The organism is Curtobacterium sp. MCJR17_043 (assembly GCF_003224315.2).
In the GTDB taxonomy this organism is placed as follows: domain Bacteria; phylum Actinomycetota; class Actinomycetes; order Actinomycetales; family Microbacteriaceae; genus Curtobacterium.
Window position 1 is genome coordinate 2,692,406 of sequence record NZ_CP126259.1, and the last position, 55,501, is coordinate 2,747,906.

General features: G+C 72.0%; 45 protein-coding genes, 4 tRNA genes and 19 pseudogenes (1 of these 68 only partly in view). 24 read left to right on the forward strand and 44 right to left on the reverse strand.

The window, feature by feature from the left end:
- On the reverse strand, nt 1-204 hold the beginning of the coding sequence (locus tag DEJ15_RS13845) for a sugar phosphate isomerase/epimerase family protein (RefSeq protein ID WP_110824623.1). 543 nt of this gene lie to the left of the window's left edge; only the first 204 of its 747 coding nucleotides appear in the window; the start codon lies at nt 202-204; its stop codon lies off the left edge, out of view.
- A 150-nt stretch (nt 205-354) separates the two neighbouring features.
- On the opposite strand from DEJ15_RS13845, the gene DEJ15_RS13850 reads away from it, so the two are divergent.
- Nucleotides 355-1,677: an ROK family transcriptional regulator gene (locus DEJ15_RS13850; RefSeq protein WP_284176215.1), complete on the forward strand. Its 1,323-nt coding sequence runs from the start codon at nt 355-357 to the stop codon at nt 1,675-1,677.
- The gene (locus DEJ15_RS13855) at nt 1,637-2,329 is read left to right on the forward strand and encodes a YqaJ viral recombinase family protein (protein WP_181419559.1); all 693 of its coding nucleotides are present in this window, start codon (nt 1,637-1,639) and stop codon (nt 2,327-2,329) included. The genes DEJ15_RS13850 and DEJ15_RS13855 overlap by 41 nt, the downstream gene beginning before the upstream one ends.
- Here the strand turns inward: DEJ15_RS13855 and DEJ15_RS13860 are convergent.
- Nucleotides 2,280-2,609 carry a Pr6Pr family membrane protein gene (locus tag DEJ15_RS13860; protein ID WP_502866109.1) on the reverse strand — a complete coding sequence of 110 codons (330 nt, stop codon included), beginning with the start codon at nt 2,607-2,609 and terminating at the stop codon, nt 2,280-2,282. The two genes, DEJ15_RS13855 and DEJ15_RS13860, sit on opposite strands and share 50 nt — an antisense overlap.
- An 80-nt stretch (nt 2,610-2,689) precedes the next feature.
- Here DEJ15_RS13860 and DEJ15_RS13865 point away from each other — a divergent pair, with 80 nt between their 5' ends.
- Nucleotides 2,690-2,944: a hypothetical protein gene (locus tag DEJ15_RS13865; RefSeq protein WP_284176322.1), complete on the forward strand. Its 255-nt coding sequence runs from the start codon at nt 2,690-2,692 to the stop codon at nt 2,942-2,944.
- Between the two features lie 75 nt (nt 2,945-3,019).
- On the opposite strand, the pseudogene rplA reads toward DEJ15_RS13865, so the two are convergent.
- The 5 genes and pseudogenes from rplA to DEJ15_RS13890 form a co-directional block, all read right to left on the reverse strand.
- Nucleotides 3,020-3,713: pseudogene (gene rplA / locus DEJ15_RS13870) on the reverse strand (50S ribosomal protein L1).
- Nucleotides 3,714-3,793: 80 nt separating this feature from the next.
- A complete protein-coding gene (gene rplK, locus DEJ15_RS13875; protein WP_110824626.1) occupies nt 3,794-4,225 on the reverse strand; it encodes a 50S ribosomal protein L11 in 432 nt (143 codons plus the stop codon).
- A gap of 142 nt (nt 4,226-4,367) precedes the next feature.
- A complete protein-coding gene (gene nusG / locus DEJ15_RS13880) occupies nt 4,368-5,426 on the reverse strand; it encodes a transcription termination/antitermination protein NusG (protein ID WP_110824627.1) in 1,059 nt (352 codons plus the stop codon).
- 170 nt (nt 5,427-5,596) lie between these two features.
- Nucleotides 5,597-5,872: a preprotein translocase subunit SecE gene (secE, locus tag DEJ15_RS13885; protein WP_110824628.1), complete on the reverse strand. Its 276-nt coding sequence runs from the start codon at nt 5,870-5,872 to the stop codon at nt 5,597-5,599.
- A 19-nt stretch (nt 5,873-5,891) separates the two neighbouring features.
- Nucleotides 5,892-5,964: transfer RNA gene (locus DEJ15_RS13890), tRNA-Trp, on the reverse strand.
- Between the two features lie 270 nt (nt 5,965-6,234).
- Between DEJ15_RS13890 and DEJ15_RS13895 the strand changes: the two are divergent.
- Nucleotides 6,235-7,417: pseudogene (locus DEJ15_RS13895) on the forward strand (pyridoxal phosphate-dependent aminotransferase).
- 19 nt (nt 7,418-7,436) lie between these two features.
- On the opposite strand, the pseudogene DEJ15_RS13900 reads toward DEJ15_RS13895, so the two are convergent.
- The 3 genes and pseudogenes from DEJ15_RS13900 to DEJ15_RS13910 form a co-directional block, all read right to left on the reverse strand.
- Nucleotides 7,437-8,468, reverse strand: a pseudogene (locus DEJ15_RS13900) (UDP-N-acetylmuramate dehydrogenase).
- A gap of 2 nt (nt 8,469-8,470) precedes the next feature.
- Nucleotides 8,471-8,896, reverse strand: a pseudogene (locus DEJ15_RS13905) (MaoC/PaaZ C-terminal domain-containing protein).
- On the reverse strand, nt 8,893-9,342 hold the full coding sequence (locus tag DEJ15_RS13910) for an FAS1-like dehydratase domain-containing protein (protein WP_110824838.1): 450 nt from the start codon (nt 9,340-9,342) through the stop codon (nt 8,893-8,895). Before DEJ15_RS13910 ends, DEJ15_RS13905 begins: the two are co-directional and overlap by 4 nt.
- A 108-nt stretch (nt 9,343-9,450) precedes the next feature.
- On the opposite strand from DEJ15_RS13910, the gene DEJ15_RS13915 reads away from it, so the two are divergent.
- Nucleotides 9,451-9,864: a hypothetical protein gene (locus DEJ15_RS13915; protein ID WP_110824631.1), complete on the forward strand. Its 414-nt coding sequence runs from the start codon at nt 9,451-9,453 to the stop codon at nt 9,862-9,864.
- 121 nt (nt 9,865-9,985) lie between these two features.
- On the opposite strand, the gene DEJ15_RS13920 is transcribed toward DEJ15_RS13915, so the two are convergent.
- The 6 genes and pseudogenes from DEJ15_RS13920 to DEJ15_RS13945 form a co-directional block, all read right to left on the reverse strand.
- Nucleotides 9,986-10,062: transfer RNA gene (locus DEJ15_RS13920), tRNA-Met, on the reverse strand.
- A 49-nt stretch (nt 10,063-10,111) separates the two neighbouring features.
- Nucleotides 10,112-10,183, reverse strand: a tRNA-Thr gene (locus tag DEJ15_RS13925).
- Between the two features lie 135 nt (nt 10,184-10,318).
- On the reverse strand, nt 10,319-10,783 hold the full coding sequence (locus DEJ15_RS13930; protein ID WP_284175149.1) for a M23 family metallopeptidase: 465 nt from the start codon (nt 10,781-10,783) through the stop codon (nt 10,319-10,321).
- Nucleotides 10,784-11,778: 995 nt separating this feature from the next.
- Nucleotides 11,779-11,934 carry a hypothetical protein gene (locus DEJ15_RS13935; RefSeq protein WP_349814899.1) on the reverse strand — a complete coding sequence of 52 codons (156 nt, stop codon included), beginning with the start codon at nt 11,932-11,934 and terminating at the stop codon, nt 11,779-11,781.
- A 121-nt stretch (nt 11,935-12,055) separates the two neighbouring features.
- Nucleotides 12,056-12,613, reverse strand: a pseudogene (locus tag DEJ15_RS13940) (inositol monophosphatase family protein); the annotation flags it as partial.
- Nucleotides 12,614-12,816: 203 nt separating this feature from the next.
- Nucleotides 12,817-12,900 (reverse strand) — tRNA-Tyr (locus tag DEJ15_RS13945).
- 211 nt (nt 12,901-13,111) lie between these two features.
- Between DEJ15_RS13945 and DEJ15_RS13950 the strand changes: the two genes are divergently transcribed.
- The gene (locus DEJ15_RS13950) at nt 13,112-13,600 is read left to right on the forward strand and encodes a YajQ family cyclic di-GMP-binding protein (protein ID WP_110824634.1); all 489 of its coding nucleotides are present in this window, start codon (nt 13,112-13,114) and stop codon (nt 13,598-13,600) included.
- A 28-nt stretch (nt 13,601-13,628) separates the two neighbouring features.
- Complete coding sequence (gene cls, locus DEJ15_RS13955; RefSeq protein ID WP_110824635.1) at nt 13,629-15,089, forward strand: cardiolipin synthase; 1,461 nt, start codon at nt 13,629-13,631, stop codon at nt 15,087-15,089.
- On the opposite strand, the gene DEJ15_RS13960 is transcribed toward cls, so the two are convergent.
- From DEJ15_RS13960 to DEJ15_RS13975, 4 genes and pseudogenes are all read right to left on the reverse strand, one after another.
- Nucleotides 14,984-16,216 carry a heparan-alpha-glucosaminide N-acetyltransferase domain-containing protein gene (locus DEJ15_RS13960; protein WP_284175150.1) on the reverse strand — a complete coding sequence of 411 codons (1,233 nt, stop codon included), beginning with the start codon at nt 16,214-16,216 and terminating at the stop codon, nt 14,984-14,986. The genes cls and DEJ15_RS13960 overlap by 106 nt on opposite strands.
- Nucleotides 16,217-16,218: 2 nt before the next feature.
- A pseudogene (locus tag DEJ15_RS13965) lies at nt 16,219-17,596 on the reverse strand (FAD-dependent oxidoreductase).
- A 57-nt stretch (nt 17,597-17,653) separates the two neighbouring features.
- Nucleotides 17,654-18,732: pseudogene (locus DEJ15_RS13970) on the reverse strand (polyprenyl synthetase family protein).
- 47 nt (nt 18,733-18,779) lie between these two features.
- A complete protein-coding gene (locus tag DEJ15_RS13975; protein WP_110824639.1) occupies nt 18,780-19,574 on the reverse strand; it encodes a demethylmenaquinone methyltransferase in 795 nt (264 codons plus the stop codon).
- 148 nt (nt 19,575-19,722) lie between these two features.
- Between DEJ15_RS13975 and DEJ15_RS19665 the strand changes: the two are divergent.
- Nucleotides 19,723-20,984, forward strand: a pseudogene (locus DEJ15_RS19665) (isochorismate synthase).
- Nucleotides 20,985-21,105: 121 nt separating this feature from the next.
- On the opposite strand, the gene menD reads toward DEJ15_RS19665, so the two are convergent.
- Entirely contained in the window at nt 21,106-22,722 is a 1,617-nt protein-coding gene (gene menD / locus DEJ15_RS13990; RefSeq protein ID WP_349814719.1) for a 2-succinyl-5-enolpyruvyl-6-hydroxy-3-cyclohexene-1-carboxylic-acid synthase, read from the reverse strand.
- A gap of 185 nt (nt 22,723-22,907) precedes the next feature.
- Entirely contained in the window at nt 22,908-23,198 is a 291-nt protein-coding gene (locus tag DEJ15_RS13995) for a PLDc N-terminal domain-containing protein (protein WP_284175152.1), read from the reverse strand.
- A gap of 81 nt (nt 23,199-23,279) precedes the next feature.
- On the opposite strand from DEJ15_RS13995, the gene DEJ15_RS14000 reads away from it, so the two are divergent.
- Nucleotides 23,280-23,591, forward strand: a complete 312-nt coding sequence (locus tag DEJ15_RS14000; RefSeq protein WP_110824643.1) for a DUF4229 domain-containing protein — start codon at nt 23,280-23,282, stop codon at nt 23,589-23,591.
- Between the two features lie 22 nt (nt 23,592-23,613).
- Here the strand turns inward: DEJ15_RS14000 and DEJ15_RS14005 are convergent, their stop codons facing one another.
- The 4 genes and pseudogenes from DEJ15_RS14005 to DEJ15_RS14020 all read right to left on the reverse strand — a co-directional run bounded on the left by DEJ15_RS14005 (nt 23,614) and on the right by DEJ15_RS14020 (nt 27,195).
- Nucleotides 23,614-24,609: a 1,4-dihydroxy-2-naphthoate polyprenyltransferase gene (locus DEJ15_RS14005; RefSeq protein ID WP_258365933.1), complete on the reverse strand. Its 996-nt coding sequence runs from the start codon at nt 24,607-24,609 to the stop codon at nt 23,614-23,616.
- An 85-nt stretch (nt 24,610-24,694) separates the two neighbouring features.
- Nucleotides 24,695-25,834, reverse strand: a pseudogene (locus tag DEJ15_RS19670) (AMP-binding protein).
- Nucleotides 25,834-26,764, reverse strand: a pseudogene (locus tag DEJ15_RS14015) (1,4-dihydroxy-2-naphthoyl-CoA synthase). Before DEJ15_RS14015 ends, DEJ15_RS19670 begins: the two co-directional pseudogenes overlap by 1 nt.
- A 59-nt stretch (nt 26,765-26,823) precedes the next feature.
- Nucleotides 26,824-27,195, reverse strand: coding sequence for a hypothetical protein (locus tag DEJ15_RS14020; protein WP_110824646.1), 372 nt, complete (start codon nt 27,193-27,195; stop codon nt 26,824-26,826).
- A 251-nt stretch (nt 27,196-27,446) separates the two neighbouring features.
- On the opposite strand from DEJ15_RS14020, the gene DEJ15_RS14025 reads away from it, so the two are divergent.
- Nucleotides 27,447-28,406, forward strand: a complete 960-nt coding sequence (locus tag DEJ15_RS14025; RefSeq protein ID WP_284176216.1) for an o-succinylbenzoate synthase — start codon at nt 27,447-27,449, stop codon at nt 28,404-28,406.
- Between the two features lie 90 nt (nt 28,407-28,496).
- Here DEJ15_RS14025 and ccsB read toward each other — a convergent pair.
- The 7 genes and pseudogenes from ccsB to DEJ15_RS14055 all read right to left on the reverse strand — a co-directional run bounded on the left by ccsB (nt 28,497) and on the right by DEJ15_RS14055 (nt 34,834).
- Nucleotides 28,497-29,439, reverse strand: a pseudogene (gene ccsB / locus DEJ15_RS14030) (c-type cytochrome biogenesis protein CcsB).
- A 126-nt stretch (nt 29,440-29,565) separates the two neighbouring features.
- Nucleotides 29,566-30,690 carry a cytochrome c biogenesis protein ResB gene (gene resB, locus DEJ15_RS19675; RefSeq protein ID WP_502866111.1) on the reverse strand — a complete coding sequence of 375 codons (1,125 nt, stop codon included), beginning with the start codon at nt 30,688-30,690 and terminating at the stop codon, nt 29,566-29,568.
- 106 nt (nt 30,691-30,796) lie between these two features.
- A pseudogene (locus DEJ15_RS19680) lies at nt 30,797-31,060 on the reverse strand (cytochrome c biogenesis ResB family protein); the annotation flags it as partial.
- A gap of 184 nt (nt 31,061-31,244) precedes the next feature.
- A complete protein-coding gene (locus DEJ15_RS14040; protein WP_110824648.1) occupies nt 31,245-31,991 on the reverse strand; it encodes a cytochrome c biogenesis CcdA family protein in 747 nt (248 codons plus the stop codon).
- A gap of 3 nt (nt 31,992-31,994) precedes the next feature.
- A complete protein-coding gene (locus DEJ15_RS14045) occupies nt 31,995-32,615 on the reverse strand; it encodes a TlpA family protein disulfide reductase (protein ID WP_110824649.1) in 621 nt (206 codons plus the stop codon).
- Entirely contained in the window at nt 32,615-33,274 is a 660-nt protein-coding gene (locus tag DEJ15_RS14050) for a histidine phosphatase family protein (protein ID WP_284175153.1), read from the reverse strand. The genes DEJ15_RS14045 and DEJ15_RS14050 overlap by 1 nt, the downstream gene beginning before the upstream one ends.
- A gap of 68 nt (nt 33,275-33,342) precedes the next feature.
- Nucleotides 33,343-34,834, reverse strand: a pseudogene (locus DEJ15_RS14055) (SulP family inorganic anion transporter).
- A gap of 156 nt (nt 34,835-34,990) precedes the next feature.
- Between DEJ15_RS14055 and DEJ15_RS14060 the strand changes: the two are divergent.
- Together DEJ15_RS14060 and aspS are read left to right on the forward strand one after the other, a co-directional pair.
- Nucleotides 34,991-35,392: a helix-turn-helix domain-containing protein gene (locus tag DEJ15_RS14060; RefSeq protein ID WP_110824652.1), complete on the forward strand. Its 402-nt coding sequence runs from the start codon at nt 34,991-34,993 to the stop codon at nt 35,390-35,392.
- Between the two features lie 300 nt (nt 35,393-35,692).
- A pseudogene (gene aspS, locus DEJ15_RS14065) lies at nt 35,693-37,034 on the forward strand (aspartate--tRNA(Asn) ligase).
- 227 nt (nt 37,035-37,261) lie between these two features.
- Here aspS and DEJ15_RS14070 read toward each other — a convergent pair.
- From DEJ15_RS14070 to DEJ15_RS14090, 5 genes and pseudogenes are all read right to left on the reverse strand, one after another.
- Nucleotides 37,262-37,555: a Dabb family protein gene (locus DEJ15_RS14070; RefSeq protein WP_110824654.1), complete on the reverse strand. Its 294-nt coding sequence runs from the start codon at nt 37,553-37,555 to the stop codon at nt 37,262-37,264.
- A complete protein-coding gene (locus DEJ15_RS14075; RefSeq protein WP_110824655.1) occupies nt 37,552-37,806 on the reverse strand; it encodes a glutaredoxin family protein in 255 nt (84 codons plus the stop codon). The genes DEJ15_RS14070 and DEJ15_RS14075 overlap by 4 nt, the downstream gene beginning before the upstream one ends.
- A 154-nt stretch (nt 37,807-37,960) precedes the next feature.
- Nucleotides 37,961-38,059 carry a 30S ribosomal protein bS22 gene (locus tag DEJ15_RS14080; RefSeq protein WP_003792170.1) on the reverse strand — a complete coding sequence of 33 codons (99 nt, stop codon included), beginning with the start codon at nt 38,057-38,059 and terminating at the stop codon, nt 37,961-37,963.
- Between the two features lie 157 nt (nt 38,060-38,216).
- Nucleotides 38,217-38,412 (reverse strand): annotated as a pseudogene (locus DEJ15_RS14085) (helix-turn-helix domain-containing protein).
- Between the two features lie 86 nt (nt 38,413-38,498).
- Nucleotides 38,499-39,014 carry an ArsR/SmtB family transcription factor gene (locus tag DEJ15_RS14090; protein WP_110824657.1) on the reverse strand — a complete coding sequence of 172 codons (516 nt, stop codon included), beginning with the start codon at nt 39,012-39,014 and terminating at the stop codon, nt 38,499-38,501.
- Nucleotides 39,015-39,086: 72 nt separating this feature from the next.
- Between DEJ15_RS14090 and DEJ15_RS14095 the strand changes: the two are divergent.
- A pseudogene (locus tag DEJ15_RS14095) lies at nt 39,087-40,524 on the forward strand (TrkH family potassium uptake protein).
- Nucleotides 40,517-41,212, forward strand: a complete 696-nt coding sequence (locus DEJ15_RS14100) for a potassium channel family protein (protein ID WP_110824659.1) — start codon at nt 40,517-40,519, stop codon at nt 41,210-41,212. Before DEJ15_RS14095 ends, DEJ15_RS14100 begins: the two are co-directional and overlap by 8 nt.
- Nucleotides 41,213-41,230: 18 nt before the next feature.
- Here DEJ15_RS14100 and proC read toward each other — a convergent pair whose 3' ends face one another.
- Nucleotides 41,231-42,061: a pyrroline-5-carboxylate reductase gene (gene proC / locus DEJ15_RS14105; RefSeq protein ID WP_110824660.1), complete on the reverse strand. Its 831-nt coding sequence runs from the start codon at nt 42,059-42,061 to the stop codon at nt 41,231-41,233.
- Between the two features lie 91 nt (nt 42,062-42,152).
- Here proC and DEJ15_RS14110 point away from each other — a divergent pair, with 91 nt between their 5' ends.
- Nucleotides 42,153-43,109: a cation diffusion facilitator family transporter gene (locus DEJ15_RS14110; RefSeq protein WP_110824661.1), complete on the forward strand. Its 957-nt coding sequence runs from the start codon at nt 42,153-42,155 to the stop codon at nt 43,107-43,109.
- 49 nt (nt 43,110-43,158) lie between these two features.
- Here the strand turns inward: DEJ15_RS14110 and DEJ15_RS14115 are convergent.
- Nucleotides 43,159-43,592, reverse strand: a pseudogene (locus DEJ15_RS14115) (nucleoside deaminase).
- Between the two features lie 106 nt (nt 43,593-43,698).
- Here DEJ15_RS14115 and upp point away from each other — a divergent pair.
- From upp to DEJ15_RS14150, 7 genes and pseudogenes are all read left to right on the forward strand, one after another.
- Entirely contained in the window at nt 43,699-44,334 is a 636-nt protein-coding gene (gene upp / locus DEJ15_RS14120; RefSeq protein WP_110824662.1) for a uracil phosphoribosyltransferase, read from the forward strand.
- Nucleotides 44,335-44,823: 489 nt separating this feature from the next.
- Nucleotides 44,824-45,645, forward strand: a complete 822-nt coding sequence (locus tag DEJ15_RS14125) for a winged helix-turn-helix domain-containing protein (protein ID WP_258365928.1) — start codon at nt 44,824-44,826, stop codon at nt 45,643-45,645.
- A 248-nt stretch (nt 45,646-45,893) separates the two neighbouring features.
- Nucleotides 45,894-46,397, forward strand: a complete 504-nt coding sequence (locus tag DEJ15_RS14130) for a MarR family winged helix-turn-helix transcriptional regulator (protein WP_258365927.1) — start codon at nt 45,894-45,896, stop codon at nt 46,395-46,397.
- On the forward strand, nt 46,394-47,743 hold the full coding sequence (locus tag DEJ15_RS14135) for a cryptochrome/photolyase family protein (RefSeq protein WP_110824663.1): 1,350 nt from the start codon (nt 46,394-46,396) through the stop codon (nt 47,741-47,743). Before DEJ15_RS14130 ends, DEJ15_RS14135 begins: the two co-directional genes overlap by 4 nt.
- A 38-nt stretch (nt 47,744-47,781) precedes the next feature.
- Nucleotides 47,782-47,970: pseudogene (locus DEJ15_RS18760) on the forward strand (serine hydrolase); the annotation flags it as partial.
- Between the two features lie 115 nt (nt 47,971-48,085).
- On the forward strand, nt 48,086-49,360 hold the full coding sequence (locus DEJ15_RS14145) for a serine hydrolase domain-containing protein (RefSeq protein WP_284175155.1): 1,275 nt from the start codon (nt 48,086-48,088) through the stop codon (nt 49,358-49,360).
- A 129-nt stretch (nt 49,361-49,489) separates the two neighbouring features.
- Nucleotides 49,490-50,134, forward strand: coding sequence for a TetR/AcrR family transcriptional regulator (locus DEJ15_RS14150; protein WP_110824665.1), 645 nt, complete (start codon nt 49,490-49,492; stop codon nt 50,132-50,134).
- A 147-nt stretch (nt 50,135-50,281) separates the two neighbouring features.
- On the opposite strand, the gene DEJ15_RS14155 is transcribed toward DEJ15_RS14150, so the two are convergent.
- The 4 genes and pseudogenes from DEJ15_RS14155 to DEJ15_RS14170 form a co-directional block, all read right to left on the reverse strand.
- Nucleotides 50,282-50,896, reverse strand: coding sequence for a superoxide dismutase (locus DEJ15_RS14155; protein WP_110824666.1), 615 nt, complete (start codon nt 50,894-50,896; stop codon nt 50,282-50,284).
- A 45-nt stretch (nt 50,897-50,941) separates the two neighbouring features.
- Nucleotides 50,942-51,427, reverse strand: a complete 486-nt coding sequence (locus DEJ15_RS14160) for a flavin reductase family protein (RefSeq protein ID WP_110824845.1) — start codon at nt 51,425-51,427, stop codon at nt 50,942-50,944.
- A gap of 276 nt (nt 51,428-51,703) precedes the next feature.
- A pseudogene (locus tag DEJ15_RS14165) lies at nt 51,704-53,229 on the reverse strand (MFS transporter).
- A 213-nt stretch (nt 53,230-53,442) separates the two neighbouring features.
- Nucleotides 53,443-54,489, reverse strand: a complete 1,047-nt coding sequence (locus DEJ15_RS14170) for a Gfo/Idh/MocA family protein (RefSeq protein ID WP_349814901.1) — start codon at nt 54,487-54,489, stop codon at nt 53,443-53,445.
- Nucleotides 54,490-54,691: 202 nt separating this feature from the next.
- Here DEJ15_RS14170 and DEJ15_RS14175 point away from each other — a divergent pair, with 202 nt between their 5' ends.
- Entirely contained in the window at nt 54,692-55,240 is a 549-nt protein-coding gene (locus DEJ15_RS14175; RefSeq protein WP_110824668.1) for a TetR/AcrR family transcriptional regulator, read from the forward strand.
- Between the two features lie 66 nt (nt 55,241-55,306).
- Entirely contained in the window at nt 55,307-55,477 is a 171-nt protein-coding gene (locus DEJ15_RS14180) for a hypothetical protein (protein WP_181419557.1), read from the forward strand.
- Nucleotides 55,478-55,501: the final 24 nt, after the last annotated feature.

Below are 55,501 nucleotides of genomic sequence, written 5' to 3' on the forward strand. Positions count from 1 at the left end.
GGCGTCCAGGAGACGTGCGTGCCCGCTCGGCGCGACCAGGCCGGCCTGCTGCAGGGCGGCCGCGTACTCGTCCGCACGGTCGACGAAGCCGAAGAGTTCGACGTTCGTGAAACCGATGTCGGCGATCGTCGCCAGGGTTCCGGGGAGGTCCGCCGACAGCGCGTCACGCACTGTGTACAGCTGGACCGAGAGCGGTTGGGTCACCGTGTGTTCTCCTCATCGAGACGTGGTCGTCACTGACCGATCGTCACACTATGGGTGCTTCTGTCGGCGGTCAAGCAGAAGTTCGAACGAGTTCGACGACCTTCGTTGCGTGGCTCGGAGGATGTGTGGTTCACTCCGGACATGGTCGACATGACTCGGACGGCAACGTCGCCGCCGGTCGGGACGAGTGAGCTCTTCCAGATCCTGCGTGACGGTGTGCCGCGGACCCGTGGCGAGCTCGCCGCCCTGACGGGGATGGCCCGCTCGACCATCGGCGTGCGGCTCGACGCCCTCGCCGATGTCGGACTCGTCGGGGCGGTCGACACCGCGGCGTCCACGGGCGGTCGTCCACCCGCCCAGATCGCCCTCCGTCCCGCCGCGCGGCTCGTCGTCGCGGCCGACCTCGGCGCCTCGCACGGCCGGGTCGCGGTGACGGACCTCGTCGGCACCCCGCTCGCGACGCGTGACGCCAGCATCGACATCGCGGCGGGACCCGTTCCGACGCTCGAGTGGCTGATCGGCGTCGTCGACGAGCTCCTCGACTCGGTCGGCCGGGCACGCGACGACGTGATCGCGATCGGCATCGGCCTGCCGGGCCCCGTCGAGTTCTCCACCGGTCGCCCTGCGAACCCGCCGATCATGCCGGGCTGGGACGGCTTCGACGTGCCCGGTTGGCTCCGGCAGCACGTCCGCGCGCACGTGCTCGTCGACAACGACGTGAACATCGCCGCACTCGGCGAGCGGGCGCACGGCTGGCCGGACCTCGACCACCTGCTGTTCGTGAAGGTCGCCACCGGCATCGGCTCGGGCATCGTGTCCGAGGGACGGTTGCAACGCGGCGCCCAGGGCACCGCCGGGGACATCGGGCACGTCCGGGTCTCGCGCGCCGGGGACGTGCCCTGCCACTGCGGCAACACCGGGTGTCTGGAGGCCGTCGCCTCCGGTCCGGCGATCGCCAGGGCCCTCCGCGCCAAGGGACACGACGTACACACCAGCGCGGACGTCATCGACCTCGTGGGCCGTTCGGACATCGACGCGATCGGTGCCGTCCGGCAGGCCGGCCGCGACATCGGCGAGGTGCTCGCCACGTGCGTCTCGCTCATCAACCCGTCGGTCATCGCGCTCGGCGGCTCGATCACGCAGGCCGGAGAGCACCTGCTCGCGGGTGTCCGCGAGGTCGTGTACTCCCGGTCGATGCCGCTCGCCACCGAACACCTCGTCATCGCGCAGTCGCGCGCCGGCTCGATCGCCGCGCTGCAGGGCGCGGCAGCCCTGGCCATCGCGTACGCCCTCTCCCCCCGCCGGCGTGGACGAACTGGTCACCCTGTCCGAGGGGCGGCAGCTCGTCTCCTGAGCGCGGTGACCTGCCAGCGCGCCGGATCGGCCGCGCGCCGGTTTCGCCGGTGCCGGTGGTCGGGTGGACAATCATCCGGTGACGATCGTGCAGCCCACCCTGTGGGGCGACCTGGATGACGGGTGGGAGGCCCAGCCCGGCTCCGGCACGTCCCCGTCCGCGCCGGCACGGCCGAGCCGCAACGCGTTCACGTCCCTGCGCGGGCACACCGAGCGCATCGTCGCGCATTCGTCGGACCGGGTCGCCTGGCTCCGCGCGCGGGCGATGGGGATCACCGCCACCGACGTCGCACGCCTCGCCTCGCTCCGCGCCGTCGACGCCGTCGTCGCGGACAAGCGCTACGGCTCCCGGTTCGCCGGCAACGTCTACACCGAGCACGGCAAGGAGCGGGAGCCCGTCATCGCCTCGTGGGTGGCCGCCACGCACGGGATCCTGCCGTCGGCCCACCTGTTCCACGCCGCCACGAACCGAGCGCACCTGGCGACGCCCGACGGTGTCGGACAGGACCGTGACGGCCGGCTCCTCCTCGCCGAGATCAAGACGACCTCGTCCGGCTGGAAGCGCGTCCCACGGCACTACATGCGACAGGTCTGGTGGCAGCAGTACGTGCTCGGCGCGGACCGCACGCTGTTCGTCTGGGAGACGCACGACGACTTCGTGCCGGTCGCCGACGAGCCGGAGTGCCGTTGGATCGACCGCGACGACGACGCGATCCGCGGGCTCATCGTGCTCGCCGACCTCGTGCTCGACCGCCTGCGCGACGCTCGCTGACCCGCACCACCCGGAGCCGACTCAGCGCCACGACGACGAGTCCCATCAGCCCGATGAACACGGCCACACCGAGGCAGTACAGCGCCACGGCCCCGTAGCCGGATGCGGGGTCGAGGAACGGGTACGGCACCCAACCGTCGGTGGCGCCGCGGGTGACGACGACCACGAGCCAGACCGCCGGGTAGACGAGGAACCACCACACGTCCCGGGCCAGCAGCCGACTCCGGTCCGAGAACAGCACCCAGTCGAGCACCACGATCAGCGGCACCCAGCGGTGCACGACGTCGTTCGACCAGGACGCCCCCCAGCGGTTGGCCGACCTCTGCCAGGAGCGTGTTGTAGACGAGCCCGGTCGTCGCGATGTACACCGTGGCCGCACCGCGGAACAGGTCGAGCCGTCGGCCGGTCGGACGGTCGCCGAACGCCGCGACGACGGTCAGCGTCCACACCACCGCGACGAGCAGGTTCGACTGGTTCGTGAAGTACCCGAAGAAGTCCCAGAACACGAAGTCGTCGCGCAGCGCCCCCTGCAGGTCCGTCACCACCGCGGCGACGGCGACGACGGCGACCACGAGTCGCAGGCTGTTCACGAAGGTCCGCACCCCACAACGGTAGCGGGGACGCCGAGGGCGTGCGGAACGACGAACGGCCCGCACCTTCCGGTGCGGGCCGTTCGTGTGGAGCCGTGGATCAGGCCAGGACGTTGACGTCCAGCGGGATGCCCGGGCCGAAGGTCGTCGAGACGGCGCCCTTCATGATGTAGCGGCCCTTGGCAGCGCTCGGCTTGAGGCGGACGACCTCGTCGAGCGCGGCGGTGATGTTCTCGTCGAGCTGCTCCGGGGTGAACGAGGCCTTGCCGACGACGAAGTGCACGTTCGCGTGCTTGTCGACGCGGAACTCGATCTTACCGCCCTTGATGTCGTTCACGGCCTGGGCCACGTTCGGCGTCACGGTGCCGGTCTTCGGGTTCGGCATGAGGCCGCGCGGGCCGAGGACCTTGCCGAGACGACCGACCTTGCCCATGAGCTCCGGGGTCGAGACCGCGGAGTCGAACGAGGTGTAGCCCTCGGCGACCTTCGCGATGAGCTCGTCGCCACCGACCTCGTCGGCGCCGGCGGCGATGGCGGCCTCAGCGGCTGCACCCGTCGCGAAGACGATGACGCGGGCGGTCTTGCCGGTGCCGTGCGGGAGGATGACGGTGCCGCGCACCATCTGGTCCGCCTTGCGGGGGGTCGACGCCGAGCTTCAGCGCGACCTCGACGGTGGAGTCGGTCTTCGCCGAGCCGGTCTCCTTCGCGAGGGCGACTGCCTCGGTCGGGGTGTAGAACTTGTCGGCCTCGATCTTCGCGGCCGCGGCGCGGTACGCCTTGGACTTCTTCGCCATGGTGGTCTCCTTGCGAGATACGTGGTTGGCGAGCCGGCGCGGCTCTCCCACGGTGAGTACTGGGGTGTGTGGGGTGAGGCTCAGGCCTCGACCGTGATGCCCATCGAACGAGCGGTGCCGGCGATGATCTTCGTCGCCTGCTCGATGTCGTTGGCGTTCAGGTCGGCCTGCTTGGTCTCGGCGATCTGACGGATCTGGTCCGCCGTGATGCGTCCGGCCTTCACCGTGTGCGGCGTCGCGGAACCCTTGTTCACACCCGCTGCCTTCTTGATGAGCTCGGCGGCCGGCGGGGTCTTGAGGATGAACGTGAACGAACGGTCCTCGTAGACGGTGATCTCCACCGGGATGACGTTGCCGCGCTGCGACTCGGTCTGGGCGTTGTACGCCTTGCAGAACTCCATGATGTTCACGCCGTGCTGACCGAGCGCCGGACCGATCGGCGGTGCCGGGTTGGCGGCGCCCGCGTTGATCTGCAGCTTGATCAGGCCCGTGACCTTCTTCTTCGGTGCCATGTTCCGTTTCCTCCTGGATTCGAACGCACGGGGACCCGTGCACTCTCCCGCGTCTCCGGCGGATCCGGATCGCGGTCACGGATCCGCAGCGCACGAGGCGCGCGGACCCAAACTCAGACAGTGTACTGGACGTTCGCCAGTACTAGAGCTTCGTGACCTGGTCGAAGCTGAGCTCGACCGGGGTCTCGCGCTCGAACAGCGAGACGAGGACGGTGAGCTTGCCGCTCTCCGGCTTGATCTCGGAGATCGAACCCGGCAGGCCCGCGAACGAGCCTTCCTTGATGGTGATGGTCTCGCCGACCTCGAAGTCGACCTCGGCCTGCGGCTGGGCCTGCGCGGCACCGCCGGACTTCGAGCCGCCCTTGGTCGGAGCGGCCTCGGCGACCTGCACCAGGGACTTCAGCATGCCGAACGCCTCGTCGAAACGGAGCGGCGTCGGGTTGTGGGCGTTCCCCACGAAGCCGGTGACACCCGGGGTGTGCCGGACGACGGACCACGAGTCCTCGTTGAGGTCCATGCGGACGAGCACGTAGCCGGGGATCCGGACGCGGGTGACCAGCTTGCGCTGCCCGTTCTTGATCTCGACGACGTCCTCCATCGGGACCTCGGCCTGGTAGATGTAGTCCTCCATCGACATCGAGACCATGCGGTTCTCGATGTTCGCCTTCACGCGGCGCTCGAAGCCCGCGTAGGAGTGGATGACGTACCACTTGCCCGGCTTCATCCGGAGCTCGGCCTTGAAGGCGTCGTACGGGTCGGCCTCGACCGGCTCGGCGTCCGCGTCGTCCTCGAGCGCGTCGGCGGCTTCCTCGGCCGCGATCGTGGCGTTCGCCTCCGCAGCGGTCTCGTCCTCGAGCTCGGACTCCTCCTCGTCCTCGACGGCCTCGACGGCGGCCTCTGCCTCGTCGGCGGTGTCGATCTCGAGCGCGTCGTCGACCACCGCGTCGGCCTCGGGGTCGCGGGCCTCGGCCAGGGCGCCCAGCGTCTCGTCGAACTCGGCGGCGACGGTGCCGTCGTCCGGCTCGTCGCTCAGGCCGAGGGACTCGTCGTCCTCGTCGTCGACGGAGATCGCGCGCTCCTCGGCGGAGTCCGTCGAACGGAGCTCGCTCGTCTCGACGTCGCCTTCCTGGTTCTCCTCGACCTCGGAAGACTGCTCGGCAGCGGTCGCGAGGTCGATGTCGTCGCGGGAGTAGTCAGACACAGTCGGTTCTTTCCGTTCGATGGTGCGGATCGGGTTGGCACTCGCGTTCCGGGCGGGGAACGGGTCGCCGTCTCCGGGAGACCGTACCCCGAGGAGGACCGGAACGGTCGGACCTGCGGTCAGTCCGGGCGCGCCAGGGATGCGGTGCGCCGGGGTTCATGCCGGCTGGGTCAGGCCGTGGGGCCGTTGCCGAACACGTAGCCGACGCCGAGACCGAACACGAAGTCGAGGACCGACACGAGGATCATCATGACGACGACGAACACGAGCACGACGCCCGTGTAGCTGAAGAGTTCCTTGCGGGTCGGGGTGACGACCTTGCGCAGCTCACCGAAGACCTGGCGGATGAACAGTGCGATCGCGGCGAACGGACCGCGCCGCTGAGCGCGATCGACCTTCGCCTGGGCGACGACGTCGTCCGTCGTCTCCACTTCTTTGCTCGCCACTTCTACCCTTCCCGATGTGCAGGGCGGACAGGACTTGAACCTGCAACCTGCGGTTTTGGAGACCGCTGCTCTACCAATTGAGCCACCGCCCTTCGGAACGACCCACCCCTGGGGGGTGCCGGATGTTCCTGGTGGCGAGTCCGTCGACCCTGGAGGGGCCTCCGGATCTGCGACGGAGCGCATGATCCGGCGGACTTCGACCGCCGCAGGACAGTGTACGGGAGTCGCGGCGACGGTGTCCACTTGGCGGGTGCTCCGGCGCGGCGCGTCGCTAGGCTGGCCCCGTGAGCACCGACGCCGTCAACCCGCAGCCCACCGACCGCCCGACCACCGACGCAGCCCCGACCACCGATCGGCCGCGCATCGCGTCGCGGATCGCCGCCATCGCGGAGTCGGCGACGCTGAAGGTCGACTCCAAGGCCAAGGCGCTCAAGGCCGCCGGCCGTCCGGTCATCTCCTTCGCTGCCGGTGAGCCGGACTTCGCGACCCCGCAGCACGTGGTCGACGCGGCCGTCGCGGCGGCACAGGACCCGGCGAACCACCGCTACACACCGGCGACGGGCCTCCCGGAACTCAAGCGTGCGATCGCCGACAAGACGGCCCGCGTCTCCGGCGTCACGGTCGACCCCGCCCAGGTGATCGTCACGAACGGCGGCAAGCAGGCGGTGTACCAGGCGTTCCAGACCGTCGTGGACGAGGGCGACGAGGTCCTCCTCCCCGCGCCGTACTGGACCACCTACCCCGAAGCGGTCCGTCTCGCCGGTGGTGTGCCCGTCGACGTCTTCGCCGGCAGCGACCAGGGCTACCTCGTGACCGTCGAGCAGCTCGAGGCCGCGCGCACCCCGCGGACGAAGGCCCTGCTGTTCTGCTCCCCCCTCGAACCCGACCGGCGCGGTGTACTCCGCCGAGCAGACCCGCGCCATCGGCGAATGGGCGCTCGAGCACGGGATCTGGGTGATCAGCGACGAGATCTACCAGGACCTGGTCTACGACGGCATCCGGTTCTCCGGCGTCCTCGAGCAGGTGCCCGCGCTCGCGGACACCACGATCCTGGTGAACGGCGTCGCCAAGACCTACGCCATGACCGGCTGGCGGGTCGGCTGGATGATCGGCCCGGCCGACGCCGTGAAGGCCGCGTCGAACCTGCAGTCGCACCTGTCCTCGAACGTGTCGAACGTCTCGCAGCGTGCGGCGATCGCGGCGCTCACCGGGCCGCAGGAGCCGGTCACCGCCATGCGCGACGCCTTCGACCGTCGCCGGAAGGCCATCGTCGCCGGGCTCAACGCCATCCCCGGGTTCGTGACGCCGGAGCCGGAGGGCGCCTTCTACGTCTACCCCGACGTCACGGCACTGCTCGGTCGTGAGTGGGCCGGTTCGACGCCGACGACCACGCTCGAGCTGGCCGATCTCGTCCTCGAGCACGCCGAGGTCGCGGTCGTCCCGGGCGAGGCGTTCGGTCCGTCCGGGTACCTCCGCCTGTCCTACGCCCTCGGCGACGACGACATCGCCGAGGGCGTGGCGCGCCTGGCCCGGCTCTTCGGCTGACCGTCGGGGACGCGCTCGTTCAGTCGAGCAGGTCCCCGACGACGACCGGCTCCGGCACCAGGGTGACGCCGAAGCGGTTCGCCACGGTCACCTGCACGTAGCGGGCGAGCTCGGCGACCTGGGCAGCCGTCGCTCCCCCCGCGGTTCGTCAGGGCGAGCGTGTGCTTCGTGGAGATCGCCGCGGAGGAGCCCGGCACGCCGTAGCCGCGGTGCACGCCGGCGTGTTCGATGAGCCACGCGGCACTGAGCTTCACGTCGTCCCCGGCGGGCCACCGCGGTGCGTCGAGCGGCATGGTCTCGGCGAAGCCCCGCGAGACGATCGGGTTCGTGAAGAACGACCCGGCGCTCCAGGTGTCCGGGTCGGCGTCGTCGAGGACCATGCCCTTCGACGAGCGCAGACGGAGGACCTCGGCCCGGACGTCGGCCGGCGCGACGCGGGTGCCGAGCTCGACACCGAGCGACCCGGCGAGCTGCGCGTAGCGCACCGGCACACCGTCCGCGGTCGCGGTCCCGAGCCGGAACTCGACCGTCAGGACGGCGCCGCGCCGTCCGTGCTTGAGCGTGCTCGTGCGGTAGCCGAGCGCGAGCTCGGCCGCCGGGACCCAGGACCGCTCGCCGGTCTCGGCGTCGAGGAACTCGACCGCGGTGAGCACGTCGGACAGCTCGACCCCGTAGGCGCCGATGTTCTGCACGGGGGGACGCGCCGACCGTGCCCGGGATGCCGCTCAGGGCCTCCAGTCCGGTCCACCCGCGCGCCACGGTGGTGGCGACGAACTCGTCCCACGGCTCCCCCCGCCGCCACGCGCACGGTGACGCCGTCCTCGTCCGCCTCGTGCGTGATGCCCCGCGTGCGGACCACCACGACGGTCCCGGGGAAGCCCCCGTCGGCCACGAGCAGGTTGCTGCCGCCGCCGACCACGAGCCAGTCGTCGTCCGACCAGGCGTCGACCACGTGCGCGACGAGGTCCTCGGTGGTCTCGGCGACGAGCAGGCGGCCGGCAGGACCGCCGACGCGCAGGGTGGTGAGCTCGGCGAGCGTCGTCTCCGCCACGGTCAGTGGAACGCCACCGTGACCTGTGCCTTGCCGAGCACGGTCTGCCCGGCGGCGGTCACGGTGAGGTCGATGCGGCGGGGGGCGGCCCTGCTCGTCGAGCGTGCCGACCTTCGCGACGACGCCGACGTCGGCACCGTCCCGCGGGTCGACGACGACGGGGCGGGTGAAACGGACGCCGTAGGAGGCGACCCAGCCGCGGTCGCCGAGCCACTCGGACACCGGCTGGACCGCGAGGCCCATGGTCAGCATGCCGTGCGCCAGGACACCGGGGGAGGCCGACCTCCGCCGCGACGTCGTCCCGGTAGTGGATGGGGTTGAAGTCCCCCCGAGGCCCCGGCGTAGCGGACGAGCGAGTCGCGGGTGAGGTGGACCTGCCGCTCGGCGACGACCGCACCGACCTCGAGCCCGGACGTGGTGTCGGTCATGCGTCATCTCCTCGGACGACCAGGGTGGACGTGGCGGTGACGACGGGCGCGCTGTCCGCGTCGACGACCGCGGACTCGGCGGTGACCATGGCGTTGCCGCCGAGGGTCTTCACGCTCGTCACCCGCAGTGTGGCGGTGAGCTCGTCCCCGGCGACGATCGGACGCTCGTAGGCGAACTCCTGCGCACCGTGCACGACACGGGAGAAGTCGATGCCACCGTCCGGCTCGGCGAGGAGCTGTGCGAGCGTGGCTTCCTGCACGACGACCGCGAAGGTCGCCGGCGCGACCACGTCGCCGTGACCCGCAGCACGGGCCGCCTCGGGGTCGGAGTGGATCGGGTTCGTCGCGAAGACGGCACGGGAGAACTCACGCACCTTCTCACGACCGACCAGGTACGGCGGGGCCGGCGGGAACGTCCTGCCGACGAGCTCGGGGTTCACTGACACCACGGCAGTCTACCGAGCCGCTCGGTCACGGGGCTTAGATGAGTTTGCATCGGTTATGCTGGCGACACCGGTCGGGGGGGCGGCCGGGCGGGTCCGGCGGGAGTGGCCATGGAGACGACGACCGAGTACGCGGTGCGCGAGGACGACCGGGGCACCGCCGTCGAACTCGTCGGGACGGCCCTGCGCGCCGACGGCCATCGCGTCACCCACGGGGACGACCGACTCGTCGTGTCGAGCGGCGACCGTGTCCTCACCGCGCTCCTCGGCGCCCTCGTGCACCCCGCGCGGCAGTACCGCCGGTACGAGCTCGCGCTGTCGTCGACCCCGGGGCACGCCGTGCTGACACTGCGGCACGCCGACCACGGCGCCGCGGTGGCCGGCGGACCGATCGGCGCCCGGCGTCGCCACGCAGCCTGGCACCGGACGGCCGCTCTGGTCGAGGCGAGCCTGCACGACGGCGGGGTCCTGGTGCACCGGACGGACCGGCTGGACACCTCCGGCATCGCGGACCGCGACCACTGAGCGGCGACGCGCCGGCGCGACCTGGGGTCGGACAGCCGGCGACGACGAAAGCCCGGCGCTGGTGCGCCGGGCTTCCCGTCGTTGCGATCGTTCTGCACGGTACCGACCGTGCCGGTACCACTGGTAGCGAGGGCGGGACTTGAACCCGCGACACCACGATTATGAGCCGTGTGCTCTAACCAACTGAGCTACCCCGCCAGGGATCCGCGGTGATCAGCACTGCGGGAGTGATCACACTGCGAGTCGGAGCCCCGAGTCAGGATTGAACTGACGACCCCTTCCTTACCATGGAAGTGCTCTACCACTGAGCTATCGGGGCGAGTACCGCGAGCGGCACCACACGAGGATAGCAGACCCCCGGCGCTGGTCTGGAACCGACCGTGACGCCCGGGCGCGCCGTCCTCGTGGATACCGACCGCGTGCACGTCGTGCGTGCGGACGGCATCCGTGCGGACTACTCCGCGTTGGCCTCGAGCCACGCCAGCGGGTCCACGGGGACGCCGTCGATGCGGATCTCGAGGTGCAGGTGCGGGCCCGTCGAGTTGCCCGTGCTGCCGACGAGACCGAGGATGTCCCCGACCTTCACCTGCTGGCCCTGGACGACCTCGAACGAGTTGTCGAGCATGTGTCCGTAGACGCTGACGAACTTCTTGCCGGCGACGTCGTGCTCGACCCACACGTCGTTGCCGAACGCACCGTCGTTCGCCTGGACCTTGATGACGGTGCCGTCCGCGACGACGCCGATCGGCGTACCGGCCCCGGGAGCGAAGTCGACGCCCTGGTGGAAGGTCGAGCAGAACGAGCACCCGGCGACCTGGCGACCGCCGAAGCCGGAGGAGATCGGCACGGCCGTCGGGAACGGCCAGCGGATGGCGCCCGACGTGTCCCCGGCGACGCTCGTGCCGGGAGCGGTGGCCACCCCCCGCTGCACCGGCGACCCCGCTCGTGGCCACGCCGGGCTTCGGGCGGACGACGCGCTGCACCTGCGAGACCGTGTAGGCGTCGCGGTCGACCGAGCCCTCGACGGCGTCGCCGACGGAGAGCGACTGGACCTCCTGCACGGAGGCACGGACGGTCGCGGCGCCGGGCTGCGGCACGTAGAGCGCCTGCGCGGGGAGCGAGGTCGACACGACGAGCCCCGCGGTGAACAGGAGTGCACCGACGACCGTGACGCCCGAGGCCGTCCGGCGGAACGAGGCGCCGTGGCCCGGACGCGGGGTCGCCGCGGTGGAGCGGGCGATGTGCCGGGTGGCACGGTCGACGCGGGCACCGGCGGCGGGCGTCGTCCGACCCGTGGCACGCGCCGTCGTGCTCGTGCCGCGCTCCGGACCGACGGGGCGTCCGGCACGCTTCGCTCCGGAGGCACGCTGCGCGCCGACGCCGCGCTCCCGGGCGGCGGACCGCTCCGAGGACGTGGGGCGGTCGGACGCGGCGCCGCGGGGAGCCGTGGCGGCACGACGGGACGCCGGGGCGGCCTCCGCCAGCGGAGCGACCACCGGGGACGCCGGGGCCGGCGGGGTTCGGGGCGCAGCACTCGAGGCGGGGAGCACCGGGGACGAGGGAGCCGGCGGGGTCACCGGGCCGGAGTCCTGCGAGGTCGACCCGTTCGACGCGGTCGCTGCGGGACGGACGGCATCGTCCCGACGACGGCTCGGCTTGGCGGCAGCGCGTTCGGCTTCGATCCGAGCTCGTCTCGTCAGGTGCACGGACGGCGTCGCCTGGGAGGCGTCGCGGTCGATGGTCGTGGGCGTCTGCGAGGAGTCGAGCATGTGTTCGGTAGCGATCCTGAGTTCGAGGCACGGGCGCTCGTCGGTAACGAGCAGGTAACGGGACTCCAGAACGCTAGCAAAGGTCGGTGCTCCCCGCCAGTCGTGTGGTCGTCCGTGCAGGACCCCCCAGAGCGGGTGGCGTCGCTCAGTCCCCGAGGACGTCCTCCTCGAGCGTGCGGACGAGGGTGACGAGGTCCTCCGCGATGCTCGGCGCGGCGAACAGGAAGGACCGCGTGTCGCCGGCCTCCCACGTCCGGACGACGGCCCCCGCGGCAGCGGCGACGATCGAGCCGGCCGCCATGTCCCACGGGTTGATGCCCCGCTCGTAGTAGGCGTCGACCGTCCCGACCCCGACCGCGCAGCAGTCGAGCGCGGCCGCTCCCCCCGCGGCGCACGTCCCGCACCTCGGTGATGAGCCCGGCGAGGACCGCGGCCTGCTCCCACCGCCGGTCGGCGGTGTAGCCGAAGCCGGTCGCGACGAGGGTCTCCGCCAGGGACGCCGGGGCGGCGACCGCGACGGGCCGCCCGTCGAGGGTCGCTTCGCCGTCGGCCACCGCGCGGTACACCTGCCCGGTCGCGGGCGCGATGACGACCCCGGCGACCGGTTCCCACAGTGCCGGGTCGGGGACACCGCGCACGACCGCGATGCTCACCGCGTAGGCCGGGCTGCCGTACAGGTAGTTGACCGTGCCGTCGATCGGGTCGACCACCCAGGTCAGACCGGACGCACCGGCAGCGGCCCCGGACTCCTCGCCGAGGAAGGCGTCGTCAGGCCGGGCCGCGGCGATGCGTCGCCGGATCAGGGCCTCGACCTCGCGGTCGGCGGCGGTGACGACGTCGGCGATGCTCGACTTGCGGTCGGCGACCTCGACACCTTCCGCGCGTCGACGCACGGCGAGCGCGGCGGCCTCGCGGGCGATCGACTCGGCCAGGTCGGCGAGGGCGTCAGGGGCGTCGGTGACGATCTGGGCGTCTGTCATGCCCTCGATCCTGCCCCAGGCCGCCCGCGGACCCGCCGGGACGCGGACGGACCGCCGTCGAACAGAGCCGCGGGAACGCGGATGGCACCGCGAACACGGGAGGCACCGGGGACACGGGAGGCACCGGGATCACGATCGGGGGGCGGGAACACGAACGGCCCCGTCCGGAGACGGGGCCGTGCTCCCAGCTTCCTGCTGGACGGTGGCGAGTGAGGGATTCGAACCCCCCGGAGGCATACGCCGGCTGATTTACAGTCAGATCCCTTTGGCCGCTTGGGTAACTCGCCATGTGCGCACCCGGCCCGTGTCGTCACCGACCGAAGGCGCGGTGAAGAGCATAGCCGATGTCCGGCGGTGCTCGCGACCACGGTCGCCGCCGCAGCCGCGAGACGGGGCGGACCGGGCCTCCAGGCGGCCCGTCCCGGACCGGACCGGCGTTCTCCACAGCCGTGCGGCCCGGAGGAACGCGGCGTCGTGCTGCCGGATAGGCTGTCGGGCATGGCAGACAGCTCCTTCGACGTGGTCAGCAAGGTCGACAAGATGGAGGCGGAGAACGCCCTCAACCAGGCGGCGAAGGAGATCGAGCAACGCTACGACTTCAAGGGCGTTGGTGCATCGGTCGCGTTCAGCGGCGAGGACGTGCTCATCAAGGCCTCGACCGAGGAGCGTGCCCTGGCCGTCCTCGACGTGCTCCAGACGAAGGCGATCAAGCGCGGCATCAGCCTGAAGAGCCTCGACGCGGGTGACCCGTACCCGTCCGGCAAGGAGTTCCGCATCGACGTGTCGTTCAAGAACGGCATCGAGCAGGACGTCGCCAAGAAGATCGGCGCCTTCATCCGGGCAGAGGCGCCGAAGAGCGTGAAGAGCCAGGTGCAGGGCGACGAGCTCCGCGTGTCCTCGAAGAGCCGCGACGACCTCCAGCAGACGATCCAGCTGCTCAAGGGCGAAGACTTCGACGTGCCGCTCCAGTTCATCAACTTCCGCTGACCGCCCGCTCCTCCCCGCACCCGACACCGTGGAGCACTGGCTCGTCGTCGCACTCGTCGTCGTCCTCATCCTGTTGGACCTGGCGGTCCGGGCGTTCTCGCTCGTCTACGTCCCGATCGACCGCAAGCCGCAGACCGCGACCGCCTGGTTGCTCGCCATCTTCCTGATCCCGTACATCGGGTTCATCCTGTTCCTCGTCCTCGGGTCGACGAAGTTGCCCCGGTCCCGTCGGGAGAAGCAGACCGAGATCAACCGCTACATCCTCGAGCAGACCGAGGGCATCGAGCGCGTCCGCCGCGACCACCCCTGGCCGGCGTGGCTCGAGAGCATCACCCGCCTGAACCGTCAGCTCGGGGCGATGCCGCTGGTCGGCGGCAACCAGGCGGAGCTGTACCCGCACTACGACGACGCGTTCGCCGAGATGACCAACGCCGTGGACGACGCGCGACGGTTCGTGCACGTCGAGTTCTACATCGCCTCGCTCGACCCCACCACACGGCCGTTCTTCGAGTCCCTGGCGCGGGCGCGGGCTCGCGGCGTGACCGTCCGGTTCCTCATGGACCACTGGGCGAGCAAGAGCTACCCGCACTTCAAGGAGACGCTCGCGTTCCTCGACGCGGCCGGCATCGAGTGGAACCTGATGCTGCCGCTGCAGCCGTTGCAGGGGAAGTTCCAGCGTCCCGACCTCCGCAACCACCGCAAGATCCTGGTCGTCGACGGTTCGGTGGCGTTCACGGGATCCCAGAACCTCATCGACCGGTCGTACGACCTCAAGGCGAACATCGACCGTGGCCTGCGCTGGCGCGACCTGTTTGCCCGCTTCGAGGGTCCGGTCGTCGCCGGCATCAACGCGCTGTTCGTCACGGACTGGTACAGCGAGACCGACGAACTCCTGCTGCGCGAGAGCGATCCCGTGCACCGTGCCGACCGCGCGGACGCCCTGGACTGCCAGGTCGTCCCGTCCGGTCCCGGGTTCGACGGCGAGAACAACCTCCGCCTCTTCAACGCACTGCTGTACTCGGCGCAGGAGCGGGTGACGATCACGTCGCCGTACTTCGTGCCGGACGACTCGATGCTCTACGCCATCACGACGACGGCCCAGCGCGGGGTGCAGGTCGAGCTGTTCGTCGGGGAGATCGGCGACCACGCCATGACCTGGCACGCCCAGCGCTCCTACTACGAGGGCCTGCTGCGTGCGGGCGTGCGGATCTGGCTGTACCGCGCGCCGACGGTGCTGCACGCGAAGCACTTCACGATCGACGACGACGTCGCCGTGATCGGGTCGAGCAACATGGACATGCGCTCCTTCACGCTGAACCTCGAGATCTCCGTCATGGTGCGCGGCCGCACGTTCGTCCAGGCCCTGCGCGGGGTGCAGGACGACTACCGTGCGGCGAGCCGCGAGCTCACGCTCGACGAGTGGCTCGCGCGGCCCCGCCGGTCACGGGTCTTCGACAACATCGCACGGCTCACCGCAGCGCTGCAGTAGCGGGGCGGAGGGGCACCACCGACGCGACGGCTGCGGTCAGCCGTTCGAGCGGTCCGCGGCCGAGGAAGCTCCGCCAGGCCATCGCGAACAGCACGGCCCCGACGGTGAACGCCCACCAGGTCGTCGGCCCGTGCGGCAGCTCCGGCCACGCCGCGATGACGACGAGGTGCAGCGCGTAGACGCTGAGCGGCATCGACCCGACGGCGGCCAGCGGGAACGCGACCCGCGCGAGGACCGGACCGTGTCCGTCGAACACGAGGCGGCACAGGGCGATCACGGCGACGGCGACCGCGGCCGTGCCGACGACGTCGACGATCGACGACGAGTGGTCCCGCGGGGACAGGAACACCTGCGCGACCGCCTGCCCGGTGTCCGAGCCAGCCGGCACGAAGGGCACCCCCCGGGAACGCACCGGTGGTGTCCGCGGGCACGGGCGCGGCCACAGCACCGACGACGTACGCGGCAACGGCGACCCCGGCGGCCGCCAGGAGGAGCACGACGTGTCGCACCGTGTCGGTCCCGTCCGCTCGTGAGCGGGTGCGCGCGACGGCGAGGCCGACGAACACGTACGCAGCGAACGTGACCACCGGGTAGACGAGTCCGAGCTGCACCCCGGCCATCCCGGCATCCGCGTACACGGGCAGGACCGCGATCACGACCGGTGCGGACGCGAGCGCACACGCCGCGGCGAGCACGAGCAACGCCCACGGCCGCCAGCGGAGGACGGGCAGCGCGAGCAGGAACAGCGCGCCGTACGTCGGCAGGACCACGTAGACCGGCGTGCCGAGCGTCATGAGCAGCAGCCCGACGGCGACCACGACCACGGCCCGGAGCGCCAGGCGGGCCCGGATCCGTCCGATCGTCGGCGGGCCGGGAGGCGCCTCCCGGCCGCTGACGAGTCCGATCGACACCCCGGCGAGGACGGCGAACAGCGCCGCCGAGCGACCGTTCACCACGGCGCTCCAACTCGCCGGGTCGGCCCAGTTGACCTGCTCGGCCACGTCGCCGACGTGCGCCGCGATCATGCCGAGCAGTGCTACCGCACGAGCGACGTCGACACCCACCAGGCGCCCGGACGACGGCGCGCCCGGCACCCCGGTGTGGGGTGCCGGGCGCGTTCCGGTCATGCTCAGCCCTGGGACCCGGCGCGGTTGCGGCGGAGCGAGACGTCGATCATCTCGTCGCGCGGTACGACCTTGACGCGTGCGCGGCCCTCCGCCTCGCCGAGCGCGATCTCGTGCTCGTCGAGCGCGTGCCATCCGTCCAGGTCGGTGAAGTCGACGCCGCGTTCGCGGAGGAGCGCCGGGACGGCCTCCTCGGACGGGTCCTCCGGCGTCCACCAGCTGCCCTGGTCGGTGACGATGTGCTGCACGGTCTCCATCGCGTCGGACTTCGTGTGGCCGATGAGGCCGACCGGACCACGCTTGATCCAGCCGGTCGCGTAGACGCCCGGGATCGGGGTGGCGTCGGCGTCGAGCACCTGACCCTCGTGGTTCGGGATGACGCCGTAGCGCTCGTCGAACGGGACGCCGGGCAGCGGCGAACCGACGTACCCGACGGCGCGGTACAGCGCCTGGATCGGCAGCTCCCGGACCTCCCCCCGTGCCCTCGACGCCGCCCTGCCCGTCCGGACGGGTGCGCTCGTAGCGGATGGCGCGGACCTTCCCGTCCTCGTCACCGAGCAGTTCGAGGGGCTTCGCGTAGAAGTGCAGGTGCAGGCGGCGGCTGGCCGTGCCGACCTCGCGCTTCCGCCACTGCTGCAGGACACGGTCGATGACGGTGACCTGCTTGTTCGTCTGGATCGCGAGCTTCGAGGCCTCGTCGTGGTCGAAGTCCTCGTCGTACACGACCATGTCGACGTCGCGGAGTTCGCCGAGCTCGCGGAGCTCCAGCGGCGTGAACTTCACCTGCGCGGGTCCACGGCGACCGAACACGTGCACGTCCGTGACCGGCGAGGACCGCAAGCCCTCGTAGACGTTCGCCGGGATCTCGGTGGGCAGCAGGTCCTCGGCGTGCTTGGCGAGGATGCGGGAGACGTCGAGGGCCACGTTGCCGTTGCCGATCACCGCGACGCTCTCCGCCGTGAGCGGCCAGGTGCGCGGGACGTCGGGGTGCCCGTCGAACCAGCTGACGAAGTCCGCGGCGCCGTACGACCCGTCCAGGTCGATGCCCGGGATGTCGAGGTCGGCGTCCTTGATGGCGCCAGTCGAGAAGACGACCGCGTTGTAGTGCCGCTTCAGGTCGTCGAGGGTGATGTCCTGACCGAACCGCACGTTGCCGAAGATCCGGATGTCACCCCGGTCGAGCACGTCGCGGAGCGCGTTGACGATGCCCTTGATGCGCGGGTGGTCGGGCGCGACGCCGTACCGGACCAGCCCGTACGGGGCCGGGAGTTGCTCGAAGAGGTCGATCGAGACGTCGAAGCCACGTGCCTCCCGCAGGAGGATGTCCGCGGCGTAGATGCCGGCCGGACCGGCGCCGACGATGGCGAGTCGGAGGGTGGGCACTGATCGGTCTCCAGTTCGTTCAGGTCAGCGGACGCGGCCGAGGACCGCCGCCGCGGGTCAGCGGCTGCGGTCGACGACCGTCTCCGCGAACCGGGTGAGGGCTCGTTTCACCGTGCCGTCCGGCAGCGGGGCCAGTGCGGCCACCGCCTCGTCGGCCCAACCGGCGGCGAGGGCCCGGGTGGCCCGGGTCGCCTCGTGGTCGTGGAGTTCGGCGACCGCGCTCTGGTACGCCTCCGAGTGGACGGCGTCGTCGGGGGGCGTCCCGCACGTCGCGCTCGATGCGCGCGAGCAGCGCCGCTGCGCCCGCGTCGGCCGAGGCGCGACGGCGGAGCTGGAGCAGCGGCAGCGTGTCGACACCGGCGCGGAGGTCGTTGCCGGCGATCTTGCCGGTCTTGTCCTTCGCCGGGGCGAGGTCGATGACGTCGTCGACGAGCTGGAACGCGACGCCGACCTTCTCCCCGAACGTGCCGACGGCGTCGAGCAGCGAGCGGTCCGCCCCGGAGAACATCACGCCGGCCCGGGCTGCGGTGGCGATGAGCGAGCCGGTCTTGTCGCTGAGGACCTGGATGTAGTGCTCGACCGGGTCGTCGTCGGGCTGCGGGCCCGTCGTCTCGTGCAGCTGCCCCATGCAGAGGCGCTGGAAGGTCTCCGCCTGCATGCGGATGCCCTCCGGCCCGAGGTCCGCCGTGATGAGCGAGGCGCGGGCGAAGAGCAGGTCGCCCGTCAGGATCGCGATGTTGTTGCCGTACGTGACGTGGGCGGCCGGGACACCGCGGCGCACCGGCGCCTCGTCCATGACGTCGTCGTGGTAGAGCGACGCCAGGTGGGTCATCTCCACGCTCACCGCGGCCTTCACGACGTGGTCGGTCACGCCGTCGCCGAGCTGGGCGATGAGGAGCGTCAGGGTCGGGCGGATGCGCTTGCCGCCGGCGGAGAGCAGGTAGCGGCTGGTCGTGTCCGCCAGCGTGTCGGCGGAGCGCATGGCGTCCTCGAGCCCCTGCTCGACGAGCTCGAGACCGTCGTCGACCGCGGCGATGAAGCGCCGGTCCGCGGGGGGTGGCGAACAGCCGCTCCCCGATGCCCAGGGAGGCTCGGAGACTCGGCGCGCGTCGTGCGACCGGGACACTCGGGTTCAACTGCTGCTCCGTACTCGCAGGTGGCGGTGGGGACCTGGGCCGCGGGCCTAGGCCTGGGCCTCGGGCTCGACGCGGGGCTGCTCGCCCGTCGGCTGGTGGTCCCGACGCGCCTTCGCACGACGGGCAGCCGACTCGCGGACGCTGCCGGCGACGGGCTTCCGGCCGCGGTGCAGCGCGACGATCCCGGCGGTCAGGTTGCGGTGCGCCACCATCGTGAAGCCGACGCCGCGGAGCCACTGGCTGAGGACCTGCTGCTCGGGCCATGCCTCGATCGACTCGGCCAGGTAGCGGTACGCGGCCGGGTTGCTGCTGGAGAGCTTGGCGATGCCCGGCAGCACGCGCTTGAGGTACGTGTTGTAGCCGAACCGGAGTGCGGCGAACGGCGGCGTCGAGAACTCGCAGATGACGAGCCGGCCACCGGGCTTGAGGACGCGGAGCATCTCGGTGAGTGCCTGCATCGGGTCGTTGACGTTGCGCAGCCCGAACGAGATCGTGACCGCGTCGAAGGACTCGTCCTCGAACGGCAGGTGTTCCGCGTCGCCCTCGACGAAGGTGATCTCGGGGTGGCGCTCACGACCGACCGCGATCATGCCGGACGACAGGTCGAGTGCCGTGACCTCGGCACCCTTCTTGGCGAGGGCCGCCGAGCTCGTGCCCGTCCCAGCCGCGAGGTCGAGCACGCGCTCGCCCGGCTGGGGGTCGACGGCCTTGACCGTCGCGACGCGCCACAGCGGGGCGTTGCCGGCCGACAGGATGTCGTTGGTCAGGTCGTACTTCGCCGCGACGTCGTCGAACATGGCCGCCACTTCGTCCGGCCGCTTGTGCATGTCCGCTCTGCTCACCCGGTCATCCTAGAGCCCACGACCCGGCGCTTCCCGGCAGCCGTGCAGGAGTGGAGCACCCCGGGCGCGTCCCGCACGGGCGTGGCGGTGTGCACACCCGCCCCGGGACCCGGCGGCCGTCGTGCGGGTCGGCGCGTAGCATCGGTCCGTGACCCGTCCCGCCACAGCGGTGCAGCCGCTCACGGTCTCGACCCGGATCCTCGACGACCCGGGCGCCGTGCTCCGCCACACCCTCGCCGAACACCCGCTGGCCTTCGTGCGGAACGGGGACGGGATCGTCGGCATCGGCGAGGCGCTCCGGTTCGAGTTCTCCGGCCCGGGTCGGATGCGCGAGGCGTCCGCCGTCTGGCGCGACGTCACCGCCGCCGCCACCGTCGACGACCCGGTGCGCATGCGGGGCAGCGGACTGGTGGCGTTCGGGACGTTCGCCTTCGCGGACGACTCCGACGCGACGAGCGTGCTCATCGTGCCGCGTGTCGTGGTCGGCCGTCGGCGGGGTCGCGCGTGGATCACCGCGATCGACACGACGGACTCGCCCGCACCCCTGCCGTTCTCGAGCACGTCGGTCCCGGTCCCCCCGCGTCGGCCCGCACGTCTCGGTGCCGCTCCGCCCGGGTGCGGTGGACGAGGACGCGTACGCCGCCTCGGTCGCCGCCGCCGTCGGTGCCATCGCGGACGGCCGCGCGCAGAAGGTCGTGCTGGCGCGGGACCTGGTCGGGACGCTGCCGCCCGGCGCCGACCGCCGCGCGGTCCTGCTCGACCTGGCGGCCGCGTACCCGTCCTGCGTCACCTTCGCGGTCGACGGGCTCGTCGGCGCCACCCCCCGAGACGCTCGCCCGCACCGAGGGCCGGACGCTGACCGCACGGGTGCTCGCCGGCAGCGCTGCCCGCGGTGCCGACGCGGAGAGCGACCGCGTGGCCGCGGAGACGCTCGCCGCCAGCGCGAAGGACCTGCAGGAGCACGCCTTCGCGATCTCGAGCCTCGTCGCCTCGCTGCGTCCGATCGCTGCCGACCTCCGCGTCGACCCGCAACCGTTCCGGCTGCAGCTGCCGAACCTGTGGCACCTCGCCAGCGACGTCGAGGCCGTGCTGCCCGCCGGGGTCACCGCGCTCGACGTGGCCGATGCGCTGCACCCGACCGCCGCCGTCGCGGGCACCCCGACCGACGTCGCCGTCCGCCTGGTCGCCGAGCTCGAGGGCGTGGACCGCGGTCGGTACGCCGGTCCCGTCGGCTGGCTCGGGGCCTCCGGTGACGGCGAGTGGATGCTCGCCCTGCGGAGCGCGCAGATCGAGGACGACGGGACCGTCCGTGCCTGGGCCGGTGCCGGGATCGTCGCCGGTTCGGACCCGGCGCGCGAGGTGGCGGAGACGCGGCTGAAGTTCCGACCGATCACGGACGCCCTGGCCTGAGCGCCGGGACGACCGGCCGGGCGTCGGGGCCGCCGGGCTGGCTGGCCTCAGGAACGGCGCCCCCCCGGACCCCGTCAGTCCGCCAGCGGCACCTCGATGACCACACGTCCGGCGGGGTCGGTCAGCACGCGCTCCAGGTCCCCCCCACGTCGCCGCGCGCCGGTACTCCCACCCGAGCCCGGTCACGACGCGCTCGACGTCGACGTGCTGCGGCGTCGTCATCATCCGCCGCATGTCCTCGGGTGCCGTGGTCGCGGCGACCTCGAGTCCGCGGAAGATCGCGCCGCCGACGTCGTTCCCGACGACGACCTGGAGCCGAGGGCGGTGTTCCTCGGTCCCGGTGACGAGACCCCCCGAGGTCGTGCAGGAACGTGAGGTCCCCGACGACGACGCGGGTCGTGCCGACCGTGCCGGCCGCGGCCTCGAGCGCGGTCGCGATGCCGAGCGCCGTCGAGATCGTCCCGTCGATGCCCGCCAGACCCCGGTTCGCGTGCACCCGGATCTTCTTGCCCGGGACGGTCATGTCGGCCTCGCGGATGATCTGGGACGCCCCGAAGACCAGTCGGTCGTGCGGCCACGTCGCTCCCCACACGGCCTCGGCGAGCATGGCCCGGTCCACCGGACGACGGCGCAGCGCGACCTCGTCCTTGAGGAACCGGTTCCGTTCGGCGCGGTCCGCGGACCGCTTCGCGTCGAGGTCCGGTCCGGCGTCGCCGCCGCCGAGCAGCGACCGGCTCGCCGCCACCCAGCGTCCGACCCAGGCGCGGTGCGCGGGGCCGGTCGGTCCGGTCACGCGGACGTCCGAGACGACCTGCGTGGACGCCGACGGCCGGGAGGCCCGTGCCGGGTCGTACACGTCGGCACCGGCTCCGCGGACCACGATCGTCTCGACGTCCGCGCGCTGCAGGAGCGCCGGCACCTCGCGGCTCAGCGTCGGGTGCCCGAGCACGACGGCCCGACGCACACGACCGCCGAAGGACTCGTCCCGGAGGAGGTCCCGGTAGGCCGCTACGGCGTTGCGTCCGAAGCGCGCCCCGCTGGAGACCTCGGCGAGCAGTGGCGCTCCGAGCTCCCACGCGATGCGCTCGGCGTCGACGCCGGCGTCGTGCCCGGCGATCACGACCGTGGCCGGCTCGTCGTCGGGGGCGAGTTCCGCCGCCGGCAGCGCTGCGGCCGTGCGGCGGAGCGCGTACTCGCGGTCGACCTCGTCGTCCGGGACGCCCTCGACGCCGTCGAGTCCGGCGGAGAGCGGTTCGCGGAACGCGAGGTCGAGCTGGACCGGGCCGGGCTGCCCTGCGTGACCGGCGGCAGCGGCCACGGCCTCCCGGACCAGGGCCCGGACGGTGGCGCGCACGTCGTCGTCCACCCCGTGGGTGCTCGGCGCCTGGACGTCCCGGACGAAGTCGACGGCCGACCCGAACATGCCCGGCTGCACGGTGGTCTGGTTGCTGCCGATCCCGCGGAGTTCGGCGGGCCGGTCGGCCGAGACGACGATCATCGGCACGCCGGAGTGGTGTGCCTCGAGCACGGCAGGGTGCAGGTTCGCGACCGCGGTGCCCGAGGTCGTGACGACCGCAGCGGGTCGACCGGACTCGACCGCGAGACCGAGCGCGAAGAACCCGGCCGTCCGCTCGTCGAGGCGCACGTGCACGCTGATGCCGCCCGCGCGCTCAAGGGCGACGGCCGCGAGTGCCAGGGCCTGCGAACGGGAACCGGGACTCACGACGACATCGGTCACGCCGGCCCGCGCGAGCTCCTGCAGGAACGCGAGTGCGAAGTCGGTCGCGGGGCTGCCGGACCCGACGCTGCCGTCAGCGGACGGTCCGTCGGCGGACGGTCCGTCAGCGATCGGGGCGGCCGTCGTCGTCGCCGTCGTGGAACTGTTCTTCGAGGGATCGGAGGGTCGCGTCGTCCTGGTCCTTGTCATCGCTCAGCAGCCCGGGAGGCGTCGTGCCCCCCGAGGAAGTCCGGGTCGTCTTCGGGACCACGGTACCCGGCACCGCCGCCCCCGCCACCGCGCTGCCCGCGCGCCGGCGTCCGGCCGAGCAGGAACCACAGCACGCCGCCGACGACCGGGAGCACGAGGACGAGCAGGATCCAGATGCCCTTCCGCAGCGACCGCACGCGGGACCGGGGCATGGTGGCGCAGTCGATGAGCGCGAACACCGTGAACGCCACGGCGGCGACGACGATGACGAGCCACAGTCTGACCATCTCCGGAGTCTAGGTCGGCAGCCTGTGACCGCCCTCCGACCGTCACGGGGACGCCGAGCCGTGCGTCCGTACACTTGCAGGGTGAAAGCGTGGCTCGTCTACACCCTCGCCCGGCTCGGCATCTTCGCGGCGGCGCTCCTCCTGCTGCTGCTGGTCGGCCTGCCCTGGTACTGGGCGGCGATCGGCGCAGCCCTGATCGGCCTGCTCGTGTCGTACATCGCGCTGCCCGGACTCCGGAGCGCCGTGACGTCGTCGATCGCCCAGCGCCGGGCCCGCCCGGAGCGCGACGCCGACAGCGACTTCGAGGACGACTTCGTCGACGCCGCCGACTCCGATCCCGCCCACGAGGCGGGCCGCACCGGCACGGGCGGCACCGACACCGCGAAGCAGTAGCGGCAGCGCAGGCGTCCGGCCGCTACGGCTGGACGGCGAGCGTCGCGGCGAGCACGACACCGAACGCCAGCGCCGAGAACGACGACAGCTGCAACGCCGTGATGAGTTCCCGGGGCTTGCGCGAGGACACGCCGATCGCCAGCGCCGGCAGCGCGAGCAGGAGCGAGAAGTACGTGTACCCGCTCCGGAAGTAGAGCAACACGAACCAGACGAGCACGACGTACGGCAGCATCAGGAAGAGCGCGAACAGCACGCGGGCGACCGGCCGACCGACCACGACCGCCAGGGTGCGCTTGCCCGCCGCGGTGTCCTCGTCGATGTCACGGATGTTGTTCACCATGAGGACGGCGCACGCGAACAGGCCCGCGGCGACCGCTGCGGCCCAGCCGCTCAGGGTGACCTGACGGATGAGCACGAACTGGGTGCCGAGCACCGCGACCAGCCCGAAGAACACGAAGACGAAGACCTCGCCGAGCGCGTTGTACCCGTAGGGCTTCTTCCCACCGGTGTAGAACCAGGCGGCGACGATGGCTGCTGCTCCGACGAAGAGCAGCCACCACAGCTGGGTGAGCAGCACGATGACGAGGCCGGCGACCGCCGCGAGACCGAAGAACGTCAGCGCCACCGTCAGGACCGTCCGCGGTCGGGCGAGCCCCGATCCGGTGAGCCGGGCCGGACCGACCCGGAACTCGTCCGTGCCGCGGACCCCGTCCGAGTAGTCGTTGCTGTAGTTGACGCCGATCTGCAGGAACAGCGCCACGGCGAGGGCGAGCAGCGCGATGGCGACGCGTCCGTCCGTCGACAGGAACGAGCCGAAGTCACCGGGGACCCGGCTGTCGACGTAGGCCACCCCGGTTCCGAGGACCACCGGGACGACGCCGAGCGTCAGGGTCCGCAGCCGTGCTCCGCCGATCCAGTCGCTCGCGGTCGCGCGGCGGGTGTTCCGCTGCGGCGCTGCCGCCTTCGCCGGGTTGCCGGACCTGCCCTTGGGACGTGTCGTCTTCTTCGCTCCTGCCACGACCGCCCATCGTATCCGCGCGTGGTGCGTCCGTCGCACGACCACCACCGGCGGGACGACCCGGCGGGTCAGGAGCCCGGGCTGCTCAGGCGTCCGGATCAGCCAGCGCGCGGACGGCTCGTCGGTCGGGCTTGCCCGACGGGAGCATCGGCATGCGGTCCACGACGAGCACCACGGCGGGACGGGCGGCACGGCCGAGTGCGTCGCCGACGCGGGCCCGGACGACCTCGAGCGGCACGGCCCGCTCCGTCACCACGACCGGCACCTCGCCCCACTCCCCCGACGCCCGGCGCGTCACGACCGCGCCGTCCTGGCCCGGCAGCTCGCGCACGACCCGCTCCACCGCGCCGAGCGGGACCTTCTCCCCGCCGGAGACGACCACGTCGTCCAGTCGACCGGACACCCGGACGCGTCCGTCCTCGATCGTCGCGGCGTCACCGGTGCGGTACCAGCGACGGCCGTCACGCTCGGTGAAGACGGCCGCTGTCCGCTCGTCGTCACCGAGGTACCCCTCGGCGAGCATCGGTCCGGTCAGCTGCAGCTCGCCGTCGAGCACCTCGGCGTGGACGGTGTCGAAGGGGACGCCGTCGTAGACGCAGCCCCCGCTCGTCTCGCTCGCGCCGTACGTCGTCACGACGCGGACACCGGCACCGCGCGCCCGGTCGGACAGTGCGGCGGGGGGTCGCCTGCCCGCCGACCAGCACCGCGTCGAACCGCGCCAGGGCCGCGGTGGCCCGGGGGGTCGTCGAGCACGCGCGCGAGCTGGACGGGCACGAGCGAGGTGTACCGACGCGGGCCTGCCGGGCCGACCTCGAGCCGGTCCGCTGCGTCGGCGAACGCCCCGGCGTCGAAGTGCCCGGGCGGGACGACGACCGGGGTCGTGCCCGCGACGATCGACCGGGTCAGCACGTTGAGCCCCGCGATGTAGTGGGTCGGCAGGGCGAGCACCCAGCCGCCCGGACCGCCGAGGGCTGCGTCCGCGGCGGCGGCACCGGCGAGCAGCGCCGCCGACGACAGCGCCACGCGCTTGCCCGTCCCGGTGGAGCCGCTCGTCTCGACGACCAGGGCGACCCCCCTGCGGGACGTGGGTCGGCGCGCGCGTCGGCAGCGGCGGACCGTCCACCGCGACGGGGAGCAGTGCGGGGCCGCCGGTCAGGGCGGCCTCCAGTCCGCGGAGCACGACCAGCGGGTCTGCTGCGCTCGTCGCGACCAGCGGACGCGGCATCAGTAGTGCCAGGGGAACGCTGTCCAGTCGGGCGAGCGCTTCTCGAGGAAGGAGTCGCGGCCCTCGACGGCTTCGTCCGTGCCGTACGCCAACCGCGTGGCCTCGCCGGCGAAGACCTGCTGACCGACCATGCCGTCGTCCACCGCGTTGAAGGCGTACTTGAGCATCCGGATCGCGGTCGGCGACTTGCCCAGGATCGTCTCGCCCCAGCGGATGGCCTCGCGCTCCAGGTCCTCGTGCGGCACGACCTTGTTCACGGCGCCCATCTCGTAGGCACGCTGGGCGGAGTACTCCTCGGCCAGGAAGAAGACCTCACGCGCGAGCTTCTGGCCGATCTGCTTCGCGTAGTAGGCGCTGCCGTAGCCACCGTCGAAGGAGCCGACGTCGGCGTCGGTCTGCTTGAACTTCCCGTGCTCCGCGCTCGCGATGGTGAGGTCGCAGACCGCGTGCAGCGAGTGCCCGCCGCCCGCCGCCCATCCGGGGACGACCGCGATGACGACCTTCGGCATCATCCGGATGAGGCGCTGCACCTCGAGGATGTGCAGCCGTCCCATCGACGCCTGGGCGGCAGCGGGGTCGACGCCCTCCGGCGGTGCGCCCTCGTCGCCCACGTACTGGTAGCCGCTCCGGCCCCGGATGCGCTGGTCGCCGCCGGAGCAGAACGCCCACCCGCCGTCCTTCGGGCTCGGCCCGTTGCCGGTGAGCAGGACCACGCCGACGCGGGGGGTCCTGGCGGGCGTCGTCCAGTGCCCGGTGGAGCTCGTCGACCGTGCGCGGGCGGAAGGCGTTCCGTACCTCGGGGCGGTCGAACGCCACCCGGACGATGCCGCCGGAGACGTGCTTGTGGTACGTGACGTCGGTGAACCGCTCGGCGATCGGAGCAGCGGTCCAGACGTCGGGGTCGAACAGGTCGGAGACGGCAGAGGGCATGTCCCGAACCTACCGCGGGCCCCGGTGGCCAGGTCCGCTCCCGCCCGGTCGGACCGCTCCTACTGCATGCCGGCGAGCATCTCCGGCGCGACGATGACGACGAGCACGATGAGGATCACCGGGTTCGCGAAGAAGGCGAGCACGACCCCGACGACCCCGTACCAGCGGCCGAACGACCCGACGGCCGAGATGAACCCGAGGACCGCCGCGACCAGGGTGAGGAAGACGACCACGAAGCAGATGCCGAACGCGAACGTGGTGTCCCCGCCCATGAAGACGGCGAAGGCGCTCGCGTCCACCGCCGCGGCGACGACGGCCAGGCCGAGCGCGATCTTCCCGATGACGGGGTTGCGGCGACGGCGGTCGGCAGGTTGACGGCGGACGTCGACGGTGCCCTGACGCATGAGCCGCGCGAACTCGTCGGTCGCCACCGAGCCTCCTCGTCGATCCACCTCGTCGCTCCACGGTCGGCTCCGTGGACGGTGCCGACCCGGCCGACCGGTGGTCGACCGGAGCGATGGTAGTGCGCTGCCCTGGCGGTCCCCTCGGAACAGCCGGGAGGACCCATGGAGCGTGCTGCGAGGATGGCCGCGTGCCCGATGTGACCCCGCCGACCACTCCGTCATCACCGTCCGACCACGGCGCGCCGTCGTCCACGGCCGCCGTCCCCGACCTCGACGACCTGCTCGCGACCGCCAGGGTCGTCGCCCTGCCGATGCGGGTCCGCTTCCGCGGCATCACCGTGCGCGAGGCACTCGTCCTCCGCGGCCCCGAGGGGTGGACCGAGTTCTCCCCCTTCGTCGAGTACGACGACGCCGAGGCCGCCGCGTGGCTCCGCGCCACCATCGACTTCGGGTGGACGCCGCACGGACCGGCGGCCGACTCGGTCCCGGTCAACGCGACGGTGCCCGCGATCGCCGCGGCGGACGTCCCCGACCTGCTCCGGCGCTACCCCGGGTGCACCACCGCGAAGGTGAAGGTCGCCGAGCCCGGGACGGGCATCGAGGACGACGTCGCCCGGGTCGCCGCCGTCCGCCGCGCGATGGGCGAGGACGCCGCCGTCCGCGTCGACGCGAACGGGCTCTGGTCGCTCGACGACGCGACCCGCGCCCTGGAACGGCTCGCTCCGTTCCGCCTGCAGTACGCCGAGCAGCCGGTCGCCTCGGTCGCGGACCTCGCCGCCCTCCGGTCGCGCGTGGCGGGCCTCGGTGTCCCGATCGCGGCCGACGAGAGCGTCCGCAAGGCCGCGGAGCCGCTGGCCGTGGCCCGGGCCGGAGCCGCCGACGTCCTCGTGGTCAAGGCGCAGCCACTCGGCGGCGTCACCGCGGCACGCGCGGTGATCGCCGAGGCCGGCCTGCCCTGCGTGGTCTCCAGCGCGCTCGACACCTCCGTCGGGCTCGGGATGGGCGCGTTCCTCGCCGCCGCTGCGATGGCCCCCGGCTACGCCGCCGGACTCGGCACGGGCGTGATGCTCACGGGCGACGTGACCGCCGACCCGCTCGTGCCCGTCGACGGGCGGATCGCCGTGCGCCGGGTCGAGGCGGACACCGCCCTGCTCGAACGCTGGGCTGCGGCTCCCGACCGCACCGCGTGGTGGGAGGCGCGACTGCGTCGGGTGCACGCGCTCCTGACCGCGCGGTGACCACGCCGCCCACACGACGGACGGGAGGCCCGACACCAGCTGGTGTCGGGCCTCCCGTCCGTCCGGAGCCGCGTCGTCGACGCGCCGGTGTCAGAGCCCGGAGTAGCTGTGCAGCCCCTTGAAGAAGACGTTGACCACCGAGAAGTTGAACATCACGGCCGCGAAGCCGATGAGCGCCAGCCACGACGAGCGCGCACCACGCCACCCACGGGTCGCGCGGGCGTGGATGTACCCGGCGTAGAGCACCCAGATGATGAAGGTCCAGACCTCCTTGGTGTCCCACCCCCCAGTACCGGCCCCAGGCGCGCTCGGCCCAGATCGCGCCGGCGATGAGCGTGAAGGTCCAGAGCACGAAGCCGACCAGGATCACGCGGTAGCTGAGGACCTCGAGGCGGTCCGCGTCGGGCAGCGTCGCCATGAAGCGCAGCTTCCGCGACTCCGGACGTCCCAGGCGGTACGTCTGGACGAGCTGCGCGACCGCGAGTCCCGCGCCGAGGGCGAAGAACCCGGTGCCGGCGATGGCGACGAAGACGTGGATGACGAGCCAGTACGACTGCAGCGCGGGCTGCAGCGGCACGACGGGCACGTAGTAGTTCACCGTCGCGATGCCGAGCAGGATGATCGTCAGGCCGGTGATGAACACACCGAGGAACTTGAGGTCCTGCCAGAACTGCACGAGCAGGAACACCAGGATGATGAGCCCCGTGCCCGTGAGCGAGAACTCGAACATGTTGCCCCACGGCACCCGCTCGGCCGCGATGCCCCGGAGGACGATCGCGCCGACGTGCACCACGAGGGCGAGCACCGTCATCGCCATGCCGACCCGTTCGAACCGGGATCCGCGCTGACCGCCGCCCGGGCTCTGCTGCTCGACGCGCTCGAGGACGACGGTGCCGCCCTGGACGGTCGCCACCGTGGCCGCTGCCCCGTCACGCGAGGCGGTTCCGGTCGCCGAGCCGGCCGCGCCGACGTCTCCGGCGCGCTTGGCCATGTCGAGCGCGAACGAGATGAACGCGATGACGTAGACCGCCATCGCGGAGTACGTCAGGACCACCGAGTAGGTGGCGAGTGTTGTCGTGTTCACTGGGCGATCCTAACTCCGAGGTCCGACATGTGCCGCTGAGCGATGTCCGCCACCGCCCGCTCGAGGTTCGGGTCCTCACCGCGGGCCAGACCCGCGTACTCGAGGTCGAACTCCCCCGTGCTCCGCTCCCGTCCGCCGCACGGCCTTGACCCACACGCGTCGGCGCGGGACGAACAGCGAGGTGAGCAGGCCGAGCACGGAGAGGATCGCGAAGGCGGCGACCCAGAGCTGCGACGGGTCGTGGTGCACGTCGAGGGACACGTAGCGCTTCACCCCGTCGAAGGTGATCGACCCGGCGCCGTCCGGGAGCTGCTTCGTCTCGCCGGGCTTCATCGAGATGCTCGGGGTGTCCGCCTGCCGGCCCGCGATCTGCGTCAGCCCCTTCGTCGAGAGCTGGTAGACGCTCTGCGGGACACCGTCGTCCAGGCCGAGGTCGCCCGTGTAGACCTGCAGCGACAGCATCGGGTTCTCGGTGTCCGGGTACGCCGACGCGAAGGCACCGGTGCTCTGCTTCACCGCGGTCGGGTAGAAGAACCCGATCATGCCGAGCTGGTCCGGTGACGCGTCCGGGACCTTGATGACGCCGGTCGAGGTGTAGTTCGCGTCCTCGGGCAGGAAGGGCACGACGTCCTGGAACGCCACGTCGCCCTCGCCGTCCCGCACCGTGACCTGCATCGCGTAGCCGTTGCCGAGCAGGTACACGTTCGTCCCGCCGATCGCGAGCGGCTCGTTCACGCCGAGTCGGCTCGTCTTCTCCGCGCCGTCCCGGGTCCGGCCGGTCACGGTCGCGGAGTAGTCGGTCGCCTGCCCGAGCGCGTCGAGGTTGGTCTCCTCGTACTTCGTCTCGAAGTCGTCGAGCGTCAGGTTGTAGCCCTGCAGGTCCGACTGCGAGAACCAGCGGCCGGGGTTGAACGAGTCGTACGAGCCGAGGACGTTCGTGAAGGTCTGCCCCTCGACGAGCAGTCGCTGGCCGGTGTAGCTGAACCCGCCACCGAGGCCGACGGCCAGGAGCACGCCCACGAGGGCCGCGTGGAACACCAGGTTGCCGGTCTCGCGGAGGTACCCGCGCTCGGCGCTGACGGAGTCCCCGAACCGCTCGACGCGGTAGCCGGAGCGCTTCAGCTGCGCCATCGCGGACGTCACGGCGTGGTCGACGGACGGGAGGCCCGGGGCGGCGTCCGCCCCGGCGGTCGCGGCCACGCCCTCCGCGCCGGCACCGGTCGCGGTGGCACGGACCGTCTCGGGGGGTCACCGCGACGGTGCGGAAGCCGGCGAGCCGACCGAGTCGCGCCGGCGTCCTCGGGGGCCGTGTCCGCAGCGCCTGCCAGTGGTGGCGGGTGCGCGGCACGATGCAGCCGATGAGCGACACGAAGAGCAGCAGGTAGATCGCCGAGAACCAGACGGACGTGTAGGTGTCGAACACCTGCAGCTTGTCGAGGACCGGGAAGAGCGTCGGGTGGTCGTTCTCGTACTGCACGACGCCGTTCGGGTCCGCCTGCCGCTGCGGCACGAGCGACCCCGGGATGGCCGCAAGGGCGAGCAGCATGAGCAGGAAGAGCGCCGTGCGCATGCTCGTCAGCTGACGCCAGGCGAAGCGGAGGTACCCGACGACACCGAGCTTCGGCTGCGCGATCCCGTCGTCCCGGGCGCTCGACGCGGCCGGGGTCGCGTCGACGTGGTCGGACGGTCGCTGGGGGTCCGACGTGCGGTCGGCACCGGTCCCGGCCTCGTCGACCAGGTCGTCCTCGTTGCGCTCAGACCGCGGGGACAAAGCTCTGGATCACCGCCCCGACGCTCGACATGACGGCCGACCAGATGCCGGTGACCATGAGCAGACCGATGACGATCAGGATCGCTCCTCCGATGATGTTGACGGTGCGCATGTGCCGCTTGACGACGCCGATCGCGCCCGAGGCCCATCCGGCGCCGAGTGCGACGAGCAGGAACGGGACGCCGAGTCCGATGCAGTACGCGATGCCGAGCACGACGCCCTGCCAGGCGCTGCCGGACTGGAAGCTGATGAGGTTGATCGCCGCCAGGGTCGGGCCGATGCAGGGCGTCCACCCGAGCGCGAACACGATGCCGAGCAGCGGGGCGCCGAGCAGCCCGGTGCGCGGGGTGAAGGACGACTTGACGGTCCGCTGCAGGAACGTGAACCGTCCGATGAAGACCAAGCCCATCGCGATCACGACGATGCCCATGAGCTGCACGATGAGGTCCCGCCAGCGCACGAGCCAGAAGCCGACCGCGCCCGCCGCGGCGGACCCCAGGACGAAGACGACGGTGAAGCCGAGCACGAACAGGAGCACGCCGAGGAGCACGCGTCCGCGCGAGTGCCGCGAGCCGTCGGCGATCCCGCCCACGTACCCGAGGTAGCCCGGCACGAGGGGCAGCACGCACGGCGACAGGAACGAGACGAGCCCGGCGAGCGCCGCCACGGGCAGCCCGACGAGGAGCTGCCCGCTGAAGATCGCGTCGGCGAAGGGGTTGCCGCTGGACACCGGTCAGGACGCCTTGCCGGTCAGCTCGTCGTCCACCAGGGTGGTGAGGATGCCCGGTCCGTCGACCGCACCGAGGACCCGCGCTGCGACCCGGCCCTGCTCGTCGAGGACGATCGTCGTCGGCACGGCGTTCGGGGCGATCTCACCGGAGAGCGCGAGCTGCATGGTGCCGGTCCGGGCGTCGAGGACCGTCGGGTAGTCGACGCCGAACTTGCGCTCGAAGGCCTCCGCGGTACCGGCCTCGTCACGGACGTTGACGCCGATGAACTGCACGTCGTCGTCGGCGAACCGGTCGTGCACGGTGTTGAGGTGCTTCGCTTCGGCCCGGCACGGCGGGCAGCCGGCGTACCAGAAGTTGATGACGACGACGTCGCCGCGCATCGCCTTCGACGACAGCTCGTCGCCCGTGATCGACTCAGCGGTGAAGTCGACGGGGTCGGAGCGGTCGGCTGCCGCGACCTCGGTCACCGCACCGGTCCCGGAGATGTAGTTCTGGGTGCTGCCGTTCCCGTACTGCTTCGACAGGGAGTCGTTGCTCGAGGAGCAGCCGACGAGCACGAGCACCGTCGCGATCGCGATCGCTGCAGCACCGGCGGTCCGGGTCCGGGTGCGGGTTGTGCGCATCACACTGCTCCTTCGTCGGTGGCCGAGGCGCGGAGCTCTGCCGCCGGGTCCGCGTACCCGACCTCGGTGAACCGGACGGCCGCGGTGCCGGGGGGTCCGCACGAGGGTCGTGATGCTCGAGAGGTCGCACCGGCGCTTCCGGGGGGTCGTGCCAGAGGGGCTCCCCCCGCCAGCCGACGGTGCACCATCCAGATCGGCAGCTGGTGGCTCACGAGGACGACGTCGCCCTCGTCGACGCTCTCCCACGCGGTCGTGACGGCGGCGAGCATCCGGTTGGCGATCGACTCGTACGCCTCGCCCCAACTCGGGCGCATCGGGTTCGCGATCCACGGCCACTCACTCGGCCGACGGACCGAGCGCTTGGTGAACCCCGGCGGCTGGCCCTCGTAGCGGTTCGTCGGCTCGATGAGCCGTTCGTCGATGCGGACGTCCAGGCCGTAGGCCGCCGACCACGGCGCGGCCGACTCCTGCGTGCGCTGCAACGGGGAGGCGACGATCGCCCGGACGTCGATGCCGGCGTCCTTCCAGGCAGTGGCCGAGGCCTGGGCCATCCGGGTGCCGAGCTCGCTCAGACCGAAGCCCGGGAGCCGCCCGTAGAGGACACGGTCGGGGTTGTGGACCTCGCCGTGCCGCACGAGGTGGATCTTGGTCGCGGGCATGGGTTCCAGTGTAGGTCGGTCCCGCTCGTCCACCGGCCCCACAGCGGATCCACGGACTTCGGGACCGTTCAGTCGAGGTGCCCGGACAGCCGACCGTGCAGGGCGGTCGAACCGGTGTTCAGGTTGACCACCTCCACCGTGGACCCGTGCTTCGCGAACCGCTGCTCGACCCCGTCCAGGGCGGCCACCGTGCTCGCGTCGAACACGTGCGCCTCGGACATGTCGACGACGACGTGCTCGGGGTCCTCGGCGTAGGAGAACCGGTTGACGAGGTCGTTCGAGGACGCGAAGAACAGTGCCCCGCGCACCCGGTAGCGGACCGTGCGCTCGTCGACCGGTTCGCGCACGACCTCGACGACGTGGGCGACCCGGCGGGCGAACACCAGTGCTGCGACGACGACCCCGACGAGGACCCCGGTGGCGAGGTTCTCGGTCGCGACGACGACCAGCACGGTGATGACCATGACGGCCGTCTCGCCGAGGGGCATGCGGCGGAGGGTGCGCGGCCGGATGCTGTGCCAGTCGAACGTGGCGACGCAGACCATGAGCATCACCGCGGTGAGCGCCGCCATCGGGATCTGTGCGACCAGGTCGTGCAGGACGATCGTCAGGACGAGGACCGCTGCCCCGGCGACGAAGGTCGAGACCCTGGTGCGGGCACCCGCGGTCTTGACGTTGATGACGGTCTGCCCGATCATCGCGCACCCGCCGGTGCCGCCGAAGAAGCCCGAGGCGACGTTCGCGATCCCCTGACCCCACGACTCCCGCCAGGCACTCGAGCGGGTCTCGGTGACGGCGTCGACGAGCTGCGCGGTGAGCAGCGTCTCGATGAGGCCGACGATCGCGACACCGAAGGCGTACGGCGCGATGATCCGCAGGGTGTCCAGGGTGAACGGGACCGTGATGCCGGTGAACCCCGGCAGGGCGGTGGGGAGCGAGCCCTCGTCGCCGACGGTGGGGACCGCGATGCCGAACACCATCGTGATCGCCGTCACGACGACGACGGCGATGAGCGGTGCCGGGACGGCCTTGGTGAGGAACGGGACGCCGACGATGAGCGCGACGCCGAGGGCGGTCAGGGGCCACACGACGGGTGGCACTCCGTCGCCGAGGAGGTTCGGCAGCTGCGCGGTGAAGATGAGGATCGCCAGCGCGTTGACGAACGCCAGGTTGACGCTCCGCGGGATGAAGCGCATCAGCCGCGCGACGCCGAGGAACCCGAGCACGAGTTGGAACACGCCGCCGAGCACGATCGCCGGGACGAGGTACGCGACGCCGTGGTCCCGCACGAGGGGTGCGATCACGAGCGCGACCGATCCGGCAGCGGCGGAGATCATCGCCGGCCGGCCGCCGACGACCGAGATGACGATCGCGAAGACGACGCTCGAGAAGAGGCCGACCGCGGGGTCGACGCCCGCGACCACGGAGAACGAGATCGCCTCCGGGATGAGGGCGAGCGCCGTGACGACCCCCCGCCAGGACCTCCCGGGTGAGGAGGCGCGGGGACCGCAGGGCGGTGCGGACGCTCGGCGTGACGGGAGCAGCGGTGGAGATCGACATCGCCGCAACCCTACCCTCACGTGAGAGTAGGGATGACGAGGCCCCGACCGCACGAGCGTGGCGACCAGCGGGAGGGCAGCGCGGCCGGGCGTCCCGCTGGCGGGCGCGGCCGCGCGGTCAGCCTCCCACCCACCGGGCTCTGCCACGATGTCGGACATGACCGTTCCCGACGTCCCCGCGACCATGCACATCGGCGAACTCGCCGAGCGCACCGGGATGTCACTCCGGTCCATCCGGCACTACGACGAGGTCGGGCTCCTCGTCCCGAGCGGCCGCACCGCCGGCGGGTTCCGCGTCTACACGGCCGGCGACCTGGAGCGGTTGCTCGTCATCCGGCGGATGAAGCCGCTCGGGTTCACGCTCGAGGAGATGGCCGGGCTCCTCCGCGTCGTCGACGGACTGACGGCCGGCGACCCTGCCGAGGCCCCGGACCTCGCCGCCCGGCTCGACGCGTTCCTCGAGGACGCCACCGCCCGGCACGCGAAGCTGTTGGAGCGGGCGGCCATGGCCGAGGAGTTCATCGGCACCCTCGGGTCCTTGCGCGCCTCGCTGCCCTGATCCGTCCTCTCCCGTCTGCTGGGACGTCCGCCTCCCGCGGGCGCGCTCGTCCGGCACGAGCGGGAGGGGTGACCAGGCCGCAGCACCTTCCCGGACCCTCCGTCACGGGTACCGCCCCGTTCGTCCTACGACCTGGCCACGACGACGACGCTACGGACGTCGCCGGGCCGGCACGGGCCTCCCGGCCGGACTGTGGACAGCCGAGCGACGAGTCGCGGCTGTGGGCGGAAGGCCACCTCCCGGACCCGGGTTCTGCACAGGCGACGCCGTTCCCGCGCCCGGCCGGTAGACTCGACGACCGTGATCGAACGCACCCGCATCGCCGACCTGGCAAGCCTCCCCGACGGCCCCGTCTCCGTGGCCGGATGGGTCGAGACCGTCCGCGATCAGAAGAAGGTGCAGTTCGTCGTGCTGCGCGACGAGACCGGCGCCGTCCAGCTCGTGAACCCCGCGACGCGTGAAGCGACCGAGGGCGACGACGCGTCCGCTGCGGCCCTCGCGACCACCGAGACGATCTCGGGCCTCGCGCACGGCTCGTTCATCCACGTCGCCGGCACGCTCAAGGCGGACGAGCGCGTGAAGCTCGGCGGGCTCGAGGTGAAGGTCGGCGAACTGACCGTCGTCAGTGCCGCCATCCCCGAGACCCCGATCGCGGACGACTCCTCGCTCGACAAGCGCCTCGACTGGCGCTTCCTCGACCTGCGCAACCGCAAGCAGAACCTGATCTTCCGCATCCAGACGACCCTCGAGCACGCGTTCCGCACGTACTGGGTCGAGCGCGACTACATCGAGATCCACACGCCGAAGCTGATGGCCTCCGCATCGGAGTCCCGCGCCGAGCTCTTCCAGCTCGAGTACTTCGAGACGACGGCGTACCTGGCGCAGTCGCCGCAGAACTTCAAGCAGATGGCACAGCCCGCGGGCTTCGGCGCCGTGTTCGAGATCGCCGACGCATTCCGCGCCGACCCCTCGTTCACCAGCCGGCACGCCACGGAGTTCACCAGCGTCGACGCCGAGTTCTCGTGGATCGAGTCGCACGCCGACGTCATGGCGATGCACGAGGAGGTCCTCGTCGCCGGCATCACGGCCGTCAAGGAGAAGTACGGCACCGCGATCGAGGAGGTCTTCGGCTTCGAGCTGCAGGTCCCGACGACGCCGTTCCCCCCGTGTGACCCTCGCCGAAGCGCGGAAGATCGTCGCGGACAGCGGCTACGAGGTCGTCCGCGCCGACGGGGACCTGGACCCCGAGGGCGAGCGCCGCGTCTCCGCATGGGCGAAGGAGCACCACGGCTCCGAGTTCGTCTTCGTCACCGACTACGACGCCTCGATCCGGCCGTACTACCACATGCGCCACGCCGACGACCCGACGCTCACGAACAGCTACGACCTGCTGTTCAACGGCGCCGAGATCTCCACGGGCGCGCAGCGCGAGCACCGCGTCGACGTGCTGACCGCCCAGGCGGAGGAGAAGGGCCTGGACCCCGCCGAGCTCGGCTGGTACCTCGACTTCTTCCGCTACGGCGTCCCGCCGCACGGTGGGTTCGGGATGGGCCTCGCGCGCGTGCTCATGCTCATGCTCGGCGAGCCGTCCATCCGCGAGGTCACGTACCTCTTCCGCGGCCCGACGCGCCTCACGCCGTAGCGCGCCTCACGCCGTAGCCCGGCGCGGAGCGCCGCCGACCGGCGCCGACCGGCGCGGGAGCGGCGCCGACCGGCGCCGCACAACGAGAACCGGCTCGAACCACGGACGTCCGTGGTTCGAGCCGGTTCTCGTTGGGCCGGTCCGACGCGCGCCGGCAGCAGCGGCGCGCGCCGGCAGCAGCGGCGCACCGGCAGCGGCGGCGTGCCGACAGCGGCGACCCGCGCCGCTCAGTCCTGCCAGTCGATGGCCGCCCGCGCGGTGACGAGACCGCGGATCTCGGCGGCGGCCGCCTGGTGGTCGGGGTGCACCTGGTACTCGTCGAGACCGGCCAGGTCGTCGAACTCCGCGACGACGGCGACGTCCTGGTTCTTCCCCGGGTAGGCGACGTTCTCGACCACCTGGAGCGACCTGATGGACGGGATGACCCCGACGAGCCCCGTCAGGAGTTCTCGGATCCGGGCCACGGCGTCGTCGCGGTCCAGGTCCTCGCGCAGGGTCCAGGAGACCACGTGGCGGATCATGCGCGGGCCTCGGCCTGCTCGAGCGCCCGGGCGAGTCGCTCGGGATCGACGTGCCAGTTGCTGTGCACCCGTCCGTCGACGAGCACGACGGGGATGTCCTCCGCGTACTCTAGGCGGAGGGCGTCGTCGTCGAGGATCGACCGCTCCTCGAACGTGACCCCGGGACGGTCGGCGACGACACGTTCGACGATCGGACGGGCGTCGTCACAGAGGTGGCATCCGGGCTTGGTGAGGAGCGTCACGGCTGGCATGCGACCAGGCTACCCGCGCCGGTGCGGGCACTCCCGACGTGCTGACGGGCCTCCAGGCAGCGTGTCCGGCGGCGACGTCCCGGTGCGGTCGTCGACGGACCCGGGAAACGCAAGAGCCCCGGCGGACCGGGGCTCTTGCTGCGGGTCTCTCGACCTACTTCTTGTTGCGACGCTGGTGGCGCGTCTTGCGAAGGAGCTTGCGGTGCTTCTTCTTCGCCATGCGCTTGCGACGCTTCTTGATGACAGAACCCATGTGGACCTCGCTCGGACTGATGCTGATGTACGGACACCGGGCCGATGAAGCCGCGGAAAACCAACCTGCCCGAGTCTACCGGCTGGCTGCTGCGATGTCGAACGGCGCCGGAACGGACGGTGGACGCCCGGTGTGGAACGGTCGTGCTGCGTGCGGGTCAGCCGACGTCGGCGATGCCGCCGCGCAGGAGTTCCGCGACCGCCGACTCCGGCACCCGGAAGGACCGGCCGAAGCGGATGGCGGGGAGCTCCCCCCGCGTGGACCATGCGGTAGACCGTCATCTTGGAGACGCGCATCATCTCGGCGACCTCCGCGACGGTGAGGAAGCGCACGTCGTCGAAATTGCCGGTCATGGTCCGCCTTCGGGCTGGCTCGTGGTGTGACCTGTGTGGTCCCTGGTCACTGTAGGGGCGCGTGCAGTCCGGTGTCCAGCAACTGTTCAGTCGTCCTCGGGCCGCTTCGTGAAGCGACGCCGGCCCCGGTCGACGACCCGCTCCCAGCCCTGCTGCGCACCGGTGATCGCGACCGTCGCGCGGTGCGACGCCTCGGCCATCACCCGACCGAGTTCGGTGCCCACCTCGACGGTCGCCTTGCCGGCCGCACCGCTCCTCCGGACGGACACCGGCTGACCGTCCGGCGTCCACGACGTGGTCGCGGGCGTGCCGTCGGCGTCCACGGCGGTCGTGAAGGGGACGACCCACTCCTCGATGCCGAGCAGGGGCTCCGGGTCGAGCCGGTAGTAGCGGTGCTGCCCCTCCTCCCGGCTGGTCACGAGACCGATGTCGCGGAGGACGCGGAGGTGCTTCGAGACGGTCGGTTGGCTGACCCCGAGTCGCAGGACGAGTTGCCCGACGCTCAGTTCGCCACCGGTCGCGTCGGCACCGAGGGCGGTGAGGAGCTCGCCCAGCAGCGCCCGGCGCGTCGGGTCCGCGACGACGCTGAAGATGTCGGCCATGCGGCAAGGCTAACGGCGGCCGTGCGGATGTACCATGACGAACCGTCCCGCCCATGTCCCCGGAGGCATACGATGCTCGACCGCACCGAGCCGGTCCCCACCGTCGGGGACCTGTCGGGTCAGCGCCGCCCGGGGAAGCTCGTGACGGCCCTGCGCTCGTCGCCCTCGCGGCTGGCGATCCTCGTCTTCATCGTGCTCATCTTCCTGTTCACGGCGCTGTTCATGACCCCGATGGCGTCGGCGGACGGGACCGTGACGCACTTCTCCGACGCCCTGTTCACCGCGGCGAGCGTCGTCTGTGTGACCGGCCTGGCGACGGTCGACATGGCGACGCACTGGTCGGTGTTCGGCAAGGTCCTCGTCGTCATCGGGACGCAGATCGGTGCGCTCGGCGTGCTCACCTTCGCCTCGATCCTCGGGCTCGTGGTCACCCGCCGCCTCGGGCTGCGCGCCAAGCTCATCGCGGCCGGGGACTCGAACCCGCTGCGCACGCACCACGGCGCCGTGCCGGAGGGCCAGGCGGTCCGCCTCGGCGACGTCGGCACGCTGCTGCTCACCGTCGCGGTGAGCACACTGACGATCGAAGTCGTCATCGGTCTGCTGCTCCTGCCGAGCGTGCTCGTCACCGGTGTGCCGTTCTGGACGGCGGTCGGCGACTCCTTCTACTACTCGGCGATGGCCTTCACGAACACGGGCTTCGCGCCGAACGCCGACGGTCTCGACCCGTACGCCCACGACTACTGGTTCCTCAGCCTCCTGATGGTCGGCGTCGTGGCCGGGTCGATCGGGTTCCCGGTCATCCGGACCCTGACGAAGCAGCTCCGGTCCCCCCGCCGCTGGCCCATCCACGTGAAGCTCACGCTCGCGACGAGCCTCGTGCTGCTCCTCGGCGGCACGGCGGCGTACATCGCCCTCGAGGCGTCGAACCCCGAGACGTTCGGACAGGAGGGCGCCGGGCGCACCGCGTTCCAGGCGCTCTTCCTGTCGACGATGACGCGGTCGGGTGGGTTCTCGCTCGTCGACTTCGACGAACTGAACGGCTCGAGCCTGCTCGTCACCGACATGCTCATGTTCATCGGCGGCGGCTCCGCCTCCACCGCCGGCGGCATCAAGGTCACCACGCTCGCCGTGCTCTTCCTCGCGGCCGTCGCGGAGGCCCGTGGCCGGCAGAGCATGGAGGTGTTCGGCCGTCGGATCCCGAGCGACGTCCTGCGCGTGGCGGTCGCCATCGTCCTCTGGGGGGGCGACCATCGTCGCGGTCGCCACCGTCGTGCTGCTGCAGATCACGCACGAGCCGCTCGACCGCGTCCTGTTCGAGGTGATCTCGGCCTTCGCGACGTGCGGGCTGTCCTCCGGGGTGTCCGCGGACCTGCCGGAGTCCGGGAAGTACGTGCTCGCCGCCACGATGTTCCTCGGTCGTGTCGGTACAGTGACCATCGCCGCCGCGCTCGCCGCCAGTCAGAGCCGGCAGCTGTTCCGCCGTCCCGAGGAGAGGCCGATCGTTGGCTGACCGACACCGTCCGCACGCCCAGCAGGGTCCCGTCAGCCACGACGCCCCGGTCCTCGTGATCGGTCTCGGGCGGTTCGGTGCCGCGACCGCCGGGCAGCTCGAACGGCAGGGGCGTGACGTCCTCGTCGTGGACACGGACGCCGCGCTCGTGCAGAAGTGGTCGGACCGGGTGACGCACGCGGTCCAGGCCGACGCGACCGACATGGACGCGCTCAAGCAGATCGGCGCGCAGGACTTCGCCATCGCGGTCGTCGGCACCGGTTCGGACCTGGAGTCGAGCGTGCTCATCACGGCCAACCTGGTCGACCTCGGCGTCCCGCAGATCTGGGCCAAGGCGATCAGCCGGTCGCACGGCACGATCCTCAGCCGCATCGGCGCGAACCACGTGGTCTACCCCGAGCGGGAGGCCGGCGAGCGCACGGCACACCTGGTGTCCGGTCGGATGCTCGACTTCATCGAGTTCGACGACGACTTCGCCGTGGTGAAGATGTTCCCGCCGCGGGCGGTCCGCGGGCGGGACCTGGCGACCACGGTCATCCGGACGCGGCACGGTCTGACGGTGCTGGGCATCAAGCCGCCCGGTCAGGCGTTCGTGCCGGCGACGCCGGACAGTGTCATCGGCGAGGACGACGTCATCATCGTCTCGGGCACGGAAACGGACCTCGAACGGTTCGCGGCGCTCGAGTAGCCCCGCCGGGGGTCGGGCTCAGAGCCGCGACAGCTCCTCGGCCCTGGCCATCGCGGCCCGGGCGGCGTGTTCGAGCACGTCGGCCAGGTCGGCGTCCTGCAGCACGGCCACGGCACGCTCGGTCGTGCCCTTCGGGCTGGTCACCGCGCGGCGCAGGTCGGCCGGCTCGCTGCCGGACCGCGCGAGGAGCTCGACCGCCCCGCGGACCGTGCCCTGCACCATCGTCCGTGCCTGGTCGGGGCTGAACCCGAGCGCCTCCGCGGACCGCTGCCACTGCTCGACGAACAGGAAGACGTAGGCGGGGCCCGACCCGGACACCGCGGACAGCGCGTCGAGCTGCGCCTCCGGGACGTCGAGGACGTCCCCGGACACGGCGAACACGGACGATGCGAGGGCGACCGCCTCGGCGTCGGCCGACGCGCCGGCACTGATCCCGGTGACCCCGAGGCCGACCCCGATCGGCGTGTTCGGGAGGGCACGGACGACACGGACGCCGGCAGGCACGTGGGCCTCCATGGAGGCGGTGGTCACGCCGACGGCGACGCTCACGACGACCGCGTCCGGCTCGAGGTCGGCGGCGACCTCGTCGAGCAGGTCCACGACGCCGAAGGGCTTCACGCCGAGCACCACGACGCCGGACCCGCGCACGGCGGCCCGGTTCGCGTCCGGGTCCACCTCGGACGCGACGGCGTGCAGCCCGGCGGACCGGTGTGCCGACGCGGACGCCTCGGACCGGGTGGTGACGGCCACGGAGTCCGGCGAGACCCCGGCGGCGAGGAGCCCCTGCAGGACCGCGCCGGACATGGAACCGACGCCGAGCATGGCGACGCGGGGCAGTGCGATGGTCATGGCCCGACCCTACCGACGACCGGGACCGTCCCGACGGCCGGCGGCCCAGTATCGTGGTCGAGGTCGGTACGAGAAGGGGTCGGACAGCCACATGAGCGCTTCCGGAGGGACCAAGGCGATCTTCGCCGCACTCGGTGCGAACGTCGGGATCGCGATCGTGAAGTTCATCGCGGCGGCGATCAGCGGGTCCGCGTCGATGCTCGCGGAGGGCGTGCACTCCCTCGCCGACTCCGCGAACCAGCTGCTCCTGCTGCTCGGCGGCCGGCGGGCGAGGAAGGCCGCCGACGAGGAGCACCCGTTCGGTCACGGCCGTGAGCGGTACGTGTACGCCTTCGTCGTCTCGATCGTGCTCTTCTCGGTCGGCGGCGTGTTCTCGCTGTACGAGGGCATCGAGAAGTTCGCCCACCCGCACCCGCTCGAGAACTGGTGGCTGCCGATGGCCGTGCTCGTCATCGCGATCGGGCTCGAGGGCTTCTCGCTGCGCACGGCGCTCGGGGAGGCACGGCCGCACAAGGGCGACCAGTCGTGGGTGCAGTTCGTCCGCCGCGCGAAGGCCCCGGAGCTGCCGGTCGTCATGCTCGAGGACACCGCGGCCCTGATCGGCCTCGTCTTCGCGTTCTTCGGCGTCGGCCTCACCGTGCTCACCGGCAACGGGGTCTTCGACGCGATCGGCACGGTGCTCATCGCGGTGCTGCTCATCGCCGTCGCGCTCGTGCTCGGTGTCGAGACGAAGAGCCTGCTCGTCGGCGAGGGCGCCAGCTCCGGTGACGTCGCCCGGATCAAGCAGGCCGTGCTCGACGGCCCCGAGGTCGATTCGGTGATCCACCTGAAGACCCTGTACCTGGGTCCGGACGAGCTCATGGTCGGCGTCAAGGTGGCGGTCGACGGCGACCGTCGTCTCGGGGACGTCGCCGCCGGCATCGACACGGTCGAGGAGCGCGTGCGCGCCGCGGTGCCGATCGCCCGGGTCATCTACATCGAGCCGGACGTCCGACGGGACGGGCCGCACCCGTCGACCGAGGCGATCGTGCTCCGCGCCGCCGACTGACGGACCGGTCCCGGCGGGCGCCCGGGCTCGTCAGCGGCTCCCGGGCTCGTCAGCGGCGCCCGGCGAAGAACGCGTCGAGGAGCGTCGCGCAGTCCTGCTCGAGCACCCCGGCGACGACCTCGGCGCGGTGCGGGAGCCGACGATCACGGGCGATGTCGTAGACGCTGCCGCTCGCGCCCGCCTTGGGGTCCCACGCTCCGAAGACGATCCGTGGCACGCGAGCGGCGAGCAGTGCCCCGGCGCACATCGGACACGGTTCGAGCGTGACGACGAGCGTGTGTGCGGTCAGGTGCCAGTCCCCCCGTGACCGCGGCGGCCGCCCGCAACGCCAGGACCTCGGCGTGCGCGGTCGGGTCCTGACGGGCCTCCCGTTCGTTGCGACCCACGGCGACGACGGCCCCCCGCGGCGTCGAGCACGACGGCGCCGACCGGGACGTCCCCGGTGGCCAGGCACGCCCGCGCCTCGGCCAGCGCCAGCTCCATGGCGGGGACGAACGGTCGTCCGGCCGGGTGCTCCACACGTCCTCCACCCCGACGCCGACGACGGCCGCGACCGCCGGTCGGGGTGCGGCGCGGTACGCTCGACCCTATGCGAGTCCATGTCGCCGACCACCCGCTCATCACCCACAAGCTCTCGGTGCTCCGCGACCGGACCACTCCATCCCCCACGTTCCGTGCCCTGACCGAAGAGCTCGTCACGCTCCTCGCGTACGAGGCCACGCGCAACGTCCGGGTCACGGCGACGCCGATCAGCACGCCGGTCGCGCAGACCATGGGCGTGGCCATCGCGAAGCCCCGTCCGCTCGTCGTGCCGATCCTCCGCGCCGGACTCGGCATGCTCGAGGGCATGGTCAAGCTCGTCCCCACGGCCGAGGTCGGCTTCCTCGGCATGGCCCGCGACGAGGAGACCTTCGAGCCGCAGACCTACGCCGAGCGGCTGCCGGACGACCTGTCGAACCGCCAGTGCTTCGTGCTCGACCCGATGCTCGCGACCGGTGGGACCCTCGCCGCGGCGATCGAGTTCCTCTTCGACCGCGGTGCGGTCGGCGTCACGTGCGTCTGCATCCTCGGCGCGCCCGAGGGCCTCGCCGCTCTCGAGAAGGCGGTCGGCGACCGTGACGTCACGATCGTCCTCGGCGCGCTCGACGAGCGCCTCGACGAGAACGGGTACATCGTCCCGGGCCTCGGCGACGCGGGCGACCGCCTCTACGGTCTGGCCGACTAGCGACCGCACCACCTGACGGACGGGAGGCCCGCCATCCGACGGCTGGAGGGCCTCCCGTCCGTCACGTGGCGGCACTGTCCGCGCACGTCACCGTCCGTGCGGACGGTTGACACGGCGTTGGTACACCACGGATACTCGGGCCATGACTGCAACCCCGTCCACCCGAGCCCTCCGCGAGGCCAAGGGGACCGTCGGCATTATGATGCCGACCACGGCGGTCATGCGTTGTCGAATGTGTGCCTGATCGGTACCCGTTCCAGCCGGATCCTCCGCGACACCACCCCCGTCGCGCGAGCGTGATCCCGCGGTGACGACCCCGTCGACGACGCGCACCACCGTCACGAGGTCGGACCCCGTTCCCCCCGGATGAGCCCCGGTCCCGCACAGGGACCGCAGGGCCGATCGGCGTACTGCCGACCCGGGCCGACGCATTCGACACCGGCCGATGCTCCACCACTCCGCTCGGCCGCACCACCCGGAGACCGCACCATGTCGCTCACCATCGCCCAGCCCCGCACCGCCCACACCGACGCCGCCCGTGACCGGAGCGTCGCCGGGCTCCGGACGACCGCGTCCGCGCCGACCGACCTCGGCCACGTGACGCCGATCGGGACACGTCGCACTCCGGTCGCCCAGCCCGTGCGGCCGGCCGCCGACCGGACGGCCGTCCCGACCAGCCCCGTCGTCGCCCCGCAGCGCAACCGCGCACTGCCCGAGGGCACGGAGGCGCGCGGGTTCGCGCTGTACGTCGGACTCGACGAGGCCGCGGCAGCTGCAGCCGGTACGACCCTGGCTGCCGTCGTCGAGCAGCTCAAGGCGCTCACCGCACAGCTCGTGCCGTCGGCGGAGACCTACGCCGCCGTCGCCGTCGCCGCGGAGGGGTCCGGCGGACGGGACGTCGACGTGGTCCGGCTGGCGCTGCAGGACCGGTCGGCGGTGGCCGCGCGCAAGCAGACCGAGAAGCCGGAACCGGAGGAGACCGGTGTCGTCATCGACATCTCGCGCAAGCGGGTCGTCCTCGACGGCGAGACGGCGCCGCTGACCTTCAAGGAGTTCGAGCTGCTGCAGTTCCTCGTCCTCCGCGAGGGGCGCACGGTCGACCGTTCGGCGATCATCGAGGGCCTCTGGTCCGCCGGCGACGACGAGACGCCGAACGAGCGCACCATCGACGTCCACGTCCGCCGTCTGCGGGCGAAGCTCGGCGCCTTCGAGGAGATCGTGCGGACGGTCCGCGGTGTCGGGTACCGCTTCGACCGGCACGCCGACGTCTCCGTGCGCTACGCCTCCACGCCGTCGCCCGACCTCTTCTGAACCGGCGCTCGACGAGCGCTCGGGCAACTCGCAGGAATAGGCGGCGTGGCCGCCTTCCCTGGCGTTACCGCTTCGTTATACAGTCGGACGTGCAGTCGGTGTTTGCTGTGGCACCGACTGTGGAATGTGATTGCAGGAATCTCCCGGTGCAAGGGAGCGGGCCGGTCGTCCACTCGGGCGGCCGGCCCGCGTTCCTCGTCGGTACCCCTCGGTAGGGTGGGGGGTCCACCGACCGGAGGGACACAACCGTGAGCGATCACCGCAGCGAGAAGGCCACCGCGGTCGCGGCGTGGGAGTCACTGTTCCGCGCGCAGGTCACCGTGATGCGGAACCTCAACACCGAGTTCCCCTCGGCCGAGATCTCCTTCAACGAGTACGACGTCTGCTTCAACCTGTCGACCCAACCCGGCCGCCGCTGCCGGATGCGCGACCTGACGGGCCACCTGCTCCTGACGCAGCCGAGTGTCAGCCGCCTGGTCGACCGCCTCGCGTCCAAGGAGATCGTCGAGAAGCAGCCCGACCCGACCGACGCGCGGGGGGTGATCGTCACCCTCACCCCGCACGGCTACGACGTGTACCGCGCTGTCGCCGTGCAGCACGCGGCCACCATCGCGGCGCAGGTCGGCGCCGGGCTCGACGACGCTGAGCTGCGGACGCTCACCGAGCTCTGCACGAAGCTCCGCGTCGCCGCCGCCGCCACACCCGCGACGCGCAGGTCGGTCGCGACCGTGCCGGATCGGGCGTCGGCATGAGCGGCTCGGTCGTCTGGCTGCGCGACGACCTCCGGATCGCGGACAACCCGGCGCTCCGCTCGGCGGTGGACCGCGGGGGCCCGGTCACGGTCGTCTACGTGCTCGACGAACAGAGCGAGGGGATCCGCCCGCACGGCGCCGCGGCCCGGTGGTGGCTCCACCAGTCCCTGGCCGCACTCGACGCCGACCTCCGCGCGCACGGCACCGCGCTCGTGCTCCGGCGGGGTGCCGCGGCCGACGTGATCGCGGACCTCGTCACGGAGTCCGGCGCGGACGCCGTGTTCTGGAACCGTCGCTACGGCCGCGTCGAACGGGAGATCGACGCGGGCATCAAGGCCGGCCTCGTCGCCGGCGGCGTCGAGGCGCACAGCTCCGCCGGCACCCTGCTCTGGGAACCGTGGACGGTCCTGACCGGGAAGGGCGAACCGTTCAAGGTGTTCACGCCGTTCTGGCGCGCCGCGCAGGCGATGCCGGAGCCGCGGCACCCCTGGCCCGAGCCGGAGACGATCGCCCCGCCTGCGGACGTCGCCTCCGACACGCTCGAGGACTGGGCACTCCTGCCGACCGCGCCGGACTGGGCGGGTGGCATGCGGGATGCCTGGACGCCCGGCGAGCACGGCGCGTGGGACCGGATGGAACGGTTCATCGACGAGGCACTCGCGGACTACGACCAGCGGGACGAGCCCGCGCAGGCAGCGAGCAGCAGTCTCTCGCCGCACCTGCGCTGGGGCGAGATCAGCCCGTACCAGGTCTGGCACCGCCTGCACGAGACGCTCGAACCCGACCAGCGCCGCGCGGCACCGGCCTTCCTCCGGCAGCTCGCCTGGCGGGAGTTCAACTGGAACGAGTACTTCCACTGCGACGACATCGCCCGGACGAACGTGCGGCGGGAGTTCGACGCGTTCCCGTGGCGGGAGGCCTCGGACGCCGAACTCGACCGGTGGCGACACGGCACGACCGGCTTCGACCTGGTCGACGCGGGGATGCGCGAGCTCTGGCACACCGGCGCGATGCACAACCGGGTGCGCCTGGCCACGGCGAGCTTCCTCGTCAAGAACATGCTCGTGGACTGGCGCATCGGCGAGCAGTGGTTCTGGGACACCCTGGTGGACGCCGACGCGGCGAACAACGCGGCGAACTGGCAGTGGGTGGCGGGCTCGGGCTTCGACGCCGCGCCGTACTTCCGGGTGTTCAACCCCGACCGTCAGCTCGAACGGTTCGACCCGCACCGCGAGTACGTGCGCCGGTGGGTGCCCGCGGACGAGGACCGACCGGAGCCGATGCTCGACCTCAAGACGAGTCGGCAGCGGGCACTCGACGCCTACGCCGAGATGCGCCGGGCATGAGCCGGCCGGGTCCGGGCGTGCTCGGCGCCGTCGACGCCATGCACCGGCAGCGCGTCCTGGACGGCATCGCGCCGAGCAGCGTCTGGGGCGTGTTCGACCGGGACGGGCTCGTCGCCTCGGGCGGACACGGGGACCGCGGGGACGGCCGGGCACCCGAAGCCGACACCGTCTACCGCATCGCCTCGTGCACGAAGAGCGTCACCGCCGCGACCCTGCTCGGCCTCGTCGCGGACGGCCTGGTGTCCCTCGACACCCCGGTCACGGAGTTCGTCCCCGCGTTCGCCGCGGTCCGGCTGCCCACCGCGGACTCCCCCCGTCCCGACCCTCCGGATGCTCCTCACGATGTCCGCGGGCTTCCCGACGGACGACCCGTGGGCGGACCGACAGGAGGCGCTCCGGGACCAGGACCTGGACGACGTCCTCCGCAGCGGTCTGCTGTTCGACTCCGTGCCGGGGACCGGGTTCGCCTACTCGAACCTCGGCTACGCACTCCTCGGTCGGGCGCTGTCGGTCGTCGCCGGGGCGCCCTTCCCGGCCGTGGCGACCGAACGTGTGCTCCGCCCGCTCGGACTCGACGACACCGTGTTCGCCGCGGCCGACGCCCGTGGTCTCGTGGTCACCGGCCACCGCCGCGTCGACGACGACTGGGAGGCGTTGAGGACGACCGGCCCGGGCGCGTTCTCGCCGATCGGCGGCCTGTTCTCGACCGTGCGGGACCTGGCCCGGTGGGGTCGGTGGCTCGCGGCGGCGTTCGACGGGACCGCCGCACCGTTCGCGGAGGCGGGCAGTGCCGGATCCGACGTCGGACCCCTCACCACGGCGGAGCGTCGCGCGATGCAGCAGGCGATGCGGGTCCTCCCGCCCGGGAGCCTGCCCGGGTCGACCCGGACCGCCGGGTACGGCTTCGGGCTGTTCGTGGAGCACGACCCGGCCGTCGGCCCGATCGTGTCCCACTCCGGCGGCTACCCGGGGTTCTCCGCCCACATGCGCTGGTCGGTCTCGACCGGACTCGGCGTGGTCGCGTTCGAGAACGCCACGCAGGCGAAGGTCTCCGTGGCCGCGACGCGTGCACTCGACCTCCTCCTCGCGGACGCCGTCCCGGGTGTCGCGGTCCCGCACGCGGTCCCCGCCGCGACCGGCGTGCCCGTGACCCGGTCGCGGGACGACGAACGAGCTCCCGGCAGCGAACCGGTCCTGCCGTCGACGCGTGCTGCGCAACGGTCCGTGACGCGTCTGCTGGCGGACTGGTCCGATGCGGAGGCCGGCGCGGTCTGCGCCGAGAACGTCCCGCTCGACGTCCCGTGGCACCGTCGACGAGCAGCGATCGACGGTGCCGTCGCGGAGGTCGCCGCCGACCTGTCCGCACCGCCCGTGGCCGAACGGTCCGTGACGCCGACGCACCTGCGTTGGTGGGTGCCGGGCGCCCGCGGCCGGCTCCGCGTGGAGATCCGACTCGCCCCGCTCGCGTCCGGCCTCGTGCAGACCCTCGTCGTGCGGGCGGAACCGGACGAGGTGGTGCCCGCGGAGGCCGCGGCAGTACCCGCGCACACGGCGGCAGCACCGACCGACCCGGCGGCAGCGCCGACCGAGCCGGTGGCACCAGACCCGACGGCCTGATCCCGTCGTCTCGGAGCCCCCCCCCTCCCGCAACCGGTTCGAACGCGGTCGCGGCCGTGTCCGGTAACATGCTGCATGTCCGCTCGGCCTCGTGGCGGTCGTCCGCCTGTTCCTCGCTCGGGAGAGACCATGCCTCGTCAACCGGACCCGTCCCTGAAGCCGGCGATCGTCGCCAAGGTCACGGACCACCTGCACGGCACCTGCCTGCAGGACGTGTCTGTGCGGAGCCTCGGTCGCGTCCTCGGGACGAGCGCGTACCCGATCGTGTACCACTTCGGGTCGCGTGACGGCCTCATCGACGCCGTGGTGGAGCACCTCAGTCGGCACGTGTCCGGCATCGGCCTCGACCCCGACGCCGACGAGCAGGTGCTGACGGAGTACCTGCTCGCGGTCTTCGGCGGCCTCGAGGACCCGGACCGCTTCCTCGCAGCCCGGCTGACGTTCGAACTCGGCGCCGTGGAGGCACTGACCGGGCACGACCGGCACCGGTGCCAGCACCGGGCACACGTCGAAACCATCGCGTCATGGTGCCGGGCGCACGGAGCGGACGGCTGTACGGCGCTCCGGGCCGCGAGCGCGGCGGTCCTCGCCTGTCGCGGGGCCCAGTGGGGTGCCGTCCTCGACGGCGACGTCACCGCCGTCGAGGTCACCCTCCGGGACGTCGCGCGCCGGTTGGCAGCGGAGATCGGCGCCCTCGACCCGTGCACCGGTCCCGGCGAGGCCGATCACGTCGGCGAGACCGTGGCGTCCCGGGTCGGCGCTGTCCGCTCCTGAGTCCGGGCGCAGGGACGGGGACGACGGACGGGAGGCCCGGTACCAGCTGGTACCGGGCCTCCCGTCCGTCGTGGGGTCGCGTTCCGCGACCCGCACCGTCTCGTGAGCACGTGGTCCACGAGGTCCCGGTGCTCAACGTGGTGGTGCTCAGAGCGTGACGAAGCTCTGGGACTTGGCGTTCTCGAAGCGGGCGGCGACGTTCTCCCAGTCGACGATGTTCCACACGGCCTTGACGTAGTCCGCCTTGACGTTGAGGTAGTCGAGGTAGAAGGCGTGCTCCCACATGTCGAGCATGAAGATCGGCACGAGACCGAACGGGATGTTGCCCTGCTGGTCGAACAGCTGGAAGGTCGTCAGCTTCTGGCCGACGACGTCCCAAGCCAGGACGGACCAACCGGAGCCCTGGATGCCGTTGGCGACCGCCGCGAACTGCGCCTGGAACTTCTCGAACGAGCCGAAGAACTCGTCGATCGCGGCGGCGAGCTCGCCCTCCGGGACCTTCGTGTCCGGGCCGAGGTTGGTCCAGAAGATCGAGTGGTTGACGTGGCCACCGAGGTGGAACGCGAGGTCCTTCTCGAGCTTGTTGACGTTCGCGAAGTTGCCGGACTCGCGGGCCTCGCCGAGCTGCTGCAGCGCGGTGTTGGCACCGGTCACGTAGGCCTGGTGGTGCTTGTCGTGGTGCAGCTGCATGATCCTGCCGCTGATGTGCGGCTCGAGGGCGGCGTAGTCGTAGGGGAGCTCGGGCAGGGTGTACTCAGCCATGTGCGGTCCTTTCGATCGGTGATGTGCGGTGCGGGGTTCCGCGGCTCACGAGAGCCGGGAACGATCGGTCAGGGAGTGGAATTCCCGGTTGTGGTAGACCAGCGGCTCGCCGCGGTCGAGGCCGACGACGATGTCGAGCACCTCGGCGACGACGACGGTCGAACTGCCGATCGGGGTCGTCGACAGCGGACGGCAGCGCAGGGCACTGGCGGCGTCGGGCAGGTAGCGGTCGCCGCTCGGCAGGGCACCCCAGATCGGGTCGTCCGCGGCGGGGCTGCCGGTCGACGCGAAGCGCTTGGCCAGCGCGACGCCGCGGGCGTCCATCAGGTGCACCACGAAGACCGGGGCACCGAGCACGACGCCGGCGGACCCGGAGTTCGTGGAGAGCGAGAAGACCAGGACCGGCGGGTCGACCGCGACGGAGGCGACGCTCGAGGCGGTGAGACCGGTCGGACCGTCCGGGCCTTCCGCGGTGATGACCGCGACACCGGCGGGGTGTCCGCGGAAGGCCGCCTTGTACGCGGCGGCCATGTCGGCCTGGGGGGACGTCTGCCTGCGGGAGGTCGGCGGCGTCGGGCATGTCAGTCGTGGTCGTTCCTCGTTCGGGGGGGGACGGCCGCGGACGTCGCGGCCATCCCCCCAACGTAGGACCTGCGGCATGGTGCGGGTCCATGATTCACAGGTTCGGCCCATCCCGGGCGTGCCGTCACGCGGCCGTGCCCGCTCGGGAGCGCTCCGGACGACGGCGCGGCACGGCGCAGGCCGACGGCTCGGGCTGCCCGCTCGGGCCCGCGCGAGCCGACGGGCTCAGTGCCGCCGCAGCATCACGACCGCACCGGCGGCCGCGGCGACCATGAGCGCCGCGGCGACGCCCGCCGTCGTGGTCACGCCGGAGTCGAAGGCGGCCCGCGCGGACTCGAGCAGCGCCTGCCCCGCCGGTCCACCGAGTTCGGCGGCCGCGGCGACCGCTCCGCCGAGGGTCTCCCCCCGCCGCGGTGTGCGCGGTGGACGACAGCCCCTCGGGGACGACGACGTTCGCCCGGTACGCCGACGCGAGGATCGTCCCGAGGACGGCGGTCCCGAGCACGGCGCCGATCTCGTACGCGGTCTCCGAGATGGCCGATGCTGCTCCGGCCTTGTCCGCCGGGGCGGTGGAGATGATCAGGTCGTTCGTGACCGTCTCGGACGCACCGATGCCGATACCGAGCAACACGAAGGCGAAGGCGAGCGCGGCGATGGTCGCGTGGTGCCCGAGCCCGGCGACGAGGGCGTACGCGACCGCGGAGAACAGCAGCGACGCCGAGACGACCCAGCGCGGCGCGACCCGGGCGACGACCGGTACGACGACGAGCCCGGCGACGATGGTGAGCACCGCACCCGGCACGAGGACGAGGCCGCTCGCGAAGGGGTCCAGGCCGGCGACGAGCTGCAGGTGCTGGGCGACGAAGAACAGGAAGCCGGTGAGGGAGAACATCGCGGCCATGTTCATGAGCACGCTGCCGGTGAAGGCCGTGCTGCGGAAGAGGCGCATGTCGAGCATCGGCGTGCGGGTGCGCAGTTGCCGCCGGACGAACGCGATCCCGCAGAGCACACCGACCGCGACCATGGCGACGGCCAGACCGCGTTCCTCGGGGTGCACGAGCGACTTGATCGCCCAGACGAGCGGGCCGAGGGCGCCGAGGGAGAGCAGCATGCTCGGGACGTCGACGGGCCCGGGCTCGGGGTCGCGGGACTCCGGCACGCAGAACGGCACGGCGACGAGCATCACGACGAGGATCGGCACGGCGACCAGGAACACGCTGCCCCAGTGGAAGTGCGCGAGCAGGACGCCGCCGACGAGCGGGCCGAGGGCGTTGCCGGCGGCGAACATGGTCGACCAGACGGCGAGCGCGAGGCGCCGCTCCCCCCGCGTCCGGGAAGACGTTCCGGATGATCGAGAGCGTGGCGGGCATGAGCATCGCGCCGAAGACGCCCATCGCGAGCCGGGCGGCGACGAGCATCCAGGCCTCGGTCGCGAACGCGGCGGCGACGGAGAGCACCGCGAAACCGGTCGCTCCGGTCACCAGGATCCGGCGGCGACCGATGCGGTCACCGATGCTGCCCATGACGACGAGCAGGCCGGCGAGGACGAGCGGGTAGGCGTCGACGATCCAGAGCTGCGTGGTCGCATCGGGGTGCAGGGCGCGCGCGATGGAGGGCAGCGCAAAGCTCAGGACGGTGTTGTCGACCGAGATGAGCAGCACCGGCAGCATGAGCACCGCGAGCGCCGCGAACCGGGAGGCGCGGCTCGCGGTGATCCGGGTGGCGACGGGGCTGGTGAGCAGTGCGGACATGGCGGACTCCAGGACTTCGAGCATGTCGCGCCGCTGGTCCTCCCGGACCGGCGCAGACGAGACGGGACGCGGAAGTCGTCACGCGTCCCGTCAGGGTCCTGCTAGTGTACCGTCCGGACGGTCACGGTTGCAAATGCAACCAACTGGCGGTCGGGAGGCCCGGTGGCGAGCCGTCCCGTGCTTCCCGTCCGGCAGGCGGTCGCGCCCACGGCGTCAGCGGACCGTCAGGCCTCCCCCCGCCGCGGGGGGTGTCCTCCGCCGCGGGGGGTGTCCTCCGCCGCTTCCGCCTCGAACGGGTACCGCAGCCCGATCGCCGCGCGCCAGCGGTCGAGCGTCCGCGCGGTGGCCAGGGTCTCGTCGGTCGTCATCTGCGGTGCGTCGACACGGCCGGCACGCAGGGCGTCGATCGTGGCCGCGGCCTCGAGTCCGTACGGGGCCACGTCCGGGAAGGACCGCTGCGTGCCGGCGTCGTCGACGGTCTGCACGGCGATGACCGGCTCCCCCGCCGATGGTCCACGGATCCCGGAGGGTGATGGTGCCCCGGCTCCCGTGCACGACGACGGCGTTCGCGTCCTCGACGCGGATGCCGGTGCGGAGGCTCGCGGTGATGCCCGACGCGTACGTCGCATTCGCCACGGTCCACTCGTCGACCCCGGTCGGACCGATCGTCCCGACGGCGGAGAGCTCCACCGGCTCGGCGGCCGCCGTCCCCGTGGCGGCCTGCACGATCGCGGCCGTCATCGTCACCGGGTAGCACCCCACGTCGAGGATGCCGCCGCCGGCGGTGGCGACGTCGAACAGGCGCCCGGAGCGTTCCTCGACCCGGAACGCGAACGCGGCGTCGACGTGGGTGACCGTACCGACCGCGCCGTCCCGCACGAGGTCGAGCAGCGCCGCCGTCTGCGGGTGGAAGCGGTACATGAACGCCTCGACGAGCGGCAGCCCGGCACGGCGGGCCGCGTCGACGAGCACCGTCGTCGTGCGGTGGTCGGGCGTGAGCGGCTTCTCGCACAGCACGGCCTTGCCCGCCCGCAGCGCCGCGAGCACCAGGTCGGCGTGCCCGGTGTGCACGGTCGCGATGTACACGGCGTCGACGCCGGGGTCGGCGAGGACCTCGTCGTAGGTGCCGGCGGTCACGTTCGGGAAGCCGTGCTCCCCGGCCTCTGCCGCGAAGGCCCGGGCACGCTCGACCGAGGAACTCCCGGCGGCGACGAGCACCCCGCCGCTCGCGGAGAGCTGGGACAGGAAACGCCGGGCGATGCTGCCCGGTCCGAGGACGGCCCATCGGGGGGTCCGCGGGCGGGGTCGGGCTCGGGGTGGTCGCGGTCTGCGCTGACATGCGGCTCCTGTTCGTGGTGGACCTCGACGGTCTCGGTGAGGTTATCCGCCCCCGACCGGCACGGCCACGTCGTGTGTCCGTCTCCGGGCGCCGCGGAGCGCCGGGTGTCCCTAGACTCAGCGCATGGCCAGTGCTCGCGACCGCGTCCTCGACAGCTTCGTCGCCATCGTGTGCGAAGAGGGTGAACGTCCCGCGACGCTCGATGCCGTCGCCGCGCGCGCCGGTGTCTCGAAGGGCGGACTGCTCTACCACTTCGGGTCGAAGGCGGCCCTGGTCGAGGGGCTGTGCGAGCGGCTCGCCGACCTCTCCGCTCTCGACGTCGAGCGCATGCGTGCGGCCGAGGACGGACCCGCCCGCTACTTCGTCGAGAACTGCCAGTTCGTCGGCAGTGAGCTCGACCTCGCGCTGTTGGCCGCGTCCCGCCTGCAGCAGGCCGGGTACGAGGAAGCCGGCCGCACGCTCGACGAGACCGAGAACGCCTGGCTCGCGACCCTCGTCGACGCCCTCGGGGACGTGCCGACCGCGCAGGCCGTGAAGCTCCTCGGCGACGGGCTGTACCACGCCGCGTCACTCGGGGCGGCGAGTGAGGTCCGGCCCGACCGCGGCACCGTCGACATGGCCGCCCTGCTCGAGGTCGTCGACCGCCTGATCGCGACGAAACCGTCCCGGTGAACGGTCGCGCCCGGTCCTGGGGATAGACTGGGCGCGATCCACCCGCTGATTCCCGGAGGTACCACCGTGGGCCGCGTCCTCGCCGCTGTTTTCTCGATCCTGCTGCTGCTGGTGTCGATGTACCTGTTCGGGTTCGCGTTCCAGCTCGACTCCGGGCAGGGCTTCGTGTTCATCGCCGGTGTGCTCCTGATGAGCCTCTCCTTCTTCCTGCCGATCCACGTGTTCGGCAAGCGGTAGTCACCTCCCGCAGCAGAACGGCCC

What these genes read in the sequence shown, in the direction of transcription:
- DEJ15_RS14045 (WP_110824649.1), bottom strand. Translation starts at nt 32,615, where the DNA reads ATGCGCACAACCCGCACCCGGACCCGGACCGCCGGTGCTGCAGCGATC.
- proC (WP_110824660.1), bottom strand. Translation starts at nt 42,061, where the DNA reads ATGACCATCGCACTGCCCCGCGTCGCCATGCTCGGCGTCGGTTCCATG.
- DEJ15_RS14110 (WP_110824661.1), top strand. Translation starts at nt 42,153, where the DNA reads ATGAGCGCTTCCGGAGGGACCAAGGCGATCTTCGCCGCACTCGGTGCG.
- DEJ15_RS14080 (WP_003792170.1), bottom strand. Translation starts at nt 38,059, where the DNA reads ATGGGTTCTGTCATCAAGAAGCGTCGCAAGCGCATGGCGAAGAAGAAG.
- DEJ15_RS13850 (WP_284176215.1), top strand. Translation starts at nt 355, where the DNA reads ATGACTCGGACGGCAACGTCGCCGCCGGTCGGGACGAGTGAGCTCTTC.
- DEJ15_RS13865 (WP_284176322.1), top strand. Translation starts at nt 2,690, where the DNA reads ATGTACACCGTGGCCGCACCGCGGAACAGGTCGAGCCGTCGGCCGGTC.
- DEJ15_RS14150 (WP_110824665.1), top strand. Translation starts at nt 49,490, where the DNA reads ATGCCTCGTCAACCGGACCCGTCCCTGAAGCCGGCGATCGTCGCCAAG.
- DEJ15_RS13915 (WP_110824631.1), top strand. Translation starts at nt 9,451, where the DNA reads ATGGAGACGACGACCGAGTACGCGGTGCGCGAGGACGACCGGGGCACC.
- DEJ15_RS14160 (WP_110824845.1), bottom strand. Translation starts at nt 51,427, where the DNA reads ATGGCCGCCGCGTACAAGGCGGCCTTCCGCGGACACCCCGCCGGTGTC.
- DEJ15_RS14060 (WP_110824652.1), top strand. Translation starts at nt 34,991, where the DNA reads ATGACCGTTCCCGACGTCCCCGCGACCATGCACATCGGCGAACTCGCC.
- DEJ15_RS14090 (WP_110824657.1), bottom strand. Translation starts at nt 39,014, where the DNA reads ATGGCCGACATCTTCAGCGTCGTCGCGGACCCGACGCGCCGGGCGCTG.
- DEJ15_RS14050 (WP_284175153.1), bottom strand. Translation starts at nt 33,274, where the DNA reads ATGCCCGCGACCAAGATCCACCTCGTGCGGCACGGCGAGGTCCACAAC.
- rplK (WP_110824626.1), bottom strand. Translation starts at nt 4,225, where the DNA reads ATGGCACCGAAGAAGAAGGTCACGGGCCTGATCAAGCTGCAGATCAAC.
- DEJ15_RS13960 (WP_284175150.1), bottom strand. Translation starts at nt 16,216, where the DNA reads ATGACCGGAACGCGCCCGGCACCCCACACCGGGGTGCCGGGCGCGCCG.
- DEJ15_RS14175 (WP_110824668.1), top strand. Translation starts at nt 54,692, where the DNA reads ATGGCCAGTGCTCGCGACCGCGTCCTCGACAGCTTCGTCGCCATCGTG.
- DEJ15_RS14070 (WP_110824654.1), bottom strand. Translation starts at nt 37,555, where the DNA reads ATGATCCGCCACGTGGTCTCCTGGACCCTGCGCGAGGACCTGGACCGC.
- DEJ15_RS14135 (WP_110824663.1), top strand. Translation starts at nt 46,394, where the DNA reads ATGAGCGGCTCGGTCGTCTGGCTGCGCGACGACCTCCGGATCGCGGAC.
- DEJ15_RS14075 (WP_110824655.1), bottom strand. Translation starts at nt 37,806, where the DNA reads ATGCCAGCCGTGACGCTCCTCACCAAGCCCGGATGCCACCTCTGTGAC.
- DEJ15_RS13950 (WP_110824634.1), top strand. Translation starts at nt 13,112, where the DNA reads ATGGCAGACAGCTCCTTCGACGTGGTCAGCAAGGTCGACAAGATGGAG.
- DEJ15_RS14145 (WP_284175155.1), top strand. Translation starts at nt 48,086, where the DNA reads ATGTCCGCGGGCTTCCCGACGGACGACCCGTGGGCGGACCGACAGGAG.
- DEJ15_RS13935 (WP_349814899.1), bottom strand. Translation starts at nt 11,934, where the DNA reads ATGGCGGCCGGCTCGATCGTCGCCGCTGCCGCGGGGGCCGTCGTCCGG.
- DEJ15_RS13995 (WP_284175152.1), bottom strand. Translation starts at nt 23,198, where the DNA reads ATGGTCAGACTGTGGCTCGTCATCGTCGTCGCCGCCGTGGCGTTCACG.
- upp (WP_110824662.1), top strand. Translation starts at nt 43,699, where the DNA reads ATGCGAGTCCATGTCGCCGACCACCCGCTCATCACCCACAAGCTCTCG.
- DEJ15_RS14155 (WP_110824666.1), bottom strand. Translation starts at nt 50,896, where the DNA reads ATGGCTGAGTACACCCTGCCCGAGCTCCCCTACGACTACGCCGCCCTC.
- DEJ15_RS14125 (WP_258365928.1), top strand. Translation starts at nt 44,824, where the DNA reads ATGTCGCTCACCATCGCCCAGCCCCGCACCGCCCACACCGACGCCGCC.